This window comes from Gordonia sp. NPDC003950, assembly GCF_053605205.1.
The window spans coordinates 115,343-162,180 of the sequence record NZ_JBSGIT010000012.1; the positions used below are offsets into that span (position 1 = coordinate 115,343).

The following is a 46,838-nucleotide window of genomic DNA, read 5'->3' on the forward strand; positions in this document are numbered from 1 at the left end:
GTGCTCGCCGGTGAGCGTGGACTCGTGGCCGACGTGCTGATCCGCGTCACCGTCGGAGTCGAGGCCCACACCCACGAATTCATCGCGACCGCGCACGAGGACCAGAAGTTCGGTTTCGCCCTGGCCGGGGGCGTGGCGATGGACGCGGTGCGTCGCGTGTTCGCCACCGACAACCTGCGTCTGGTGGGCCTGCACAGTCACATCGGTTCGCAGATCTTCGACATGGACGGCTTCGAACTCGCCGCACACCGGGTGCTCGGACTGCTCCATGACGTGGTCGCCGAATTCGGAGTCGAGAAGACCTCGCAGATGTCCATCGTGGATCTCGGTGGGGGACTGGGTATTTCCTACATCCCCGAAGACCGTCCATTGCCCGTCAACGCGGTGGCGGAGACGCTGGCCGAGATCGTCAAGCGTGAGTCGGCCGCCGTCGGGCTGCCGATGCCGACCATCGCCGTCGAACCGGGTCGCGCCATCGCCGGCCCCGGCACCATCACGCTGTACGAGGTCGGCACCATCAAGGACGTCGAACTCGGCGGTGGCGCCATCCGCCGCTACGTGTCGGTGGACGGCGGCATGAGCGACAATATCCGCACCGTGCTGTATCAGGCCGAATACGATGTGCGCCTGGTGTCGCGAGTTTCCGACGCTCCCGCGGTGGTCAGTCGCGTCGTCGGAAAGCACTGTGAGAGCGGCGATATCGTGATCAAGGACTGTTGGCTGCCGGAGGATCTGGCGCCCGGTGACCTCATCGCCGTCGCCGCCACCGGTGCGTACTGCTACTCGATGTCCTCGCGCTACAACATGGTGACCCGGCCGGCCGTGGTCGGTGTCGCCGGAGGACAGGCGCGGGTGATTCTGCGACGTGAGACCATTGACGATTTCCTGAGGCTGGAGGTGACCTAGGTGAGTGCGAATTCAGGCAACCCTGCCGTGACAGACCACACCGGGGGTGACGATTCTGCCGGCGACCGCAGCATCGGAGTTGCGGTCCTCGGCATGGGCAATGTGGGCACCGAGGTCGTGCGGATTCTCGACGAGAGTGCCGCCGACCTGCGTGCTCGCGTGGGCGCGCGACTCGGACTGCGCGGAGTCGCGGTCCGCGACATGACCAAGTCGCGCAAGATCGATCAGTCACTGCTGACCGACGACCCGGAATCCCTGGTCACCCGCGACGATGTCGACGTCGTCGTGGAACTGATGGGTGGGATCGACCCGGCGCGCGGTGTGATCCGCCGGGCACTGGAGAGCGGCAAGTCGGTGGTGACCGCCAACAAGGCGCTGCTGGCCGAGTACACCGGTGAACTGGCCGAGGCCGCAGCCAAAGCCAAGGTTGACCTGTACTTCGAGGCCGCGGTCGCCGGCGCGATCCCGGTGATCCGGCCGCTGACCCAGTCGCTGGCCGGCGATTCCGTCGACCGCGTCGCCGGAATCGTCAACGGCACCACCAACTTCATCCTCTCGGCGATGGCCGAGACCGGTGCCGATTACGCCGAAACCCTCGCCGAGGCGTCGCGATTGGGCTACGCCGAAGCTGATCCGACCGCCGACGTCGAAGGGTACGACGCCGCCGCCAAGGCGGCGATCCTGGCCTCCATCGCCTTCCACACCCGTGTCACGGCCGCCGACGTGTACCGCGAGGGCATCACCGCGGTCACCCCCGCCGACCTGGTTGCCGCACGCAAGTTCGACTGCACCATCAAGCTGCTGTCGATCTGCGAGCGCTTGCGCGATGCTGATGGGACACAACGGGTTTCGGCGCGCGTCTACCCGGCGCTGATTCCGCTGTCGCATCCGCTGGCCAGTGTCAACGGCGCCTTCAACGCCGTCGTGGTCGAGGCCGAGAACGCGGGCCGGTTGATGTTCTACGGGCAGGGCGCCGGCGGTTCCCCGACCGCCTCGGCCGTCCTCGGTGACCTGGTGATGGCGGCGCGCAACAAGGTGCACGGCGGGCGCGGTCCGCTGGAATCGACCTACGCGTCGTTGCCGATCGCCACCATTGACGAGGTGCCCACGCGCTACTACGTCTCCATGAAGGTCGCCGACCGGCCCGGCGTCCTCGCGCAGATCGCCGGAGAGTTCTCCAAGCGATCGGTGAGCCTGGCCGCCGTGCGTCAGGAAGGCGCGGGTGAGGACGCCCGGCTGATCGTGGTGACCCACCGCGCCCCGGACCGTGCGCAGTCGGAATGTGTTGCGGCACTGGAAGACATGGATGAAGTGATCAAGGTGTCGAGCGTTCTGCGATTGGAAGGTACCGATGACTGACGCCCCCTCAACCCGACCCGCGCCGGTGCATGCGGGCTGGCCCGGACTCATCGAGGCCTATCGCTCGCGGCTCCCCGTCGCCGACGACTGGAAGGTGGTGACCCTGCTCGAAGGAGCCACCCCGCTGATCTCCGCGCCGCATCTGTCCGAACTGACCGGCTGCGAGGTGTACCTGAAGGTCGAGGGCCTCAACCCGACCGGCTCGTTCAAGGACCGCGGCATGACAATGGCCGTGTCCAACGCGGTCAACAACGGCAAGACCGCGGTGCTGTGCGCGTCGACGGGCAACACGTCGGCCTCGGCGGCCGCCTACGCCACCCGCGCAGGGATCACCTGCGCGGTGCTGATCCCCGAGGGCAAGATCGCAATGGGCAAGCTCGCCCAGGCGGTCATGCACGGCGCCAAGATCATTCAGGTCCAGGGCAACTTCGACGACTGTCTGGAACTGGCGCGTAAGGCGACCGCGGAGTTCCCCGAGATCGAGCTGGTCAACTCGGTGAACCCGGCCCGCATCGAGGGTCAGAAGACCGCGGCGTTCGAGATCGTCGACGTTCTCGGCCGGGCACCCGACGTCCACGCACTGCCGGTCGGCAACGCCGGCAACATCACCGCCTATTGGAAGGGCTACTCGGAGTACTACGCCGACGGCATCTCCACCTCGCGGCCCCGGATGCTCGGCGTCCAGGCCGCGGGCGCGGCTCCTTTGGTCAACGGTGCGCCGGTGGCCGACCCGGAGACCATTGCCACGGCGATCCGGATCGGTAATCCGGCCAGCTGGCATCAGGCGGTGGCGGCCAAGGAGGAATCCGGCGGACAGTTCCGTGCGGCGACCGACGAGAAGCTGCTCGAGGCGTACAGATTGGTCGCCGGGCGCGAAGGCGTCTTCGTCGAGCCGGCATCGGCCGCCAGTGTCGCCGGACTGCTCGCGGCCCACGCCGACGGCTGGATCACCCCCGGGGAGACCGTGGTGTGCACGGTCACCGGTAACGGCCTCAAGGATCCGGACACCGCGTTGTCGGGGATGCCGGAGGTCGAGGCGATCGAGGTCGACCCGGTGGCGGTGGCTCATGCACTCGGCGTGGCCTGAGGCCTCGGCGGCACCGCGAATGGTCACCCCGGATACGGTCTATCGTCAACTGCCCGAAGGTATTTCGACGCGCGTGCGTGTGCCGGCGTCGAGTGCGAATCTCGGTCCCGGGTTCGACTGCCTCGGCATCGCCCTCGGTCTGCACGACGAGGTGACGGTCGAGACCACGTCGTCAGGTCTGACCGTCGAGGTGGTCGGGGAGGGTTCCGCAGAGGTGCCACTGGACGCCAATCATCTGGTCGTCCGTGCCATTCTCGGCGGACTGGCGCATGCCGGGTTCTCTGCTGCCGGACTGCATGTCCGCTGCGTCAACGTGATTCCGCACTCCCGGGGACTCGGTTCGTCGGCATCGGCCGCCGTATCCGGTCTCGCGGCCGCATCGGGACTGTTGGCGGCGTCGGGGGCGGCCGACGCGTTGAGCGCCGATGAACTGGTGCAGCTGTCGAGTGAGTTCGAGGGGCATCCGGACAACGCCGCGGCCAGCGTCCTCGGCTCGGCCGTGGTCACCTGGACCGAGATGACCGATGGCATGGCCCGATACCAGGCGCGTCGACTGCGCGTGCATCCCGATATCGGTGCCACGGTGTTCGTTCCGTCGACGGAGTCGTCGACCGCCTTTGCGCGAGGGCTGCTGCCCGACGCCGTGCGCCGCGTCGACGCCGTGCACAATCTCAGCCGTGCCGCGCTGGCCGTCGTCGCACTGACCAGCGACCCGAGTTGTCTGCTCGCGGCGACCGATGACCGGCTGCATCAGCCGTACCGGGCCGAGGCGATGGGGCCCACAGCCGAGCTCGTGACCGGTCTGCGGGCGCGAGGACACGCGGCCACCGTCTCCGGAGCGGGCCCGAGCGTCCTGGTCCTCGGAACCGGGCCGCTGCCGGCCGATGACCGCGAACTCGGTGAGGAATTGGGATTCGTCCCGCGCGCCGTCGAGATCGCGGGTGGAGTCGAGATAGGCTGACGAACGTGGCCTGGGGTGCTGCGAAGCATCGCATCAAGCCAACCGCCGAGTTCATATGGAGTTCTGGGATGGGGAACACAATCGCGTGCGGGCATGTTGCTCGATGTGGAACAACGCGTTATCATATGGTCGTCTAGCCGCGACGGCTCGTTCAGCCATGTTTTCGGGGTGCATTTCGATTCGCTCGTTCGATATGAGATGTCGAACCGGTCGCCCGGTCTCCGTCGGATCACCGGTTCACCGATAACACCCCACGAAAGCATCGCGCCGTACTCACGCCGACACTGTGGCGTTCCGCCACCCGGACGGAACCGTCTGGATGACGGACACGTTTGGATGACGCAGCGTTCGTGTGACACAGCGCAGGAGTGACGCTCGCAGCACGACCACAATCTTTGACTCGCCCACCGAGGGCGAGAATGCCTGGCAGACCTCGGCATATCCGGGGACCACAGGTGAATTACAGCCCCGAGCAGCAATGATCTGCCGGGGTACGAAAGGACATCCGTGACCGATACGGACCTGATCACCGCACCTGCTCCCGCTGATTCCGATGCGGGGGAGGTGGCGAGTTCTGCACCGAAGACCCGAGCCCGAGCTGCGCGCACCGGACTGTCGGGCATGGTTCTCAGCGAATTGCGCGCGCTCGCGGGCGAACTGGGCATCAAGGGAACGTCCGGCATGCGTAAGGGCGACCTGATCGCCGCGATCAAGGAACGGCAAGCCGGTGGATCGCCGAAATCGGCCGACACCAAGGCGTCGGGTCCCGAGCAGATGGCCATCACCACCGAGTCGGCCCCGGCGACGACCGGCAGCCGCGGTCGCGGGCGCACCAAGACGGCCGATGCGGATGCCGCGTCGGAAGCGCCCGCCGCACAGGCAGCCGCAGAATCGGCGACCAAGACGGAATCGGCGACCAAGACGGAATCCGATTCCCGGCGTGGCGACTCGGAACCCGCCGAGGGCGACCGCCGCGACGCCGCCTCGGCAGACGAGGCGTCGCAGGGCGGCAACCCGCGCAACCGGAACCGCAACCGCAACGGCGCCGCTCGCGAGTCCAACCAGAATCGCGACAACCAGGGCGGTAACCGCGACAACCAGGGTGGCAACAACCAAAACCGCGATGGTGGCAACCAGGGCGGGGCCAACCAGGGCGGCAACAATCAGGGCGGCGCCAGCGGCCAGAACCGCGACAACAACCGCGATGATGACGAGCAGGGTGGACGACGCCGAGGGCGCCGTTTCCGCGAGCGTCGTCGTGGGCGCGACCGCGCCGAGGGTGGCAACAACAACGAGCCGCAGGTCTCCGACGATGACGTCTTGCAGCCCGTCGCCGGCATCCTCGACGTCCTCGACAACTATGCATTCGTGCGGACGTCGGGTTACCTCGCCGGGTCGAATGACGTTTATGTCTCGATGAATCTGGTGCGTAAGAACGGGTTGCGACGCGGCGACGCGATCACCGGTGCGGTCAAGGTGCCGCGCGAGGGTGAGCAGCCCAATCAGCGTCAGAAGTTCAATCCGCTGGTCCGCCTGGACACCGTCAACGGTGGCGAGGTCGAGTTGGCGAAGAAGCGCCCGGAGTTCGGCAAGCTGACGCCGCTCTACCCGAATCAGCGACTGCGACTGGAGACTTCGCAGGAACGGCTCGACACCCGCGTGATCGATCTCATCATGCCGATCGGCAAGGGGCAGCGCGCACTGATCGTGTCGCCGCCGAAGGCCGGCAAGACGACGATCCTGCAGGACATCGCCAACGCGATCACCACCAACAACCCCGAATGCCACCTGATGGTCGTGCTCGTCGACGAGCGCCCGGAAGAGGTCACCGACATGCAACGGTCGGTGAAGGGTGAGGTCATCGCGTCGACGTTCGACCGTCCGCCGTCAGACCACACGTCCGTCGCCGAGCTGGCCATCGAACGTGCCAAGCGCCTCGTCGAGGCAGGCAAGGACGTCGTCGTCCTCCTGGACTCCATCACCCGACTGGGCCGCGCATACAACAACGCGTCCCCGGCCTCCGGTCGCATCCTCTCCGGTGGTGTCGACTCGACCGCGCTGTATCCGCCGAAGCGTTTCCTGGGTGCCGCCCGCAACATCGAGAACGGCGGATCGCTGACGATCATCGCCTCGGCACTCGTCGAGACCGGGTCGACCGGTGACACGGTGATCTTCGAGGAGTTCAAGGGCACCGGAAACGCGGAGCTCAAGCTCGATCGCAAGATCGCCGATCGGCGCGTGTTCCCGGCGGTGGACGTCAACCAGTCCAGCACCCGCAAGGATGAGCTGCTGATGTCGCCCGAGGAATTCTCGGTCGTGCACAAGCTGCGCCGCGTCCTCAGTGGACTGGATTCGCAGCAGGCCATCGATCTGCTGATCAGTCAGCTCAAGAAGACCAAGACGAACATCGAATTCTTGATGCAGGTGCAATCCAATGCGCCCGGCGCGATGAAGGACGACTGAGCGACCAGTTTGATCGATGCCGATCTCATCACGGCCCCATCACCGTTCGCGGTGGTGGGGCCGTTGTCGTGTTCTGGTCACAAGGTCGAGAGAACTTGTGCCAGCAGGATTTTGACGACCATTGCCGCCGGGTACACGAGGGCGTAGCCGAGAGCGATCCGCGGGTCGTCGTCGCCCCGGGCGTTTGCGAAAGCGAGGTGTGCCGGATTGGTCTGGGTGCCCGCCAGCACGCCCGCGAGCCGGATCCGGCCGACTCCGAGGATGAAGCGACATGCCGCGTACATGCCGACGGCCATCACCGCCGACGTGATCGCGCCGGTGACCAGGATGTCGACGATGGCGCCGCTGGTGAACGCATCGAGGATGAGTGATCCGGCGCGTGTCCCGGCGTAGGCGAGAAACAGCAGGAGACCGACCTCGGTGATCACCTGCGCGGAGGTGATCGGCATCGTGGTGACAAAGGGCCCGATCCGCCCGATTCGGCCCAGGATCAATCCGACGATGAGGGACCCGGCCGCGGCCCCGAGGGACAAGGTTCCCAGTCCGGGGATGGGTATCGGGATCAGTCCGACGGCCAGACCGAGCGCGATTCCGAAACCCATTGCGGCGGCGTTGAGTTCGGTGAGACCACGGGAGGAGTCGCCGAGCATCCGGGCGATCTTCGCCATGTTCTCCGGTGGCGCCACCACCCGGACCCGGTCGCCGAGCTGCACCGTGGTGGCGGGGGTGGCCACCATGTCGGTATCGCCGCGGCGGAGGCGCGTGATGGAACCGTCGAAGGAATCGAGGTCCAGTTCTCGAACCTTGCGGCCGGCCAACTCGGGTGAGGAGATCGTGATCCGCCGAAAATCGAGTTTGGAGCGATCGACGGTCAGATCGTGAATCGATCGGTGGCCGATCTCGTCGATCAGTGCGTCGACCTCAGCGCGTGGACCGATCACGGTGATGAGGTCACCCGGGTGCAGGACCTGATCGTCGGTGATCGGGACGGGTGGCTCGTCGGCGTCGTGCGCCAGACGGGAGAACGTCAGTCGATTCCCGTGGCGCTCGCGCAGTTCCGTGATCGTCACATCGTCGCTCTCGAGTCGCACGGTGATGTCGACGACCTCGGGCGGGGTGTCCGGGTCGGGGTTTCCGTAGCGGAAGGCGATGGCAACCATCACCAGCATCAGGATCACGCCGAAAATATAGGACGTGGCGTAGCCGATGGTCGCCTCCGCCGAACCACCGGCCGCGGCGAGTGCGGGGGTGTTGGTGAGCGCGCCGGCAAAGGTACCGGCGATGGAGGCAGTCGACATATTGAAAGCCGACCCGACCAGATCGACGGTGACGGCGGCAGCGGCGATCACCACGGTGACCGTGACGACCAGCTTCCAGGCCGTGCGCAAGGACGCGAAGAAGTTCGGACCGGCCATCAACCCGGTGGTGAACGCGAACAGGATCAGTCCGAGATTGCCGATGATCTCCGGGATCGTGATGTCGACATCCATCGACTTGGCGAACGCGGTGATCACGATCGCCGAGAAGAGGACCGCGGCCGGGCCCAGACCGATACCGCGGATGGTGATCCGGCCGATCGCCACCCCGAGACCGATCACGATCATGAGATAGAGCAGGGGTTGGTCGGCCAGCAGGTCCAGCACCGCGGTCATCGCCGCCTCCCATCGATATGCGATCGTCTCTGCGTCCATCCCTACAGGCAGGTCATCGCACGGCCCGTCGATCAGGAAAAGTATCGCCGCATTGCGCGGGACTCGCCGGACAAGGCGGCAACCGCGGGACGAAGTACCCGGTTATGTGACGGCGGCCACGGACGACCGGCCGTCGGGCCCGACCCCGCCCAATTGGTCGAGCACCTCACCCGCTGGTCGAGCACCGTCATCCGGCCGACAACGCCCTACTACCCGCCGACCGCGCCCCTTGCCGACCGCGCCTCTATCCCGCCGGTTGAGTCCCTGATTCGGTGGTCGAGCCGGGCGGCGCTGGCGCTCGCCGCCGCGCCGAGCTCCGCCGACACAGAGCCCGTGTCCGCCGTTCCGACGGAGCTCAATGTGGCGGCCAACCCTCCGAACCGTCTCGACCAGCAAGATGGCACCGAGACACGTCGGAAGGTTTGCGGCGCTACTTCCCGATCCGAGAGGTGCGGCTCAGGACGCGAGATCGTTCAGCAGGTGATCCCACGCCTCGAATGCCGGGGCGGGGACGGGTCCGGTCTGGGTCAGGATCATGCTGCACCCACCGTGCCGGTCGTACAGTTCGATGGATCCGGTGCGTCCCCAGACGCCGTCGGACCAGGTGATCCAGCATTCGGTGACGAGCCCGAAATTGATCATCGCGCGACAGGAACCGGAAGCGATGACCATCTGGCCCCGGTGCTCGCGGGCACCGTCGAGCTGGTCATGGCGCATCTGCAGACATCCCGGTGCTGCGGTGACCATCGTCATCTGCATACCGAGCAGCGCGGCGTGTTCCAGTGCCCCGATCACACGGCGATCCTCGACGCGGGTGACGCCGGAGTCAGCGAGCCCGGGCAATTCGGTACGCCGAGTTAGCCCGCCGTCGGCCAGAATGGAGTCGAACTGGACGATCTGGTCGGCGTTGGCCGATGCGGGCTCGGGGATCGCCCACGCTTCGTCGAAGGAATCCGGACCGCCCGCGGCGTGGGTGACCGCCGGATCGGCGCCGGTCAATGCGATCGCCTCGAAGGCGAGCCGGTCGCTGCGCTCGGTCAGATACGTTGCGTGAGAGGTGTTCCCGTTGGCATCGAATAGACGCAACGTCGGCGGGATGTTGGCGGCCGGCTCGGACACCAGCGCCGATCCCAGGCGTACCGGGTTGAGGCGCAACGTGATCCGCGACGAGTCGCACTTGATCGGTCCGCCCGGCAGGACCGGTGGGGTGTGCACCCCGACGTCGTTCATCACCACCGGCCCGGCCACCGTCACCCCGACCACCTGATCGAGGTGGGGCAGCTGCGAGGTGACCACATGCGGTTCGGCATTCAGCAGTGTTCCGCCGAAACCCGGAGTTGCCAAGAGGGTTTCGAGGTCGCTGGTCACCGACTGCCCGGGCGTACACCGGCAGTGCGGGTCACGCCCGCAGGGGCGGGGGAGAGCATCACCGGCTTGGCGGGCGACGCGGCGGGGCACGCCGGCGTTGTTCACATCGTCGGGGTTGGCGGGCATCGTTGCCCTTCCTTTCCTAGTAGACGTCGCGCAGGTAGCGCTTGTCCTTCTTCAGCTGATTGAGGTAGTCGGCGGCACCATTCTCATCGACCCCGCCGTGCTCGGCGATGATCTCGATCAGCGCGGTTTCGACGTCGCGTGCCATCCGGGTGGCGTCACCGCAGATGTAGAGATGAGCGCCGGAATCGAGCCACGCGAACAGCTCGGCACCGTTCTCACGCATGCGGTCCTGCACATACACCTTGTGATCCTGATCGCGCGAGAACGCGAGGTCGACACGATCGAGGACACCGTCGGTGACGAACTGTTCGATCTCATCGGCGTAGATGTAGTCATCCGCGCCGTGCTGATCGCCGAAGAACAGCCAGTTCGCGCCGCTCGCGCCGCGGTTCTGACGCTCATGCAGGAACGCCCGGAACGGGGCGATTCCGGTGCCCGGCCCGACCATGATGACCCGCACGTCGTCCGCGGGCAGCCGGAACGACTTGTTGGGCGTGATGAACACATCGATCTCGTCGCCCTCGGTACGGCGATCGGCGAGGTAGGACGAGCAGACACCGCCACGCATACGTTCCCCGGAGCGGTAGCGCACCGTGGCCATGGTGATGTGCACGGTGCCGCTGTGGGCTCGCGGACTCGACGAGATCGAGTACACACGGTGCTGCAGGGGCCGGAGCTCGGCGAGCAGATCCTCGGCGGTGATCGTCAGGGTGGGGTCGACATCGAGCAGATCGAGAACGTCCTTACCCCACAACCAGGCATCGAGGGCTTCCTTGTCGCCGGTGGAGGCCAGATGGGTGAGCTCCGCGTCCTGGCTTCGCGATGCGATGTAGTCGACGAGGTACTTCGACGGTGTGGAGATCTCGACGTGCCGCGTCAGCGTCTCACGCAGGGTCCGACTCGACTTGCGATCGGTGATGACCTCCTCGCCGGTTGCGCCGAGGCGTTGGATCACCTTCTCCACGAGTTCGGGATCGTTGGTGGGCGCGATGCTGATGCCGTCACCCGGTTCGTAGTCGATTCCGCTGTCGCCCAACGAGATCACCAGATGGCGTACCTCCTTGTCCGAGCCCGGTCCGGACAGGAGTGTGTTGGCGATGATCGTGGCGGGGTACGGATTCTTCCGGCCCCACGCGGGAGCTGCCGGTGCCGCGGGACCCGGCGACGCGACCGGAGCGACCGGAGCAACCACGGCGCCGGATACGGCAGCGCCGGCCTCCCGCGCATCGACCTCGGCCATGGCGGCGACGGCCCGCGTGATCCACTCGGCCGCGCGCTCCTCGTAGTCGACGTCGCAGTCGGCGCGATCAACGACCCGGGTGGCGCCGAGTTCGGCGAGTCGCGTATCGATGTTCTTGCCCGCCTGGCAGAACCCGTCGTAGATCGAATCACCCAGTGCCAGAACGCCGAAGAACAAACCGTCGAGGCGCGGTGCGTCTGGTGCGGCCAGACCCTGCCAGAAGATCTCGGCATTGTCGGGCATCTCGCCCTCACCGTAGGTGGAGGTGATCACCAGGAGTCGGCGCACCGCGGTCAGATCGCTGATCTCCAGCTCGTCGAGGCCGCACAGTTGCGGCACGAACCCCTGTCCCTGCGCCTGCTGCTGCAGTTGCTCGGCAAGGTACTCCGCGGTACCGGTCTGGGTCCCGTACACGATCTGTACACCGATTCCGGTGGTCGCCCCCGCCGCGGGGTCGGCACCGGGCAGTGCGGCCCCGGCAGCCGTCGACGACATCCCGATCCGGGTGTTCAGGCCGGCGAGAAAGCCTGCGAGCCAGACCTTCTGGTCACCGGTGAACGGAACGTCGGTGGGAATGTAAGGCAATTGCATGTCAGGAGACCTTCGGTCGGGTGGCAGCGGCGGCGGTGGCGATGGCCTCGGCGACATCGGGGATCGCACGCGCGGCGAACAGTTCGTCGAAGCTCGGCAACCGGGATGCGCGCGGACCGTCGCCGGTCGTCGCCTCGCGGAGGGCCTCGAGGTTGCGCCGGTCCTGGTACAGGATCCAGCCGTAGGTGGCCGGTGCATCCATCGACGCGACGTTGCGTCGTGCCAGGGCCTGCTTGTAGTCGGCAACCCGCTTGGCGGAGATGAGTGCGGCGAGCTGCTCGGACCCGTAGTCGGAGAGAATGTCTCGCGAGTAGCGACCGACCCTGGTCAGGAGGTCGTAGTCCTCGGTGAGGATCAGATTGCGCGCCGAGCGGGCCACCATCTCCTCCGACGACGCCGACTGCGTCGCAGACCGTCCCTTACGCAGCTTCGCGGTGGCGACCTCACGGGCGAGTTCGAAGACGGTGAAGGCGCCGAGCAGCCGGTACATGTCGGCGGTGTCGGTCTGGCCGTACTCGGGAACGGCTCCGCCGACGATCGGGCCACCGGAGCGCAGATCGAGCTTCAGTCTCCGCACCTGATCGGCGGCCATCGCGCCGGCGAGTTCGTCGAGGAGCGCCCGCGGGCCCATCGTCGCCACGAGGGTGTCGGCATCCTGATGGGCGACCAGCGCCCGGGGCAGTGCGTAGGAGACGTAGTGGCGCTCGGTCTCCCAGTTCTCCAGCAGTCGCGTCGCCAAGGCCGAACCCGTTGCCTCGGCATGCATCTGAAGCATGGCGAAGGCGGCGTGATGGTGCATCGGGGCCAATGGATCATCGACGCCGGTGATCGCGCCGACGATGACGGAGTCGGCGCTGATGCGTTCGGCGAGTTCGCATGCGGGGTCGTACTGGTAGAGGAACCCGCCGCTCATGCCGTTGCCGAGGCCGTTGCCGTAACCGCCGAGATTGAAGACGGCCCCACCGGTCATGTATTCGCAACCGAATTCGCCGAGACCTTCGACGACCGCGGTTGCGCCGGAGTTGCGCACGGCGAACCGGTCTCCCGCCTCGCCTTCGACGAACAGTCGACCTCCGGTCGCGCCGAACAGGGCGAAGTTGCCGATCAGGACGTTCCCGCCGACGGCCGGTGACCCGCCGCCGGGGGAGTGTACGACGACGGTTCCACCGCACATCGACTTACCGACGCCGTCGTTGGCGGTGCCGGTGTGCTCCAGGCGCATGCCGTCGTTGCAGAACGCGGCGTAGGACAGGCCGGCCGATCCGGTGGTGGGTACGACGACGGTGTCCGCGTCGAGGAATCGTCGGCCACGATCGTCGACGAGTACCGATGCGATATCGGTGACGTCGGTGATCTCGTGGTTGAGTCGGCGTTCGATGTCGACGGCCAATTGTGCTCCGACACTGCGGTTGCGGTTGTCCAGCCGCACCGAGGTGGTGGTGACCGAGGCACGCGCGTCGTCGATGAGGGCCGCCCACACCTGTGCGCCCAGGGCGTCGTCGACGGCATAGTCACGTTCGAGATAGACCGGGTGGGCGATCTCCGGCGCCTCGATGTGGGCCAGCAGTGCCTCGGTGCGCATGTCACCGACGAGCGCGGGATGGTCGATGAGCGCGAGCAGGTCGGTGCGTCCGCGCGCGGCCCGGACGCTCGGCAAGCCGAGGTCGGCGAGGATCTCGCGGACCTCGTGTGCCACGTTGAGCAGGTACTGTGCCATCGCGCGTGGGTCACCGTCGAAGACCTCGGGATTGGTGGTCAGACCGGCCGGGCACTTGATGTTGCAGTTCTTGGCCATCACACAGCCGATCATCATCAGTGCGGCCGTGCCGAATTCGAAGCTGTCGGCACCGAGTAATGCCGAGGTGACGACGTCGCGTCCGGTCTGATGGGCACCGGAGGCACGCAGCACGACCTTCTGACGCAAGCCGTGCGCACTGAGTGCCTGATGCACCTCGGCGAGGCCGATCTCGGCAACCCGGCCCGCGTAGCGAAGACTGGCCACCGACGCGGCGCCGGTGCCGCCGGTGTTGCCGGCCACGTTGATGACGTCGGCGCCGGCCTTGGCGACGCCGACGGCGATGGTGCCGATGCCCTCGGAGCTCACCAGTTTGACGATGACCCGCACGCGCGCGGCCTTGCAGTCGTGGATCAGCTGGGCGAGGTCCTCGATCGAGTAGGTGTCGTGATGCGGCGGCGGACTGACGAGTTCGACGCCGGGGGTGCCGCCGCGCACCGCGGCGACCTCGATGGTCACCTTGGGTGCCGGAAGCTGGCCTCCTTCACCGGGTTTGGCGCCCTGACCGATCTTGATCTCGAGTTCCTGCAGCATCGGGTCGGCCAGGTATCCCGCCCAGATGCCGAAGCGTCCGGAGGCGAACTGTTTGATGCGGGAGGCGCGCAGCGTCCCGTAGCGGGACATGTGTTCGCCGCCCTCGCCGCTGTTGGACAATCCGCCGGCCATGTTGGTGCCGTGGGCGACCGCCTCATGAGCGGGCGCGACGAGGTCGCCGTGACTCATCGCGCCGGAGGCGAAGGTGGCGGTGATCTCGTGGGCCGGCTGGACGTCGGTGAGGGCGATCGGCTCCGAATGCGGTGTCAGGCCGAGGATGTCGCGCAACGCCGATGGTCGACGTGAACGTGTGGTGGCGAGTTCGGCACTGAACGAGCGGTAGGCGTCGGTGATGGTGAACTCGTCGATCTCGGCCGGGGTCAACGCGGCGTAACTGCTGTCGTCGTACACGTGGGAATCCAGGCCGAAGGCGTCGGCGAGGGTCGAGAGCGTCAGCAGACGCAGCGAGTCCGCGATGCCCTCCCTTTCGGCGGCGGCCGATGCACCTCGGCCCGAGGCGAAATGGATCTTCTCGGCGGTCAGCTCGCCGTAACCCCGGACGGCCGCGGTGTCGAAGGAGTGCCCACCGCCGTCGGCGCGTTCCTTGAAAAGGCCGAGCAGGGGGAGGTCGGTGTCGGCGGCCGGAACCGGATCGGTCATCGCGGCGCGATGGGCCGCGCCGGTCACCTCGACGATCGCTGTCAAACCGACCCCGCCGACCGGTGCCCGCAGGTTGGGGAACCACCGATGCAGGTCGGGGTCTGCGGTGTCGAGGAAGGCCGGTTCGAAGAACTCGCCGCCGATGTAACTCTCTACGGTGCACAGGCCGACCCGGCCCATGGTCTTCATCAACGATTTCTCGGCGGCCTTGCGCCACTTGGCGAAAGCGGCCTGATCGCCGTACCGGGCAATGATGCTGTCGCAGAATCAGTGTCAGCTCATCGTCGGTGAGTACCGGTGTGCGCAGGATGATCTGCCGACCGGCGGTGTCGTCGGGGTCGGCGGTTGATCGCCGGTCGCGCGCCGAGGGCGACGCGCAGCGTCATGCCGTCGGCCTCGCGGATGCTGTCCAGGGGTGGATTGGTCACCTGGGCGAATCGCTGCGAAAAGAACCGGGACACATTGGGTTCGATGTTGGTCAGCGGGTTGATCGCGTTGCCGAACCCCATGGCGGATACGCGTTCGGCGCCGTCGGCGAGCATGGGATCGGTGAAGTAGCGGAAGCTCTCCTGATCCAGGTAGTAGGCGCGGTAGCGCTGATGATCGGTCACCGATTCCGAGGACGAGAGTGCGGCCGAGGTGTCCGCGTCGTCGCCTTCGGCCTCGATGGCCCCCAGATCGATCTTCGCCGCACGCAGAAGCGCTGGGTAATCCCGTGCAGCAGCGAGCTTTTCGTAGGCGTCGGTGGTGGTGTAGACGCGATGCTCGCGGTGGTCGTAGTAGATCATCCCACCGGCCGACACGCGACCGCGGGAGATCACCGTGTCGGGATCGAAATCCACCTGGCCGGCCTCGGAGAAGGCACACAGGTAGGTGGCGGTTTCCACGGTGCGTAGCGGACGTAGTCCCAGGCGGTCGAGTCGGGCGCCGATGACGGTCCCGTCGCCGAAGACGACGGCGGCGGGGCCGTCGTTCTTCTCCTCGTAGAGCGAGAAGTACTCGAACATCGCGCGGACGCGGTCGGACAGCGTCGGATCGTTCTCCCATGCCGGCGGCATCATCGAGACCACCGCGGTCACCAGGTCGACCTGATCGGTGATCACCCGTGCGGCCACCGTCTGGTCGAGACGGCTGGAGTCGGACTGGCCGGGTGGACGCACGATGGTGCGGCGTGCCGCGGCGGCCGCGGTCACCTGTGCGATGCGGTTCTTCTTGTCGGTGTTGAGTTCACCGTTGTGCGCGAGGAACCGGAACGGCTGGGCCATCGTCGGGTGCGGATCGGTGTTCGTGGAGAAGCGGGTGTGGAAGAACAGGGTGTGCACCCGGTGGTCCTCGTCGCCGAGGTCGACGAAGTAGTCGATGACCTCGGGGGACGACAGCCGGCCCTTGAGGACCTGGGTGCGTGCCGACAGTGACAGCGGATACAGGCCTTCGAGGGCGGGGGAGGTGAAGCCGATCGCCTCGATGTGCAGGAGTGCCTGTTGGACGAGGCGGTCGAGTTCGGCCGGTTCGGGGCATGGTTCGGGCGCGGCGAACACCCATTGGCGGATCGGCAGCTGGAATCCGATGGCGGCCTCACGCAGCACCGAGTTGTCGACGGGGACGTCACGCACGGTGAGGACGGTGAATCCGCGGTCGGCCATGGTGCGTTCGATCAGCCGGGCCGCCTTGGCGGCGGCGTCGCCGCCCTCGGGGAGGAAGAAGTTGCCCACGCAGAACTGGCCGAGGCGCAGCGTCGGGCGGCCGGTGACCTTGCGGAAGAACCGTTGGGACAGGTCGATGGAGACGCCACCGCCGTCGCCGACGCCGAGCGCCGACATCCCGCCACGGTGCGGTACCGAGCACAGGGCGTCGCGGGCCTTCTCGATGACGCTGTGCTTCTCGACGCCGTCCTTGCGGGTGATGAAGCCCACCCCGCAGCTGCTCTTCTCGTCGCTGAGGTCCCACAGCATCTGCTGCGAACCGTGCCGATCGGCCTGCATTCGTCCCCTCTCGTGCCCGGTCCACGTCGGGACCAGTGGTGCCCGGTGCTCATGCGAACCGGTGGTCGGCGATGTCCGCTGCGACGATGAAGCGAACATCATGGGAACTATAACTTAGCTAAGGCTTACCAATATAAGTGTGTCCTAAAATGCCTGGTGGCCGGATGGAATGAATGGCGCGTCGGACCTGTTGAGGGCAGTGACGATCAGTACCGATCGCCGAGTCGGCTTCGGTGAGGGCTGCGATTATCGCTGGGACGTAGACCGGCGGTTTCGCCGATTTCTTACCGACCGGAGGGCGTGGCATACTGGTCGGTCGAGTCCGGTACCGGTTCACACCGCCGACACGCGGCGGTGACCCGGCGACCATCAGAAAGGGACACCAAGATGAAGCAGGGAATCCATCCCGATTACCACGCGACCACCGTCGTGTGCGGCTGCGGCAACACCTTCGAGACCCGCAGCACCGCTGCCAACGGTCGCATCAACGTCGAAGTTTGCTCGCAGTGCCACCCGTTCTACACGGGTAAGCAGAAGATCCTCGACACCGGCGGCCGCGTCGCCAAGTTCGAGGCTCGCTACGGCAAGCGCAAGAAGGCCGCCGCCGAGAAGTAGACCTCATGACGACGCCCGCCCGGTGCCCAACAGCATCCGGCCGGGCGTCGTTTGTTTTGGGTGCAGACGTGTCGCCGGCCACGTAATCGCGGAGCGGTCGCCAACCGGCAGAGCGGTGCAGTCGGGCGCACGCACCCCGCGTCGCCGGAGGCGGCGCAGAACAACAGAGTGTTGCGCCGCGCCGGGATGCAGGACGAAGAACGAGGAGCGAAGCGACGAAGTGATGAGGACGAAGAGCGGTGCCTGAAGGCGCAAACACACGTGCCGCCGGAGGCGGCACACACAGCTCCGCCATTGACGATGTGCTCGCCGAGCATGCGGGGCTCGAGTTGCAGTTGGCGGATCCGTCGTTGCATGACGATCCGGCGACTGCTCGGCGGGTGGGTAAGCGGTTCGCGGAGTTGGCGCCGGTGATGGCGACACATGCGAAGTTGGTGGCGGCTCGTGATGATCTGGCTGCGGCGCGTGAGTTGGCGGCCGATGACGCGACCTTCGCCGAGGAGGTTCCGGCGCTGGAAGAGCTTGTTGCGCAGCTTGATTCGACGTTGACCGATCTGCTGGCGCCGCGTGACCCGCATGACGCCGATGATGTGGTGTTGGAGGTCAAGTCGGGTGCCGGTGGTGAGGAGTCGGCGCTGTTCGCCGCCGACCTGGTCCGGATGTATCTCAAATATTGTGAGCGGCATGGGTGGAAGGCGCAGGTCCTCGGTGTCACCGAGTCCGATCTGGGCGGCTACAAGGAGGCCACCGTGTCCATCAAGTCGCGTGAGGCCACGCGCGATGGGGTGTGGTCGCGGCTGAAGTTCGAGGGCGGCGTGCATCGGGTGCAGCGCGTTCCGGTCACCGAATCGCAGGGCCGCATCCATACCTCGGCCGCGGGTGTGTTGATCTATCCCGAGCCCGACGAGGTGGAGCAGGTGCACATCGACGAGACGGATCTGCGGATCGACGTGTACCGGAGCTCGGGCAAGGGCGGTCAGGGCGTGAACACCACCGATTCGGCGGTGCGCATCACGCATCTGCCCACCGGGATCGTGGTGACGTGTCAGAACGAGCGTTCGCAGTTGCAGAACAAGGCGCGGGCCATGCAGGTGCTTGCGGCTCGGTTGCAGTCCGCGGCCGAGGAGGAGGCCGAGGCCGCGGCGGCGGAGGGGCGGGCCGCGCAGATCCGGACGGTGGATCGTTCGGAACGGATTCGGACGTACAACTTCCCGGAGAATCGGATCACCGATCACCGCATCGGGTACAAGGCGAACAATCTGGACGCCGTGCTCTCCGGTGATATGGATGCGCTGCTGGATGCCTTGGTGGCCGCCGATCGTCAGGCGCGGCTCGAGGCACAGTGACCGGCGTGGGCGCGGACCGTTCGGTGCGCGCCGTGTTGTCGGCGGCGACGGCGACCTTGGCGGCGGCCGGTGTGGATTCGCCCCGTCCGGATGCCGAATGGTTGCTGGCACATGTACTGCGGACCGATCGGGGCAGGTTACTGATCGCCGATGATCTCGATGACGATGCGGCGCAGCGGTTTCGGGATCTGATCGACCGGCGCGCGATGCGGGTGCCGTTGCAGTATCTGACCGGGTCGGCGTCGTTCGGTCCGCTCGATCTCGCCGTCGGACCCGGCGTGTTCATCCCGCGTCCGGAGACCGAGTTGTTGTTCGAGTGGGCGGTGGGTGTGGTCGATGATGTCCGGGCCCCGCTGACCGTCGTCGACCTGTGCAGTGGCAGTGGCGCGTTGGCGATCGCGGCCGCGTCGGCGTTCCCGGCGGCCCGGGTGCACGCCGTCGAACTGTCGCCGGATGCGGTGGACTGGTTGCGTCGCAACGTCTCTGACGCCGACCCCCAGGTGTCACGACGGATTCGGGTGCATGTGGGCGATGCCACCGACCCGGATGCGGTGTGTGCCGCCGTGGATGGGCCGGTGGATCTGATCGTGAGCAATCCGCCGTATGTTCCGGCGGATGCCGATGTGCCCACCGAGGTGCGGGCCGACCCGGCGATGGCGGTATTCGGCGGCGACGACGGGTTGTCGGTGATCCGACCGATGGTCGAGGTCATTGCCCGCGTGCTCCGTCCCGGTGGGTGGGTGGGTGTGGAGCACGACGACTCCCATGCCGCCGGTGTTGTCGGGGCGTTTGCCGCCGCGGGCGTCTTCGGCGAGATCACCTCGCATGCCGATCTCGCCGGCCGGCCGCGCTTTGTGACCGCACGGCGCGTCGAGGGATTGCCGACGTCGGATTGATCGTGGCCGCTCGCCGGATGCCGGTGGTGAGCGTGTAAGGATGAACCGGTGAGTTCTGTATTCGACTGCACCGATCCCGATCAGCGCGCCAGCGGCATCCGCGCCGCGGTCGGTGCCGCGAAGTCCGGCCGTCTGATCGTCATGCCGACCGATACCTTGTACGGAATCGGTTGTGACGCATTTGATTCCGAAGCCGTTGCGGCATTGTTAGCGGCCAAGGGGCGCGGGCGTGACATGCCGGTGCCGGTGCTCGTCGGCTCGTGGCACACCGTCGACGGGCTGGTCCTGGGTGTCAGCGCCCAGACCCGTGCGCTGGTGGAGGCGTTCTGGCCGGGAGGGTTGTCGCTGGTGGTCGAGCAGGCGCCGTCGCTTGCCTGGGATCTCGGTGACACAGACGGCACGGTGATGTTGCGTATGCCGCTGCATCCGATCGCGATCGAGATCCTGCGTGAAGTGGGGCCGATGGCGGTGTCGAGTGCGAATTCCTCCGGTCACCCGCCGGCGACGACGGCCGACGACGCGCGAGCGCAACTCGGCGATGCGGTGTCGGTGTATCTCGACGGTGGGCCGGCACCCAAGGCGCAGGCGTCGACCATCGTGGACCTGACCGGGCGTGCGCCCCGGATCCTGCGTGAGGGTGCGGTGGCCACGGCCGATGTCGCCGAGGTTCTCGACGTCGATCCGGCGTCACTGGTGCAGCGATGAGTTCGTCGGCGATCGACGCCGAACTCGGTGATCTGGTCGGACGGGAGTCGCGGCGCCGGGCCCAGACCCTGCAACTGGTGGCGGGGGAGACGATCGCGAGTCCGGCGGTCCGGGAGATCATGGCGTCGTCGTTGGGTGATACCTACGCGGAGGGATATCCGGGCGCGCGGTATCACGGCGGGTGTTCGGTGGTCGACGAGATCGAGGAGCTCGCGATCGCCCGCGCGAAGGACCTGTTCGGCGCCGACTATGTGAACGTCCAACCACTGTCGGGCACCGCGGCCGCATCGGCGGTGTACGCGGCCTTCGCGCAGCCCGGTGATCCGGTGCTCGCGTTGCGTCTCGATCATGGCGGCCACCAGACCCACGGCTCGCGGGCCAACTTCTCCGGCCGCTGGTTCAATCCGATTCAGTACTCGGTGTCGGTGACCGACGAACTCGTCGACTACGACCAGATCCGTGAGCTCGCACTCCTGCATCGCCCCCGGTTGTTGATCGTCGGGTCGCCCGCGTACTCGCGGTTGTTCGACTTCGAGATCCTGCGCACGATCGCCGACGAGGCCGAGTGCATCCTCTGGGTCGACGCCGCGCACCTCGCGGGTCTGGTGGCCGGCGGTGCGGCACCGAGCCCGGTGCCCTACGCCGACGTCGTCACCCTGGTGACGCACAAGGTGCTGCGCGGTCCACGGGGCGGCGTCATCCTCGGGACGGCCGAGCACGGCGCGGCGCTGGGCAAGGCGGTGTTCCCGTTCACCCAGGGCGCCCCGTCGGTGCACACGATCGCGGCGAAGGCCGCGACCTTCGCGGAGGCGGCGACGCCGGAGTTCGCCGACCATGTGAGCGCGGTCGTCGCCAATGCGCGTGCGTTGGCGCGGGGTCTGACCGCGCGGGGGTTGCGGATCGTCAGCGGCGGCACGGACACCCATCTGGCGGTGGTCGATGTGTCGTCGCTCGGATTGTCCGGGATCGAGGCGCAGCGACTGTTGCAGGAGGCCGGCATCGTCGTCGACAAGACGGTGTTGCCGTTCGATCAGCGTCCGGTCGCCGAGGGTTCCGCGGTGCGCATCGGTACCCCGATCGCGACGCTCGCCGGGGCCGACGCCGACATGATGGACACGGTCGCCGACTGGTGCGTGCGCGCCCTGTCCGATCCCGGTGAACACGCCCGGATCCGCGCCGACGTGGCCGCGATGCTCGGCGGGTAGCCTGATCGGGTGCCAGATCCCCTCCCCGCGATGAGTGTGCAGCGATGAGCGTGGACGGTACCGGTGTGACCACTGCGGCGTCGTGGGTACTGGCGGCGCCCGGTGTCGGCGGCGGCGCGGGTGTGCCGTTCCGAGAGTTGCTGCTGGTCGGTCTGTCGGCCGCCGCGATCACCTACCTCATCACCTCTGCGGTGCGGGTGGTCGCGATCCGGGCCGGTGCGGTGGCGGTCCCGCGGGCCCGCGACGTTCACGTGATCCCGACGCCACGGCTGGGTGGACTGGGGATGTTCGCCGGGATCGTGGCGGCGGTGGCGCTCGCGGCGAACCTGCCCGCCCTCAACCGTGGATTCGCCTACACCAATGACATCGGTGCGGTGATCGCGGCGGGCGCGGTGATCGTCATCGTCGGTGCGATCGACGACCGGTGGGGCCTCGATGCGCTCACCAAATTCGTCGGCCAGCTGACCGCCGCGGGCGTCATGGTGGTGATGGGGGTGAGCTGGATTCAGATCCCGGTTCCGTTCGGGGGTATCGGGACCGTCGTCCTCGATCCGTTCCAGTCCGGTCTGCTGACCGTCGCCATCACCGTTACCACCATCAACGCGGTCAACTTCATCGACGGCCTCGACGGTCTGGCCGCCGGTCTGGGGCTGATCGCGGCGTCGGCGATCTGCCTGTTCTCGCTGGGACTGTTGGCCGATCGCGGGGGAGACGTCAGTTATTACCCGCCGGCGCTGATCTCGGTGGCCCTGGCCGGGGCGTGTCTCGGATTTCTCCCGCACAATTTCTCGCCCGCCCGGATCTTCATGGGCGATTCGGGTGCGATGCTCATCGGTCTGATGCTCGCGGCGGCGGCCACCAGCGCATCCGGTCGTATCGCGGTCTACGCCTACGGCCCGGCCGACGTGGTGACCCTGCTGTTGCCGCTCATCCTGGTCGCCGCGATCATCTTCGTCCCGCTGTTGGACATGCTGATGGCGATCGTGCGCCGTACCCGGGCCGGCGTCGGTTTCTACACCCCGGACAAGATGCATCTGCATCATCGTCTGCTCGAACTCGGGCATTCCCAGCGCCGCGTGGCGGTGATCATCTACCTCTGGGTCGGTGTGCTGGCCTTCTCGGCGGCCGCGAGCACGGTCTTCCCGATGTCGGTGGTGGCGCCGGTGTTCGCCGGCGGGCTGGTGGTCGCGATGCTGGCCACGATGGCCCCGCGGTTGTCCCGGCGCTTCGCCGAACTCCGCACGGCTCACCACGGGCCGGTGGCGGGCTCGCGCCGCACCGACTGACCCCGTACCCGCCGAATGGCCAGGTGGGCGGTGACGCAGGGGCCAGGTAACCCAATGGTAAAGACCGTGTACTATGACCCGTAGTAGGCACGGGCGCAACGCGCCCGGATATCGGACAACCGTCCTCCCCGACGGCCCGACCGCCACACAACCAGACCCACCCACCCCCTGGTGGTGCAGGCCACGCGGCTTGATAGGGTCACTGCAAACGCGGAGCGTACGCTCGGCAGCTTTCGGCTGCGGAGGGTCACGCTCGATGCTGTCTGCCCCGGCTCGCACCGTCGAGCGGGGGTACGAGGAGAGATGAGGAGAGGCAATGACGACGTCTGCCCCTGATTCGGCTCCCGTGTATTACCCGGCTGCCCCGACGGGCCTCCTGCGACCGGGAATCATCTCGGCGGCACTCACCCTGATCGTCGCCGGGGCCTCGATCTACATGGGTCATCCGCTGTTCGCGGTGTTCTTCGCTGTCGGTGTCATCGCCGTGCTGGTCAACGCGAAAATGGTCACCCTCGCGGTCGCGCGGGTCGCCGCGGAAGCCGACCCCCGTAAGAAACTGTTGGCCGTGAATTCCGCGATGCGCCTCGGTGTGATCACCGTGCTCGCACTCGCGGCGGCCTTCCTGGTCCGGCCCGAAGGGCTGGGCGTGATGTTCGGACTCGCACTGGGCCAGGTCGTCCTGGTTCTCAACACCGTGATTCCGGTGATGAAAGGACTTCGTAAGCAGCTATGACCGCTCCGTCTGACACGCTGTACCTGGCTGAGGCCAAGATCGAGGTCGGCCACCATCAAGAGGTCGAGTGGCTGGGACTGACCTGGAACCTCGACACGATCATCTCCGCGTCGATCGCCGCGCTGATCGTCATCGCGATGGCCTTCTTCGTCAAGGCCAAGATGACCTCCAAGCGGCCGAACACCGTGCAGCTGTACTTCGAGGTCATCACCGTCCAGATGCGCAATCAGATCGAGAGCGCGATCGGCATGAAGATCGCCCCGTTCGTTCTGCCGCTGGCGGTCACGCTGTTCACCTACATCCTGATCGTGAACTGGTTCTCGGTTCTGCCGGTGCAGTACGGCACCGAATCGGGGGCCACCCACGAAGTGATCAAGCCGGCCTCGGGCGATGCGAACTTCACCTACGCCCTGGCGATCTTCGTCTTCTGCTGGTACCACGCCGCAGGCATGAAGCGCCGCGGACCGCTGCGCCACCTCGGCAAGCTCGTGAAGGGCCACGCCGCCGGACTCGCCCCGATCAACATCATCGAAGAGATCGCCAAGCCGCTCTCGCTGTCTCTCCGACTTTTCGGCAACCTGTTCGCCGGCGGCGTCATGGTTGCCCTGATCGCGCTGTTCCCGGCCTACATCATGTGGTTCCCGAACGCGATCTGGAAGTCGTTCGACCTGTTCATCGGCTTGATCCAGGCCTTCATCTTCGCCCTGCTGACCATCCTGTACTTCAGCCAGGCGATGGAGGATGACCACCACTAGTACGACCCGGTCGGTGCCGACCCGGCACCGACCACCCGAACCATCTCTTCCCACAAACGAAGGTCGGCCCCGCCGACCGGACCCACAGACCTGGCAACCAAGAGTGCCAGTTCCACCCGAAAGGAAAGATCTCAATGGATCCGAATCTGGTTAGCATGGGCGCATTGATCGGCGGCGGCCTCATCATGGGCGGCGGCGCGATCGGTGCCGGTATCGGTGACGGTATCGCCGGTTCCCAGCTCATCGCCGGCATCGCCCGGCAGCCGGAGGCCCAGGGCCGTCTGTTCACCCCGTTCTTCATCACCGTCGGTCTGGTCGAGGCCGCGTACTTCATCAACCTGGCCTTCATGGCGCTGTTCGTGTTCGCCAACCCGGCTCAGGTGTACGGCGCACCCTCCTGATTCAGGAAGTCCGCCCGACCACCTCAGAAGTTCGTTAGTCCGATAGGGGACACCCATCATGATGAGTCTCGCCGCAGAAGAAGAAGCCGGGACGTCCAACTTCCTCATCCCGAACGGCACGTTGATCGCGTGCCTGCTGATCTTCGTCGTCGTGCTGATCGTCATCCGCACCTTCGTCGTACCGCCGATCCTCAAGGTGCTCGACGAGCGCGATGCCCGTGTGGCCAAGACGGTCGAAGACAACAAAGCCGCAGCGGCGAGCTACGCGGACGCCGACCGTGAGTACGCGGCTCGTCTGAAGGATGCTCGTGGCGACGCCACGGGTATCCGGGACGAGGCGCGGGCCAAGGGCAACGAGCACGTGGCGGCGGCCAAGAGCAAGGCCACCGAGGAGGCCGATGCCGCCCTGGCCAAGATCTCGGCAGATCTGAAGGTGGAGGCGGACAAGGCGGTCACCACCGCCAAGCAGGACGTGAGTCGGCTGTCGGCGACGCTGGCCGGCCGCGTCCTGGGAACCGATGTCGCCCCGGCCGATGCAGGGGCCAAGCAGACAGAGACGGTGAACTAGCGTGGATATCTTCATCGGACAGCTCGTCGGCTTTCTGGTCATCGTCGGCATCTTCGTCAAGTGGGTGCTGCCCCCGCTGAAGAAGGCGGTGCTCTCCCAGAAGGACGCGATCAGCCAGCAGCTCGTCGACAGTGACGAGGCCAAGGCGCGTGCCGAGGATGCCCGGGTCGCACATGACCGGGCCATCGAGAGGGCGGACGCCGAGGCCAAGGAATTGCACGCCGGAGCCCTGCAGGACGCGGAGTCCATCGAGTCCGACCTCAAGGCCTACGCCGATTCCGAGGTCCGGCGGATCTCCGAGCACGGCACGAACCAGGCCGAGCTGGCCCGGACCAGCCTGGTCCGTCAGCTGCGGTCCGAACTGGGCCTCAGTGCGGTCGACGGGGCGGGTGACATCGTCCGCAAGCATCTGGCCACCGCGGACAACCAGACCGCCACCATCGACCGGGTGATCGACGAACTCGAGCAGATGGCGAGCAAGGATTCGACCTCGGCGGTGCCGCCGAGTTCGGAGTTGATCGGCCTGCATTCGCTGCATGCCACCAGCCGCGACGCCGCTCGCACCATTGCCCACGAATTCGACTCGGCCGCAGCCGATCTCGACTCGGCGGCGTTGACGTCGGCGTCGGAGGACCTGTACCAGGTCATCAGCTTCCTGCTCAAGAACCCGGTGCTGCGCAAGAAGCTCACCGAGGACGAGGAGAACCCCGAGGGCAAGAAGCAGTTGGTGCATACCCTGCTGGACGGCAAGGTCGCGCCGATTGTGGTCGACACCGTGGCCACCGCTGCCGCACAGCGCTGGTCACAGAGCGTGGATCTCCTCACCGCGCTGCGTCGTCAGAACGCACTCATCGTGCTGACCTCGGCGGAGCGCGAGGGCACGATCGAGCAGACCGAGGACGAACTGTTCCGCATCGGCCGACTGCTCGACGCCAACCCGGAACTCGCCTCGCTGCTCGCCGATTTCCAGCGTCCGGTGCCCGGCCGGGTGGAGCTGTTGCGCTCGCTCGTCGGTGGACAGGTCAACGAGCACACGTGGTACCTGCTGTCGCACGCCATCGCCCTGCTGCACGGTCAGCCGGCCGAGAACGCGGTCGCGCACCTGGCCGAACTGGCTGCGGCGCGACGCGGTGAAACCGTGGCGCATGTGATCTCGGCGGTCGAGCTCACCGACGCACAGAACGATCGGTTGGCCTCGGTGCTGGGGTCGATCTACCACCGCACGATCTCGGTGCAGACCGAGGTCGACGAATCGATCATCGGCGGCCTGCGTGTGGGCGTCGGCGACGAAGTGATCGAGGCCGACATCGCCACCCGGTTGGCGAAGGCGGCCGAGACCCTGCCGCGCTGATCCGCTGCGCAGCCGACAACTCCATCACCCACCACCGAAGAACCACTTGCCCGGACTGAGTAAGAAAGACGAGAACCCATGGCCGAGTTGACGATCTCAGCAGACGAGATCAAGGGAGCGATCGAGCAGTATGTCTCGTCGTTCGACGCCGAAGCCTCGCGTGACGAGGTCGGCATCATCACCGATACCGCGGACGGCATCGCCCACGTCAGTGGCCTGCCCAGCGCGATGGCCAACGAGCTGCTGCAGTTCCCCGGCGGCGTGCTCGGTGTGGCACTGAACCTCGACGAGGACGAGATCGGCGCGGTCATCCTCGGTGACTACGAGAGCCTGGAAGAGGGCCAGCAGGTCAGCCGTACCGGCGAGGTCCTCTCGGTTCCCGTCGGAGACAAGTTCCTCGGTCGCGTCGTCGACCCGCTCGGCGCCCCGATCGACGGCCTCGGCGATATCGAGGCCGAGGACCAGCGCGTGCTGGAACTGCAGGCAGCCACCGTGCTCGAGCGTCAGCCGGTCGAGGAATCCCTCGCCACCGGCATCAAGGCCATCGACGCCATGACCGCCATCGGCCGTGGTCAGCGTCAGCTGGTCATCGGCGACCGCAAGACCGGCAAGACCGCGGTGTGTGTCGACGCCATCCTGAACCAGAAGGCCAACTGGGAATCCGGCGACGAGAACAAGCAGGTCCGTTGCATCTACGTCGCGATCGGCCAGAAGGGTTCGACCATCGCGGGCGTCAAGACCGCTCTGGAAGAGGCCGGTGCGATGGAGTACACCACCATCGTCGCCGCTCCCGCGTCCGACTCGGCCGGCTTCAAGTGGCTGGCACCGTACACCGGATCGGCCATCGGTCAGCACTGGATGTACGAGGGCAAGCACGTCCTGATCGTGTTCGACGACCTGACCAAGCAGGCCGAGGCCTACCGCGCCATCTCGCTGCTGCTGCGTCGCCCGCCGGGCCGCGAGGCCTACCCCGGCGACGTCTTCTACTTGCACTCGCGTCTGCTGGAGCGTTGTGCGAAGCTCTCCGACGCGATGGGCGGCGGCTCGATGACCGGTCTGCCGATCATCGAGACCAAGGCCAACGACGTTTCCGCGTTCATCCCGACCAACGTCATCTCGATCACCGACGGGCAGGTCTTCCTCGAGTCCGACCTGTTCAACAAGGGTGTGCGTCCCGCCATCAACGTCGGTACCTCGGTGTCGCGCGTCGGTGGTGCCGCACAGACCAAGGGCCTGAAGAAGGTGTCCGGTTCGCTGCGTCTGGAACTCGCACAGTTCCGTGAGCTCGAGGCGTTCTCCGCCTTCGCCTCCGACCTCGACGACGCATCGAAGGCGCAGCTCGAGCGCGGTGCCCGCTGGGTCGAGATGCTCAAGCAGGACCAGTACAGCCCCTACTCGGTCGAGGACGAGATCGTCTCGATCTACCTCTGCGGTGAGGGCCACTACGACTCGGTTCCGGTCGACGACATCCGCAACTTCGAGACCCAGCTGCTCAGCCACCTGCACCACAACGCGACCGGGGTCTACGACTCCATCGCCGGTGGCAAGGTGCTGTCCGACGACGAGGCCGAGGCGCTGGTCGCCGAGACCAACAAGTTCAAGAACAGCTACCTCACCCACGACGGCAAGCGTGTCGTGAACGAGGCCGAGGCGGCCGCGATGGATTCCGAGGACGTCGAACAAGAAGCGATCAAGATCCGCAAGTGATCTTTTTCAGCAGACGAGTGACGTCAATCGACGTGTCAAGGAAGGGGTGAGATCTCGTGGCCAGCATTCGTGAGCTGCGTTCACGCATCCGGTCGGTTCAGTCGACCAAGAAGATCACCAAGGCGCAGGAACTGATCGCCACCTCCCGCATCACCAAGGCACAGGCCCGGGTTGCGGCTGCCAAGCCGTACGCCTCGGAGATGACCAAGGTGCTCTCCGAGCTGGCGAGCAGCGCGGGATCGCTGGATCATCCGTTGCTGCAGGAGCGGGAGAATCCGAAGCGTGCCGGCGTCCTGGTGATCACCAGTGACCGTGGTATGTGCGGTGGGTACAACGCCAACGTTCTGCGGGCCACCCGTGAACTCCTCGCGCTGCTGCGCGAAGAGGGCAAGGAGCCCGTGCTGTTCATCATGGGACAGAAGGGCGTCGGCTTCTTCACCTTCCGTGGTGCGGAGTACTCGGATGCCTGGACCGGTTTCTCGCAGGCGCCGGAGTACTCCGACGCGGCGCAGCCCAGCAAGTTCCTGGTCGATCTCTTCCTCGCCGGTTCCGGGGTGGAGGTCGAGCGCCCGGACGGCACCGGCTCGGTCGAGGGCGTTGACGAACTGCACTTGGTGTACACCCGGTTCGTGTCGATGCTGACCCAGGCCCCCGAGGTCCGTCGGATGGCCCCGCTGGTGGTCACCGAGGACGAGGTCGACGCGAGCGACGCGGAGGCCGGAAGCGTCACCTCCGAGTCGCGGAACTACACGTTCGAGCCGAGTGCCGAAGGCCTCCTCGAGACGCTGTTACCGCGCTATATCGCCACCCGTGTGTATGCGGCGCTGCTGGATTCCTCGGCGTCGGAGTCGGCTGCTCGGCGTACCGCAATGAAGGCGGCCACCGACAACGCCGAGGAGCTGTCGAAGAACCTCTCCCGTGAGGCCAATCAGCTCCGCCAGGCCCAGATCACCCAGGAGATCAGCGAGATCGTCGGCGGCTCCAGCGCCCTCGCGACCTAGACCGTCGGCCTCGCCCCTTCGCGAAACTTTCGATCCAAAGAGGAAGTGACCCACTCATCATGACCGCAGTAGCAGAAACCCCGACCTCGGGGAAGTCGGGGTCCGCCGACGGGCGGATCGTCCGCATCATCGGCCCCGTGGTCGACGTCGAGTTCCCGCGGGGCTCGATCCCAGACCTGTTCAACGCCCTCCACGCGGACGTGACCCTGGAGGCGGTGGCCAAGACCCTCACCCTCGAGGTCGCCCAGCACCTCGGTGACAATCTGGTCCGCACCATCTCCATGCAGCCCACCGACGGCCTCGTCCGCGGCGCGACCGTCAGCGACACCGGATACCCGATCCGCGTGCCCGTCGGCGACGTCGTCAAGGGCCACGTGTTCAACGCGCTCGGCGACTGCCTCGACAGCCCGGGCCTGGGCCGCGACGGCGAGCAGTGGGGCATCCACCGCAAGCCCCCGGCCTTCGACGAACTCGAGGGAAAGACCGAGATCCTCGAGACCGGCATCAAGGTCATCGACCTGCTGACCCCGTATGTCAAGGGCGGCAAGATCGGCCTGTTCGGTGGTGCCGGTGTCGGCAAGACCGTTCTGATCCAGGAGATGATCACCCGTATCGCCCGCGAGTTCTCGGGCACCTCGGTGTTCGCCGGCGTCGGTGAGCGTACCCGCGAGGGCACCGACCTCCACCTCGAGATGGAGGAGATGGGCGTTCTCCAGGACACCGCCCTGGTGTTCGGTCAGATGGACGAGCCGCCGGGCACCCGTATGCGCGTGGCGCTGTCGGCGCTGACGATGGCGGAGTACTTCCGCGACGTCAAGCACCAGGACGTGCTGCTGTTCATCGACAACATCTTCCGGTTCACCCAGGCCGGTTCGGAGGTCTCCACCCTGCTCGGCCGCATGCCGTCCGCGGTGGGTTACCAGCCGACGCTGGCCGACGAGATGGGCGAGCTGCAGGAGCGCATCACCTCCACCAAGGGGCGTTCGATCACGTCGCTGCAGGCCATCTACGTGCCCGCCGACGACTACACCGACCCGGCGCCGGCCACCACCTTCGCCCACCTCGATGCCACCACCGAGCTCTCGCGTCCGATCTCGCAGCTGGGTATCTACCCGGCCGTGGACCCGCTGACCTCGACCTCGCGCATCCTGGAGGCCTCGATCGTCGGTGACGAGCACTTCCGCGTCGCCAACGAGGTCAAGCGCATCCTGCAGAAGTACAAGGAACTGCAGGACATCATCGCCATTCTCGGTATGGACGAACTGTCCGAAGAGGACAAGGTGACGGTGCAGCGTGCCCGTCGTATCCAGAAGTTCCTCGGACAGAACTTCCTCGTCGCCGAGAAGTTCACCGGTCAGAAGGGCTCGGTCGTGCCGCTCGCCGACACCGTCGAGGCGTTCGACCGCGTGTGCAAGGGCGAGTTCGATCACCTGCCCGAGCAGGCCTTCAACAGCTGCGGTGGACTCGACGACGTGGAGGCCGCCGCGGCCAAGATCGCCGGAAAGTAGCGGATCGACATGGCTGACAAGTCCTTCCACGTCGAGGTGGTCTCCGCCGACGCAGAGCTCTACTCCGGTGAGGCGACCTTTGTGATCGCACAGACCACCGTGGGTGAACTCGGTGTGCTGGCGAACCACGAACCGCTGCTCGGCGAGTTGGTGCCCGGCGGGTTCGTGGTGATCGTCGAGGAGAGCGGTGACCGCAAGGCCGCGGCGATCGAGGGTGGCTTCCTCTCGGTCACCGGTGAGTCGGTGACGATCCTCGCCGAGTCCGCCGCATGGGCCGACGACGTCGATGTCGCCGCCGAAAAGGCGGCCCTCGAAGCCGCTGAGCCCGGCAGCGCGGAGTACAACCACGCGCACGCCCGCCTCACCGCGGCCGAGCATCTGGTCAAGTAGCCACGCGACCGACATTCCGTCAGTGCTCACACGACCGGCCACCCCGACGAGGGTGGCCGGTCGTGTGTTCGGGCCAGATGGCATGCTGGGGGTGCGTCCCGGGCGATCACAGCCACGTCCCAGCCTTACGAGATCGCCGCTGACGGGGGCCGGACCGAGGAGGTGCGCCCGGGTGACGGAACTGGTCGTCGTGGTGATCCTGAGCATTGCGCTGCTCAGTGCCCTCGCCCTGTGCGGGTTGCTGGCCTATCGCGTGGGTCAGTTGCGCCGTGGGGGTACCCCGGTGCTGCTGCGTGAACTGCCCGCCGCGGTCGACGAGGGGTGGCGGCACGGCACCGTCCACTACAGCGACGAGGCGTTGCGGTATTTCCGTCTGTCATCGCTACGGCCCGGTCCGTCGCGGACGCTGCCGCGTCGCTCCATCGAGATCGCCGGCCGGCGGCGCGCGGTGGGTACCGAGCAGGACATTCTCGCCGACATGATCATCCTCCGCGTCCACCAGGCGGTCGGCGCCGGCGACGGCCGCGACTACGAGATCGCCTTGGACGCCGGCGGGGTCACCGCCTTCCAGTCGTGGCTGGAGTCACGACGTCCCTCACGCGCACAGCGCCGCAGCGCCTGAGCGCATCCTCGGCCGAGGAGCTCGAGTCTCAGGAGCTCGTGGGCCGGGACCGCTGCCCGCCGGGCACCCACTTCACGTCGCCGTCGCCATGCGGTGGTCGGTTGGCCACGCGCGACAGGATGAACAACAGATCCGAGAGCCGGTTGAGGTATTTCGCCGGCAACACCGACGTCGCGTCCGGGTCGGCCGCCACCGCGGACCACGCGGAACGTTCGGCCCGCCGGGTGACCGTCCGGGCCTGATGCAGCAGCGCCGACAGCGGTGTGCCGCCGGGTAGGATGAACGAATCCAGCGACGGCAGATCCTCCCCGAAGGCGTCGCACCAGTGCTCCAGCGCGTCGATGTAGTCCTGCTCGATACGCAGCGGCGGATACTTCGGATCGTCGACGACGGGCGTGGACAGGTCCGCCCCGGCGTCGAACAGATCGTTCTGGACGGTCCGTAGCACCTCGGCGATCTCCTCGGGTACCGCACCGCCCACGGCGAGGGCGACCCCGATCGCCGCGTTCGCCTCGTCGCAATCGGCGTAGGCGATCACCCGTGGATCGGTCTTGGACACCCGGGAGAAGTCGCTGAGCCCGGTGGTCCCGTCGTCGCCGGTACGGGTGTAGATGCGGGTGAGGTGCACGGCCATACGTCAAAATCTAGCGCTCCGCGGGATCGCACCGTGCGACCGATAAGCTGTCTGTCGTGAGTGATCGCTTTCTGGTGACCGGGGGAGCCCGGCTGAGTGGCGAGGTCTCGGTCGGTGGAGCGAAGAACAGTGTGCTCAAACTGATGGCGGCCGCGTTGCTCGCCGAGGGCACCACCACCCTGACCAATTCGCCCGAGATCGCCGACGTCCCGCTGATGGCAGATGTGCTGCGTGGCCTCGGGGCGAGTGTCTCGATCGACGGTGACACCGTGATCATCGATGCGCCGGCCGAACCGAAGTACCACGCCGATTTCGACGCGGTGAAGCAGTTCCGTGCATCGGTGTGCGTGTTGGGGCCGTTGATGGCGAGGTGCCGTCGCGCCGTCGTCGCGCTGCCCGGCGGAGACGCCATCGGGTCCCGCCCCCTCGACATGCATCAGGCCGGTCTACGCGCGCTCGGGGCACACAGTTCCATCGAACACGGCTGCGTGGTCGCCGAGGCCGACGCCCTCATCGGGGCGCCGGTGGCGCTCGAGTTCCCCTCGGTGGGCGCCACCGAGAACATCCTGATGGCCGCGGTCCTCGCGGACGGACAGACCACCATCGACAACGCCGCCCGTGAGCCGGAGATCGTCGACCTCTGTGTGATGCTGCAGCAGATGGGTGCGCGGATCGAGGGCGCGGGTACCTCCACCCTCACCGTGACCGGGGTCGAGCGACTGCACCCGGCCACCCATCGGGTCATCGGTGACCGGATCGTCGGCGCCACCTGGGGAATCGCGGCCGCCATGACGCAGGGAGACGTCACGGTGCGGGGCGTTGCGCCGGCGCACCTGCAACTGGTCCTCAACAAGCTCGTCGACACCGGGGCCCGGGTCGACACGATGGTCGACGGCTTCCGCGTCCGCCACGACGGCAGGCCCGCGGCGGTGAACGTGTCCACATTGCCGTTCCCCGGATTCCCCACCGATCTGCAGCCGATGGCGATCGGTCTGGCGGCCATCGCCGACGGGATGTCGGTGATCACCGAGAACGTGTTCGAGGCCCGCTTCCGCTTCGTCGAGGAGATGGTGCGTCTGGGAGCCGACGCCCGCACCGACGGCCATCACGCCGTCATCCGGGGTATCGAGCGACTCTCCAGCGCACCCGTGTGGTGCTCCGACATCCGGGCGGGCGCGGGCCTGGTGCTGGCCGGTCTGGTCGCCGACGGGGTGACCGAGGTCCACGACATCGAGCACATCGACCGCGGATACCCGCAGTTCGAGGAGAACCTCACCCGGCTGGGCGGGATCATCGAGCGGGTACGGGGCTGAACCGTGGACGGTGGCGACATGGACGGTGGCACACACACTCATCCGCATCCGGCCGATGAGGGAGATACGGCACATCACGCGCCCGGGGGGCATCAAGGGCACGGGGCCGGTGACGTCGACATCGCGGCCTGGACCTCCCGTTTCGACCTGCTCTCCGATCCGCACCGGCTGGAGATCCTGCTGGTGCTGCACCGCAAGCCCGGGATCTTCGTCGGCGACATCGCGACGGAGGTGGGCCGCACCGAAACCGCGGTGTCGCAAGCACTTCGGGTGTTGCGTCATCAGGGGTGGGTGACCTCCACCCGGGTGGGCCGCTCGGTCAGCTACCGGCTCGAGGACGAGACGGTCCATCGGCTTCTGCATTGGATCGGTGCGCGGCATCTCGATCCGTGACCTCGGGTCGTCGAGGGTGGGGCTCGGTGATGTGGCCAGGGTCACTCCTGACCGTTCGGATAGTCTGTGCACCTCGTTATCTGAATAAGTAGACAGATGTCGGGGTGGGTCTTAACGTTCCTCCTATCGCGCGCCGGTATGTCGGTGCACGCTCAGCGATACGAAAGGGACACCGCTCAATGTCCACCACCCCGTCCACGACGACCCTCGCCATGCACATGAGCGACGGCATCATCAACGCGCAGACCTCGATCCTGTTCGGCGCCATCGCCATTGCCGGCCTCGGCTTCTGCGCCTGGCGTGCCCGCACCGATCTCGATGAGAAGACCGTGCCGATGGCCGGTCTGGTCGCCGCCTTCATCTTCGCGGTCCAGATGATCAACTTCCCGATCCTGCCGGGGGTGAGTGGGCACCTCCTCGGTGGTGCGCTGGCCGCCATCCTGGTCGGGCCGTACACCGGGGCCCTGTGTATCGCCATCGTGCTGGTGGTCCAATGCCTGCTCTTCGCCGACGGCGGGATCACCGCGCTCGGCGCCAACATCACCAACATGGCGCTGATCTCCACCTTCGCCGGATACGGCGTGGCGGTGATCCTGTACCGGGTCATCGCGGCGAGGTCACGCTCCATCGGCGGCCTCGGGATCGTGGCCTTCGTTTCCGCACTGTGCGGAACCGTGTGCGCGGCAACCGGATTCGTCGTCGAGTATGCGATCGGCGGAGCCGCGTCGACATCCTTGGGCACGGTGGCGGTCTACATGTGGGGCACGCACGTACTCATCGGGATCGGGGAGGGTCTGATCACCGCCGCCACCGTCATGGCGGTCGCCCGGGCGCGCCCGGACCTGGTCTACCTGCTACGCCGCAACCCGGCACCCGCACAAGCGATCGGAGTCCCGGCATGAGCACCACATCGTCGACCGAGCGCACCCACGCACCACGGGTGCGGCGCCGCACGTTTCTCATCGCCTTCGGGGTGGTGGCGCTGATCATCGCCGGGATCGTGTCCTATGTGGCCAGCTCCTCACCCGACGGACTCGACTCGGCCACCCAGCAGGGATGCCAGACCGTCGAGGTCAACGGCTCCGAGGAGCTCACCGGTACCTGCATCGCCCAGCATGCGACCGACCACGCCATGGCGTCGTCACCGTTGGCCGACTACTCGTTCCGCGGAATCGAGTACACCAACGGCATCGCCGGCGTGATCGGGGTGCTGGTCACGCTCGCCATCGCGGGCGGCCTGTTCTGGCTGATTGCGCGCCGCCGCCGCGGTGGGGCGGCCACCACCGCGTCCGGGGACTGAGCACCATGGGTGCCGGTCATGCCCATCCGCTCTACCGTGCCGGTGACTCGCGCGTGCACCGCGCACCCGCCGAGGTGAAGATCGTCTGCCTGGTGATCTTCGTCTTCGCGGTCGTGGCCACTCCGCGTGAGATGTTCTGGCCCTACCTGGGTTTCGCGCTCATCCTGGGTGCCGTGTGGGCGCTCGCGCGGATACCACCGCTGTGGATTCTGCCGCGCATGCTGATCGAGGCGCCGTTCGTGATCCTGGCGGTGTTGTTGCCGTTCTCCGCCGGGACCGACCGGGTGGAGTTCCTCGGTATGTCGCTGTCGGTGACCGGGTTGTACGCGGGATGGGGCATCCTCATCAAGGGCACGCTCGGGGTCGCGGCGTCGCTGACCTTCGCCGCGACGACGGAGGCCCGCGCACTCCCGGTCGCACTGACCCGGCTGGGTGTCCCGGCGACGATCACGCCGATCTTCGTGATGATGCTGCGCTACGTCGACCTGCTCTCGGCCGAGATCCGGCGGATGCAGATCGCTCGGTCCGCGCGCGGCGATTCACCCCGGCTGATCCATCAGGCGGGGGCGATCGCCAAGGGGGTGGGCGCGCTGTTCCTGCGGTCCTACGAACGCGGTGAGCGGGTGCATCTGGCGATGATGTCGCGCGGATTCACCGGAACGATCCCGGAGATGCCCGGGGTGGCGACCGCGCCACGCGCGACACCCGCCCAGTGGGCGGTGATCGTCACACCTGCGATCGCGGCCGTCGCGGTCGCGGCCAGTGCCTGGGGGATGAGATGAGACGTCAACTGCCACAGCATGTCAGCCCGCCGGACTCCTCGGTACCGGGTGCCCCGGCCGTCGAGGTCCGGGGCCTGTCGTTCGCCTATCCGGACGGTCATGTCGCAATCGACGGCATCGACCTCGTGGTGGCAGAGGGAGAGCGCGTTGCGCTGCTCGGTCCCAACGGGGCCGGCAAAACCACCCTGATGTTGCAACTCAACGGTGTGCTGCTGCCCACTGCCGGCGAGGTGGCCATCCACGGCATTCCGGTGGCGAAGAACTCGCTTCGCGAGGTGCGCCGGCGCGTCGGACTGGTGTTCCAGGACCCCGACGATCAGCTGTTCATGCCGACCCTGGTCGAGGATGTCGCGTTCGGCCCGGCCAACTTCGGGGTGACCGGCGATGAGCTGAAGCTGCGCGTCGACGAGGCGCTGGCCGCGGTGTCGATGACCGAACACGCCGGGCGCAGTCCGCATCATCTCTCCGGTGGCCAGCGGCGACGCGGTGCGCTCGCCAGCGTCTTGTCCTGTCGCCCAGATGTTCTCGTCCTCGACGAACCGTCGGCGAATCTGGATCCGCTGGCGCGCCGGGACCTGGCCGACACCTTGCTGCGCCTGCGGACGACGATGCTCGTGGTCACCCACGACCTGCTGTACGCGGCCCAACTGTGCGACCGGGCGGTGGTCATCGACGCCGGCCGCGTGGTCGCCGACGGCCCGGTCGACGACATCCTCGCCGACGAGGCATTACTGGCCGCGCACCGGCTCGAGTTGCCGTGGGGATTCGACATCGACGCGGTCCGGCGGGCACGTGCCGGCGGCGTCCGGAGTTCGTCGGCCACCTCGCCCTGTCCGAACGGATAGTCGGCCACCTGCCCGTCGGGCGACCCCGACCTGACCAAGGTGGGTTCCGATGATTCTCCAGGGACGGTTTGTGCCGCAACACCTTCCACCCCTTCCTGTGACGCGCGTAACGTCGCCGTTGCTCACAGTCGGCGTCACGCGGTGTGCGCCGACGACGAAGGAGGTCAGGTCACATGCAGGTAGATGAGCTACTCAAGCCGTTTCCCATCAAGGAGTTCCACCCGTTCCCCCGTGCCATGATGGGCCCGGGCGCACACGAGATGATCGGTCCCGAGGCCCTCAAACTCGGATTCAAGAAGACCCTCATCATGACCACCGGTCTGCGCGGCAGCGACACCGTGCACAAGATCGTCGAGTCGTGCAAGTACCACGGCCTCGAGGTCGTGCTCTACGACAAGGTCGAGTCCAATCCCAAGGACTACAACGTCATGGACGCGGTGTCGTTGTACAACTCGGAGAAGTGCGACTCGTTCATCTCGATCGGTGGCGGCTCGGCACATGATGCCTGCAAGGGCGCGCGCATCTCGGTCGCCCACGACGGCCGCAGCGTCAACGAGTTCGAGGGCTTCAACAAGAGCGAAAACCCCAAGAACCCACCGCATATCGCAGTGTCGACCACGGCCGGTACCGGGTCGGAGACCTCCTGGGCCTACGTCATCACCGACACCACCACCGACCCCGACAAGCCGCACAAGTACGTCGCCTTCGACGACGCCGCGGTGACGACGCTGGCCATCGACGACCCGGTGCTGTACTACGACTGCCCGGTCGCCTACACCGCGCAGTGCGGATTCGACGTCCTGGCGCACGCGTCGGAGCCCTACGTCTCGCGGCTGAACTTCCCGCCGTCGATGGGTAACGCCCTCTACGCGGTGAAGATGACCGCGGAGAACCTGCGTGAGGCCACCTGGAACGGTGTCGACCTCAAGGGTCGCGAAGGCATGATGTACGCGCAATACATTGCGGCACAGGCCTTCAACTCGGGTGGACTGGGAATCATCCACTCCATCAGCCACGCGGTGTCGGCGTTCTTCGACACCCACCACGGCCTGAACAATGCGATCGCACTGCCGCGTGTGTGGGCGTTCAACATGCCGGTCATGTACGAGCGTTACGCCGACATGGCGCAGGCCATGGGCGTCGACACCCACGGGATGACCAAGGTCCAGGCCGCCGATGCGGCCCTCGAAGCCGCCATCCGGCTGCTGCGTGACGTGGGCATCGTCGAGCGCTTCGCCGACGTCAAGAAGGACTCGTACCCCAAGAACCGCCTCGGCGAGGGGCCGACGAAGTTCTACGAGAACCGCAAGGAGATCACCACCGACGCGGCCACCATCGACGCGCTGACCAACCACGTCCTCGGCGACGCGTGCACCCCGGGTAACCCCAAGGAGTGCACCTTCGAGACCGTGCGTCCGGTCGTCGAGCACTGCGTGAACGGAAGCCTGGACGAGCTGCTCCCGTAGCAGCCGGTCCACCCCGACCGGGGTGTGGGGAACCGCATGCCCCCGAAGTCCGCGGTTCCCCACATCCCACTCACTCCGGTGGTCACCTCGAGCGTTCGGCGTGGTGACCTCCGGAGTGGACAAGACCACCGGCCCCGGTCCACGCATTGCCGCCCCGCGTCGCCGCCCCCACGCCCTCGTCGAGGCGCGTCCACCTTCTCAGGAGAGCTTCGTATGTCCACCTCCTTCGTCACCACCGACGACCCGACAGGCTCCGCGGCCGGAGCGCAATCATCCTCGGCGTCAACCGAATCCGACGACAGCACCGCAACGGAGAACTCCGCGGTGACCTTCCGCGACGTCGACGACGTGACCCGGCGGTTCGCCGACGCCGGATACCTCGCCGATCAGCGACTGGCGACGACCGTGTTCCTGCAGAACCGACTCGGCAAACCGGTGCTGCTGGAAGGTCCTGCGGGCGTGGGCAAGACACAGCTCGCCAAGACCCTCGCGGAGGTGACCGGCCGAGATCTGTTGCGACTGCAGTGCTATGAGGGGCAGGACGAGACCACCGCCCTCTACGAATGGGACTACGGAAAGCAACTCCTCTACACGCAGGTGCTCAAGGAGAAGATCTCCCAGGTCGTCGCCGAAGCCGACACCCTCTCGGAGGCCGTCGACCGCATCGGTGCCGAGGAGAGTGTGTTCTTCTCCGAACGATTCCTCGCCCCGCGTCCACTGCTCGAGGCGGTGCGCAGCGAACGTCCTGTCGTGTTGCTGATCGACGAGGTCGACCGCGCCGACGAGGCACTCGAGGCGGTGTTGCTGGAGTTGCTCGCCGAATACCAGGTCTCGGTCCCCGAGATCGGTACCTTCGTCGCCACCCATCAGCCGATGATCGTGTTGACCTCCAACAACACCCGGGATCTGTCCGCGGCGCTGAAGCGCCGCTGCCTGCATCTGTCGCTCGACTATCCGGATGCCGCACGGGAATTGGAGATCATCAGGTCCAAGAACACCGGGCTGGCCGACACCCTGGCCGCCAAACTGGTGGAGATCGTCCGCGGGCTGCGTGATCTGGATCTGCGCAAGGCGCCCAGCATCTCCGAGGCGATCGACTGGGCGCGCACCCTCGCCGTGCTCGGCGCGGACGAACTGTCCGCCGACATCCTCGGTCAAACCGCGAATGTGGTGGTCAAATACGACCGCGATCTCACCCGTGCCCTCGATGCGCTGCCGCGGCTGGTCGATCCGAACGCCGAGGTGCCCGATCATCTGCATTCGCATGATCACGGCCATGGGCATTCACATGGACACGGCCATTCCCACGGGCATGACCATGACCACGATCATGATCATGACGATCACAGTGGACCGGCGCGTCGCGCGGAGAAGGACAAGCCCGGCCGGCACGCGGATGAGTACTACGGATCGCCGGGCGCGAAGAGCGATGCCGGCACCCGATCCGTCAGCGCCACCCAGGGCAGTCGCTCCTTCACCCGTCCGCCGTCCGGCGGCAGTGGCCGCAAGCGTCCGTTCTAGGAGCCGGGGATGGAAGGAGCGGTCCACCGGTTCGTCCGGTTGTTGCGCCTGCACGGTGTGCGGATCGGCGTGTCGGAAGCCATGGATGCCATGTCCGCGGTCGGCACCGCCGAGATCCTCGCCGACCGTGAACTCATGCGGTCGGCGATGGAGGCGTGCCTGATCAAGGACCGCCGCGACGAGCAGACATTTCACGAGGTGTTCGACAGGTTCTTCTCGCTGCGGCCGGTGCTGGACACCGATGACGGACACAGTCATTCACATACCCACGACGATCTGTCCGACACCGGTGAGCTGGCCGATTACACTCTCTCCGACGAGGTGAGCAACACCCCGCAGCAGGGGCACAGTCACGGCCCGCCGTCCGACATCCGGGAGTATTTCGATCCCGAGGATCTCGCCGAGCAGTACAACCTGCATCAGGAGGCCAACAAACTCGACATGGCCTCGCTGACCGACGAGATCGTGCTGTCGGCGGACTCGGTACCCAATTCGGAGCAGGCCGCGCGGGTGCAGTTGACGGTGTCGCGGTTGCACAATCCCGGCAGGCCGGGGGAGTTGGTCACCGACAACGCGACGCGGCTGGACGCGGAACTGTCGGTGGCGCAGGAGATGGCGTTGCTGGACTGGCTCGACGACGCCGACGGACTGGCGGGACCGCAGCCGGATCGCGAGGAGATCGCGCGTCTGCGCAGTGCGCTGGCCGGGCTGCTCGACGGTCTGCCCGAGAAGCTGCGCGATCACCTCGAACAGCTGATGGCCACCGATCACGAGATCGAGGAACGCGAGATCAAGGCGTCGGTGCGTGAGGCCATTCACGAACACGAACGGGCCAGTCTCGAGGAATCCATCCGGCGGCTGATCCGCAGCCTGCACGGCGCGCCCCGCGCACGTCGCAAGCTCGCCGCCCGCGGCACGGTTGACGCCGCTCGCACAATGCGCGCCAACCTCCGGTACGACGGTGTCCCGTTCCGGCCGATCACCGTGGCCAAGGTGGAGGATCGTCCGTCACTGCTCATCCTCGCCGACGTCTCGTTGTCGGTGCGCAGCGCGGCGCGGTTCACACTGCAGTTGGTGCATGGTCTGCAGAGCATGGTCGCCCATGTGCGCTCGTTCGCGTTCGTCTCCGACCTCGTCGAGATCACCGATCTGTTCGCCGAGCATCCGCCGGAGGAGGCGCTGTCGTTGGTGGTCTCGGGTCTGCCGGCCGGCGGGGTGCTCGACACCGACGCCGACTCCGACTACGGCACGGCACTGCAGACCTTCCTCGACGACTTCGGTGGTGCGATCACGCGACGGACGACGGTGATCGTGCTCGGAGACGGTCGCAACAACGGCGGCGAACCCAATCTCGAGGCGTTCGAGGAGATCACCCGCCGGGCTCGGGAAACCATCTGGATCACCCCCGAACCCAAGTACTCCTGGGGGCTGGGAGCCTGTGACCTCCCCGGGTATGCGACCTTCTGCGATCGGGTCCACGTCGTCCACGATCTGGCGGCGCTCGAGCAGGTCTCCGTAGACGCATATGCGACGTGAGTGTCGGTGGCGCCACGTAGGATTTTCGTCATCTGTCCCCGCGTGACGAGGTGGTGATCGCGAGAATGCGCGCCGACACTGGTGAGCGCCGTGCCGTCACCTCCCGACCGACGATGCCGGTGGCCAAGTTCCATACCCCCGAGATCATCATCGGTCCGGGCTCGCTCGATGAGATCCCCAGGGCGGCAGCAGGTCTGGGAATGCGCCGATTGATGATCGTCTCGGACCGGAACCTGGTCGCCACCCCCTGGTATCCGCGGCTGGCGCAGCGGCTGCGGGCGGCAGACCTGCGGGTCAGCTCGTTCACCGACGTGTCGGCCAATCCGCGGGCGCCGGAGATCTCGCTCGGATTCGAGCACTACGAGCAGACCCGCTCCGAAGGGATCATCGCGTTGGGTGGGGGGTCGGTCATCGACGCGGCGAAGGGCATCGCGATCCTGGCGGCCAACGGCGGCCACATCCTGTCCTATGAGGGCATCGACCGGGCGCGTTTTCCGCTGCCGCCGCTGGTCGCGGCCCCCACCACCGCGGGCAGTGGGTCGGATGTGTCGCAGTTCTGCATCATCAATGACGTCGAACGGATGACCAAGGTGACGATCATCGGCCGGGCGCTGGTTCCCGACGTCTCGGTGATCGACCCGAATCCGTTGGCGACCCTGCCTCCGGAGGTGGCCGGCCAGTCGGGGATGGACGCGATCACCCACTGCATCGAGGCCTACTCGTCGGTTGCGCACACCCGTCTCACCGACCGGTCCGCGCGCAGTGCGATCGCGACGGCCTGGCGGTCCATCGAGCGGTTCGTCGACGATCCGGGCGATCCGGACGCGGGCCTGGAGATGGCCTATGCGGCGTTGGAGGCCGGAATGGCGTTCACCAACGCGATTCTCGGCGCCACCCATGCGATGAGCCATCCCGTCGGCGGGTTGGTCGATGCGCCGCACGGCGCGATCAACGCGGTGTTGTTACCCCACGTCATCCGGTTCAATGCCGAGGCCGACCCGACCCCGTTCGTCGAACTCGCCGAGACCGTCGGCGTCGGAGTGTCGTCGGCACCGGCGGCGACGGCGGAGCGATTCGCCGATGCAGTGGCTGCCCTGTCCGCACGGGTCGGTATGCCGGCGCGGCTGTCGGAGTTCGGGGTGCGTGCCGAGGACATCGGCGCGCTGACCCGCAACGCTCTCGCCGACGCCTGCATGAAGACCAACCCGCGCCGGCCCAGCGCCGCCGACGTGGCACGCATCTACTCCGAGGCATTATGAGCGGGGCATTATGAGCGGGACACCATGAGCGCGCTTCCCGATGCCGATGGCTCCACCCGGTCCGATGCGCGCCACCCCGAGGGGCGTGGCGGCACCCGGGACATCGCTGGCGGTCCGGCCGTGGAGATCGACTCGCTGATCGGCCTGCATTCGGTCAAGGGCTCGCACTATGCGCAGTATCGCGGCGTCGAGGAACGCCTCGGCCGGGTGGTCGGTGCGCTCGACCGCATCTCCCGGGCGCTCGTGCAGACCGGCGAGGGACCGGAGAATCTGGTGCTGTCGGTCGTTCGCGCCGTCGCCGAGCACCTCGAGGCCGACTGGGTCGTCTTCGCGCTCTGCGACGGGGAACTCGACCGGACCGGGCCCCGGCATCTGATGATGTCGGCCGACGGCACCATCTACGCCTTCGAGGGCGTGCAGATGGCACGCACCCCGAGCCACCTGCCCGACGAGGTCCTCAACCGGCTCAACGACATCCTGCGCAACCAGCTCGGCGAGCTCGTCCGCCCGATCGTCGACGACCACCACCTTCATCTGCCCGTCCATCTCGACGGCCGCGTGGTCGGCGGACTGTCGGCGTGGACACCGCCGAGCCACGTCGTCGACTCCGCCGACCTGGTCGTGATGCGGATCCTTGCCCGCCAGGCCGTCGTCGCGTTGCTCAACGCCGCACTGCTGCAGGAGAGTCGCCACCAGCTCGCGCGTGCGGAGGACGCCTACGCCAAGGCCCGTGAGCAGGCCACCGACCTCGCGGTGCAGAACGTCGAACTGCAACGCACCCAACGTGAGTTGTCGGCGGTGATGCGTCAGCGGCTCGTCACCGAGGAACGTGAGCGGATCGCGCGGGAACTCCACGATTCGGTGACGCAATCGGTGTTGTCGGCGGGCGTGCAGATCGAGGTGTGCCGGATGGACTCCGACCCGGAGACCTCCGCGCGCCTGGAGATGGCGGGGACCCTCACCCGAAACGCGGTGGAACAACTACGTTCGGTGATCTATGCACTCAATCAGTCGCCGTCGGTGGACGGACTGAGTCTGGGCGAGGTGCTCGACGAACTGTGCTCCATGCACATGCCCGCCGACCTCGAGACCGATGTCCGGGTGGTCGGCAAACCGCGGGATCTTCCCGATGATCTGCAGCACGCCATTCTGCGGATCGCCGGCGAGGCGTTGTTCAACACCGCGGTGCACGCCGAGGCGACCGCCGCCCGGGTGGTCCTCAGCTACGGCGAGCGCGAGGTGGGTCTCACGGTGGACGACGACGGCAACGGCGATCCCGGGCACATGCGACGGGTGTTGCGTGCTGCCACGCTCGGCGATCTCGCCGGCCGCCACCGCGGGCTGGCGAACATGTCGACGCGCGCTCACGATCTCGGCGGTGAGCTGAGGATTCGGCGCTCGCGTCTGGGTGGGGTGCGGATCGCGGTGGAGATACCCGACGGGGATACCGGACAGCGCGGGGATGGACAGCGGGGTACGGGACGAGTCGAGGCCGCCACGCGGTCCGCCGGAGCCGCGCCCACGGTGGCACAGGAGGTCAGTCGATGAACAACCCGGAGATCGCGACGAAGCCGGTCCGCACGATGCTGGTCGACGACCACGCGCTGCTGCGCGCCGGGATCCGATCCCTGCTCGAACGAGAGCAGTCGATTTCGGTTGTCGGCGAGGCGGATTCCTTTGATCAGGCATTGGCGGAGGTGGCGCGGTCGACCCCCGACGTCGTGGTGGTCGATCTCAAGCTCACCGCCGGTACCGAGTACGAGGGATTGCGGCTGATCACCGAGATTGCCGCCCGACATCCCGAGGTCGCGTCGCTGGTGCTCACGACATTCCTCGACGATGACCTGGTGGTCCGCGCGGTCAAGGCCGGGGCACGCGGCTACGTCGTCAAGGACGTCGACACCACCGAGTTGGTGCGGGCGATTCAGGCAGTGTCGGGGGGTGGTAGCGCATTCGATCCCCGCAGCGCGGCCATCGTCCTGCGGACGGTCTCCGGGGACGGTGGGAGTTCGGAGACCCTCACCGAACGTGAACGCGAGGTCCTTCGTCTTCTCGCCGACGGGATGAGCAACAAGCGGATCGGTCAGACCCTGTTCATCTCCGAATCCACGGTCAAGTTCCACATCCGCAACATCATCCGCAAGCTCGGGGTGACCAAACGGACCGACGCGGTGTACATCGCCAGCAAGCGTGGGCTGATCTGAGCGGTTCCGTATCCGACACGCCTCGCAGCCCGCAGGGCGAACCTGCCGCGGGCGCGAGTCGGCTAGCGGGGATGCGGCGTGAGCACCAGCCATCCGCCGTGGTCATCGAAGATCTCGGCCCCGGCATGGTCGGCCGCGCCGGCCCAGGACCGCAGGTTGTCTTGCGACAGGGTGCTCAAATGTCCGAAGTGCTCGCTCGGGTGCTCCTCATAGGGAATCGCGATCACCACGCGACGCCGTGCGACTCGCAACGCTTCGCCGATCGCGGCGTGGACGTCCTCACCGTCGAGGTGCTCGAGCAGGTGGATGAGCGTGACCGTGTCGACCGAGTTGTCGGCGAGGTCGAGGTGGGTGGCGTCGCCGACCGCCGCGTCGACAGGAGTGCGCAGTCGGCGCCCGGCTGCGGTGAGCAGGGCGATCGCGCCGGCGGAGATGTCACGAGCCGACACCGTCAGACCATCGTTGGCGCACTGCAGTGCCAGAAACCCGAAGCACGAACCCACTTCCAGAACGCTGGAACCGCTGATCAGCGAACGTGCGCGGCGATGGACGGGTGCGAATGCGGCGGTGCCGTCGCCGAGTGCGCGCAACGAGTTGTCGTAGAACGCGGCCCACGCCTGCGCCGGGTCCGGTGAGCTGGTCTGGATGAGCCCTGTCGCGGACTCCTCGAACTCCCACTGTCCGTGGATTGCGCCGGCATCGACGAGAGCGACCAACGCGGTGACCATCGCGTCGTCGGAGATGTCGGCCGTGGTGAAGGTGTGGAGGAGTTCGAGGGACTCGCCACCGACGACATCGTGGTCGCGCCAACCGACGCGGCCCACCGATTCCATGCCATCCGGCAAGGCGGCCGCGTGGCGCACCGAGATCCGTCGATCGGTCGGGAGGCCGGCGCTGATGGTCGGGGCGATCATGTCCTACACGCTATGACCTGCGACTTCGCCGGGGAACTGACCGGTTGGACGGGCCTGCTGACCCAATGGACAGGACCTCCGACGGTCCGGCGTGGCCCAGATCACGCATCGCGACATCGATGGTTTCGCTGAATCCGGCGCCGCCGCCGGTGAGCGACGATCCCTGTGAACTGGGAAAACGGGTCCTGGTGGTGGGCGCGACCAGGCGATTTGATTCCCGATGCTCCGGTGCGTAACTTATTCGAAGTCAGCGCGCCGCGGCGCCGCCCCGGAGGGCCCCGAGAGGGACTCACCAGGGGAGAGGAAACCGGGCCTGCGCAGACCGCCCCCGAGAGATCGATGCGACACACTTGTGTGCCGCGACGATCACCGGGAATGCCGGACCTTCCGATCGGATCACAACCCAAGGGTTGTGAACGGGAAGTAGGCCTGGTACTCTGGAAGAGTTGCTCCGGAAGGGGTTAACATTCTGGAAATAGAACTGGCTCATCGGAGTTCGCCCTGTGTGGGTGGTGTTGGTGGGTGTGTGTTCTTTGAGAACTCGATAGTGTGTTGGTGGATTGTTTGGTGCCATTTTTTTGAATGGTAGTGAACAAATTTTTGTTTTTGGATGCTGCAACCTTGTTGTGGGTTGTGGTGTTTGTGAGTTTGTTTTTTGCCAGTTTTTTGGATTTTTTTGGTCAGGTTCTTTTGTCTCTCTGGCTGAGATTGTGTTGAAACTTTGTGTTTCAGTGTTTTTTCATGGAGAGTTTGATCCTGGCTCAGGACGAACGCTGGCGGCGTGCTTAACACATGCAAGTCGAACGGAAAGGCCTAGCT

General features: G+C 66.7%; 38 protein-coding genes, 1 rRNA gene and 1 pseudogene (1 of these 40 cut by a window edge). 34 read left to right on the forward strand and 6 right to left on the reverse strand.

All coding sequences use genetic code 11. The annotated features are described in order from the left end of the window. From lysA to rho, 5 genes are all read left to right on the forward strand, one after another. Nucleotides 1-906: the 3' portion of a diaminopimelate decarboxylase gene (lysA, locus tag ACWETB_RS12770; protein WP_449744566.1), read on the forward strand. The gene continues 513 nt to the left of window position 1, outside the view; the window shows 906 of its 1,419 coding nt (coding positions 514-1,419); its start codon lies off the left edge, out of view; the stop codon is at nucleotides 904-906. Between the two features lie 27 nt (nucleotides 907-933). Then, a complete protein-coding gene (locus ACWETB_RS12775; protein WP_452211488.1) occupies nucleotides 934-2,265 on the forward strand; it encodes a homoserine dehydrogenase in 1,332 nt (443 codons plus the stop codon). Beyond that, a complete protein-coding gene (thrC, locus tag ACWETB_RS12780; RefSeq protein WP_348808480.1) occupies nucleotides 2,258-3,352 on the forward strand; it encodes a threonine synthase in 1,095 nt (364 codons plus the stop codon). Before ACWETB_RS12775 ends, thrC begins: the two co-directional genes overlap by 8 nt. A gap of 19 nt (nucleotides 3,353-3,371) precedes the next feature. Continuing rightward, on the forward strand, nucleotides 3,372-4,313 hold the full coding sequence (gene thrB / locus ACWETB_RS12785) for a homoserine kinase (RefSeq protein ID WP_449744595.1): 942 nt from the start codon (nucleotides 3,372-3,374) through the stop codon (nucleotides 4,311-4,313). 507 nt (nucleotides 4,314-4,820) lie between these two features. Further along, nucleotides 4,821-6,776, forward strand: coding sequence for a transcription termination factor Rho (rho, locus tag ACWETB_RS12790; RefSeq protein ID WP_452211448.1), 1,956 nt, complete (start codon nucleotides 4,821-4,823; stop codon nucleotides 6,774-6,776). Nucleotides 6,777-6,853: 77 nt separating this feature from the next. On the opposite strand, the gene ACWETB_RS12795 is transcribed toward rho, so the two are convergent. The 4 genes and pseudogenes from ACWETB_RS12795 to ACWETB_RS12810 all read right to left on the reverse strand — a co-directional run bounded on the left by ACWETB_RS12795 (nucleotide 6,854) and on the right by ACWETB_RS12810 (nucleotide 16,763). Continuing rightward, on the reverse strand, nucleotides 6,854-8,428 hold the full coding sequence (locus ACWETB_RS12795) for an aspartate:alanine exchanger family transporter (RefSeq protein ID WP_452211450.1): 1,575 nt from the start codon (nucleotides 8,426-8,428) through the stop codon (nucleotides 6,854-6,856). A 495-nt stretch (nucleotides 8,429-8,923) separates the two neighbouring features. Beyond that, entirely contained in the window at nucleotides 8,924-9,961 is a 1,038-nt protein-coding gene (locus ACWETB_RS12800; protein ID WP_452211452.1) for a heme transporter, read from the reverse strand. Between the two features lie 16 nt (nucleotides 9,962-9,977). Further along, complete coding sequence (locus ACWETB_RS12805; protein WP_452211454.1) at nucleotides 9,978-11,792, reverse strand: sulfite reductase subunit alpha; 1,815 nt, start codon at nucleotides 11,790-11,792, stop codon at nucleotides 9,978-9,980. A gap of 1 nt (nucleotide 11,793) precedes the next feature. Then, nucleotides 11,794-16,763, reverse strand: a pseudogene (locus ACWETB_RS12810) (glutamate synthase-related protein). 387 nt (nucleotides 16,764-17,150) lie between these two features. Here ACWETB_RS12810 and rpmE point away from each other — a divergent pair. The 16 genes from rpmE (at nucleotide 17,151) to ACWETB_RS12890 (ending at nucleotide 31,852) form a co-directional block, all read left to right on the forward strand. Continuing rightward, nucleotides 17,151-17,378: a 50S ribosomal protein L31 gene (gene rpmE, locus ACWETB_RS12815; protein WP_449744562.1), complete on the forward strand. Its 228-nt coding sequence runs from the start codon at nucleotides 17,151-17,153 to the stop codon at nucleotides 17,376-17,378. A 239-nt stretch (nucleotides 17,379-17,617) separates the two neighbouring features. Further along, complete coding sequence (prfA, locus tag ACWETB_RS12820; RefSeq protein WP_449744561.1) at nucleotides 17,618-18,724, forward strand: peptide chain release factor 1; 1,107 nt, start codon at nucleotides 17,618-17,620, stop codon at nucleotides 18,722-18,724. Continuing rightward, nucleotides 18,721-19,620: a peptide chain release factor N(5)-glutamine methyltransferase gene (prmC, locus tag ACWETB_RS12825; protein WP_452211456.1), complete on the forward strand. Its 900-nt coding sequence runs from the start codon at nucleotides 18,721-18,723 to the stop codon at nucleotides 19,618-19,620. Before prfA ends, prmC begins: the two co-directional genes overlap by 4 nt. 48 nt (nucleotides 19,621-19,668) lie before the next feature. Continuing rightward, nucleotides 19,669-20,325 (forward strand): L-threonylcarbamoyladenylate synthase, encoded by a 657-nt coding sequence (locus ACWETB_RS12830; protein ID WP_452211457.1) that lies wholly within the window; start codon nucleotides 19,669-19,671, stop codon nucleotides 20,323-20,325. Continuing rightward, nucleotides 20,322-21,530, forward strand: a complete 1,209-nt coding sequence (locus ACWETB_RS12835; protein WP_452211459.1) for a serine hydroxymethyltransferase — start codon at nucleotides 20,322-20,324, stop codon at nucleotides 21,528-21,530. Before ACWETB_RS12830 ends, ACWETB_RS12835 begins: the two co-directional genes overlap by 4 nt. Before the next feature lie 44 nt (nucleotides 21,531-21,574). Continuing rightward, on the forward strand, nucleotides 21,575-22,816 hold the full coding sequence (locus tag ACWETB_RS12840) for an MraY family glycosyltransferase (protein WP_449744557.1): 1,242 nt from the start codon (nucleotides 21,575-21,577) through the stop codon (nucleotides 22,814-22,816). A 316-nt stretch (nucleotides 22,817-23,132) separates the two neighbouring features. Then, a complete protein-coding gene (locus ACWETB_RS12845) occupies nucleotides 23,133-23,549 on the forward strand; it encodes a hypothetical protein (RefSeq protein ID WP_348810184.1) in 417 nt (138 codons plus the stop codon). Then, complete coding sequence (gene atpB, locus ACWETB_RS12850; protein WP_348810185.1) at nucleotides 23,546-24,304, forward strand: F0F1 ATP synthase subunit A; 759 nt, start codon at nucleotides 23,546-23,548, stop codon at nucleotides 24,302-24,304. The genes ACWETB_RS12845 and atpB overlap by 4 nt, the downstream gene beginning before the upstream one ends. A gap of 134 nt (nucleotides 24,305-24,438) precedes the next feature. After that, on the forward strand, nucleotides 24,439-24,705 hold the full coding sequence (locus ACWETB_RS12855; protein WP_348810186.1) for a F0F1 ATP synthase subunit C: 267 nt from the start codon (nucleotides 24,439-24,441) through the stop codon (nucleotides 24,703-24,705). A gap of 58 nt (nucleotides 24,706-24,763) precedes the next feature. Next, on the forward strand, nucleotides 24,764-25,273 hold the full coding sequence (locus ACWETB_RS12860) for a F0F1 ATP synthase subunit B (RefSeq protein WP_449744556.1): 510 nt from the start codon (nucleotides 24,764-24,766) through the stop codon (nucleotides 25,271-25,273). 1 nt (nucleotide 25,274) lies between these two features. Next, nucleotides 25,275-26,624 carry a F0F1 ATP synthase subunit B/delta gene (locus tag ACWETB_RS12865; RefSeq protein ID WP_348802454.1) on the forward strand — a complete coding sequence of 450 codons (1,350 nt, stop codon included), beginning with the start codon at nucleotides 25,275-25,277 and terminating at the stop codon, nucleotides 26,622-26,624. A 78-nt stretch (nucleotides 26,625-26,702) separates the two neighbouring features. Next, nucleotides 26,703-28,331: a F0F1 ATP synthase subunit alpha gene (atpA, locus tag ACWETB_RS12870; RefSeq protein ID WP_348802453.1), complete on the forward strand. Its 1,629-nt coding sequence runs from the start codon at nucleotides 26,703-26,705 to the stop codon at nucleotides 28,329-28,331. 56 nt (nucleotides 28,332-28,387) lie between these two features. Beyond that, complete coding sequence (locus ACWETB_RS12875; protein ID WP_348802452.1) at nucleotides 28,388-29,332, forward strand: F0F1 ATP synthase subunit gamma; 945 nt, start codon at nucleotides 28,388-28,390, stop codon at nucleotides 29,330-29,332. Between the two features lie 59 nt (nucleotides 29,333-29,391). Further along, nucleotides 29,392-30,840, forward strand: coding sequence for a F0F1 ATP synthase subunit beta (atpD, locus tag ACWETB_RS12880; RefSeq protein ID WP_348802451.1), 1,449 nt, complete (start codon nucleotides 29,392-29,394; stop codon nucleotides 30,838-30,840). Between the two features lie 9 nt (nucleotides 30,841-30,849). Next, nucleotides 30,850-31,230 (forward strand): F0F1 ATP synthase subunit epsilon, encoded by a 381-nt coding sequence (locus ACWETB_RS12885; protein WP_348802449.1) that lies wholly within the window; start codon nucleotides 30,850-30,852, stop codon nucleotides 31,228-31,230. Between the two features lie 172 nt (nucleotides 31,231-31,402). Continuing rightward, nucleotides 31,403-31,852 (forward strand): DUF2550 domain-containing protein, encoded by a 450-nt coding sequence (locus tag ACWETB_RS12890; protein WP_348802448.1) that lies wholly within the window; start codon nucleotides 31,403-31,405, stop codon nucleotides 31,850-31,852. A 28-nt stretch (nucleotides 31,853-31,880) separates the two neighbouring features. On the opposite strand, the gene ACWETB_RS12895 is transcribed toward ACWETB_RS12890, so the two are convergent. Next, nucleotides 31,881-32,486 (reverse strand): cob(I)yrinic acid a,c-diamide adenosyltransferase, encoded by a 606-nt coding sequence (locus ACWETB_RS12895; protein ID WP_348802447.1) that lies wholly within the window; start codon nucleotides 32,484-32,486, stop codon nucleotides 31,881-31,883. A gap of 56 nt (nucleotides 32,487-32,542) precedes the next feature. On the opposite strand from ACWETB_RS12895, the gene murA reads away from it, so the two are divergent. From murA to ACWETB_RS12955, 12 genes are all read left to right on the forward strand, one after another. Further along, the gene (murA, locus tag ACWETB_RS12900; RefSeq protein ID WP_449744554.1) at nucleotides 32,543-33,799 is read left to right on the forward strand and encodes a UDP-N-acetylglucosamine 1-carboxyvinyltransferase; all 1,257 of its coding nucleotides are present in this window, start codon (nucleotides 32,543-32,545) and stop codon (nucleotides 33,797-33,799) included. Between the two features lie 18 nt (nucleotides 33,800-33,817). After that, the gene (locus tag ACWETB_RS12905; RefSeq protein ID WP_449744553.1) at nucleotides 33,818-34,192 is read left to right on the forward strand and encodes an ArsR/SmtB family transcription factor; all 375 of its coding nucleotides are present in this window, start codon (nucleotides 33,818-33,820) and stop codon (nucleotides 34,190-34,192) included. A gap of 179 nt (nucleotides 34,193-34,371) precedes the next feature. Further along, complete coding sequence (locus ACWETB_RS12910; RefSeq protein ID WP_452211466.1) at nucleotides 34,372-35,094, forward strand: energy-coupling factor ABC transporter permease; 723 nt, start codon at nucleotides 34,372-34,374, stop codon at nucleotides 35,092-35,094. After that, nucleotides 35,091-35,492 (forward strand): PDGLE domain-containing protein, encoded by a 402-nt coding sequence (locus tag ACWETB_RS12915; RefSeq protein ID WP_452211468.1) that lies wholly within the window; start codon nucleotides 35,091-35,093, stop codon nucleotides 35,490-35,492. Before ACWETB_RS12910 ends, ACWETB_RS12915 begins: the two co-directional genes overlap by 4 nt. 5 nt (nucleotides 35,493-35,497) lie before the next feature. Continuing rightward, complete coding sequence (cbiQ, locus tag ACWETB_RS12920; protein ID WP_449744550.1) at nucleotides 35,498-36,274, forward strand: cobalt ECF transporter T component CbiQ; 777 nt, start codon at nucleotides 35,498-35,500, stop codon at nucleotides 36,272-36,274. Then, the gene (locus ACWETB_RS12925; protein ID WP_449744549.1) at nucleotides 36,271-37,119 is read left to right on the forward strand and encodes an energy-coupling factor ABC transporter ATP-binding protein; all 849 of its coding nucleotides are present in this window, start codon (nucleotides 36,271-36,273) and stop codon (nucleotides 37,117-37,119) included. Before cbiQ ends, ACWETB_RS12925 begins: the two co-directional genes overlap by 4 nt. 173 nt (nucleotides 37,120-37,292) lie before the next feature. Then, on the forward strand, nucleotides 37,293-38,585 hold the full coding sequence (gene mdo / locus ACWETB_RS12930) for an NDMA-dependent methanol dehydrogenase (protein ID WP_348802439.1): 1,293 nt from the start codon (nucleotides 37,293-37,295) through the stop codon (nucleotides 38,583-38,585). Between the two features lie 213 nt (nucleotides 38,586-38,798). Beyond that, nucleotides 38,799-40,106: an AAA family ATPase gene (locus ACWETB_RS12935; protein WP_452211471.1), complete on the forward strand. Its 1,308-nt coding sequence runs from the start codon at nucleotides 38,799-38,801 to the stop codon at nucleotides 40,104-40,106. A gap of 9 nt (nucleotides 40,107-40,115) precedes the next feature. Next, entirely contained in the window at nucleotides 40,116-41,642 is a 1,527-nt protein-coding gene (locus tag ACWETB_RS12940) for a VWA domain-containing protein (RefSeq protein WP_449744547.1), read from the forward strand. Nucleotides 41,643-41,707: 65 nt separating this feature from the next. Next, complete coding sequence (locus ACWETB_RS12945) at nucleotides 41,708-42,901, forward strand: iron-containing alcohol dehydrogenase (protein WP_449744546.1); 1,194 nt, start codon at nucleotides 41,708-41,710, stop codon at nucleotides 42,899-42,901. 24 nt (nucleotides 42,902-42,925) lie between these two features. Then, nucleotides 42,926-44,449, forward strand: coding sequence for a MadS family sensor histidine kinase (locus ACWETB_RS12950; RefSeq protein WP_449744545.1), 1,524 nt, complete (start codon nucleotides 42,926-42,928; stop codon nucleotides 44,447-44,449). Continuing rightward, entirely contained in the window at nucleotides 44,446-45,105 is a 660-nt protein-coding gene (locus tag ACWETB_RS12955) for a MadR family response regulator transcription factor (protein ID WP_348802434.1), read from the forward strand. Before ACWETB_RS12950 ends, ACWETB_RS12955 begins: the two co-directional genes overlap by 4 nt. A gap of 62 nt (nucleotides 45,106-45,167) precedes the next feature. Here the strand turns inward: ACWETB_RS12955 and mftM are convergent, their stop codons facing one another. Further along, nucleotides 45,168-46,019: a mycofactocin oligosaccharide methyltransferase MftM gene (gene mftM, locus ACWETB_RS12960; RefSeq protein WP_449744544.1), complete on the reverse strand. Its 852-nt coding sequence runs from the start codon at nucleotides 46,017-46,019 to the stop codon at nucleotides 45,168-45,170. Nucleotides 46,020-46,757: 738 nt separating this feature from the next. On the opposite strand from mftM, the gene ACWETB_RS12965 reads away from it, so the two are divergent. Beyond that, nucleotides 46,758-46,838: ribosomal RNA gene (locus ACWETB_RS12965) — 16S ribosomal RNA — on the forward strand; the annotation flags it as partial.

Bases quoted from the DNA above. Each gene is read 5' to 3' on its own strand.
- thrC (WP_348808480.1), top strand. From the start codon at position 2,258: ATGACTGACGCCCCCTCAACCCGACCCGCGCCGGTGCATGCGGGCTGG.
- thrB (WP_449744595.1), top strand. From the start codon at position 3,372: ATGGTCACCCCGGATACGGTCTATCGTCAACTGCCCGAAGGTATTTCG.
- ACWETB_RS12795 (WP_452211450.1), bottom strand. From the start codon at position 8,428: ATGACCGCGGTGCTGGACCTGCTGGCCGACCAACCCCTGCTCTATCTC.
- ACWETB_RS12800 (WP_452211452.1), bottom strand. From the start codon at position 9,961: ATGCCCGCCAACCCCGACGATGTGAACAACGCCGGCGTGCCCCGCCGC.
- ACWETB_RS12805 (WP_452211454.1), bottom strand. From the start codon at position 11,792: ATGCAATTGCCTTACATTCCCACCGACGTTCCGTTCACCGGTGACCAG.
- rpmE (WP_449744562.1), top strand. From the start codon at position 17,151: ATGAAGCAGGGAATCCATCCCGATTACCACGCGACCACCGTCGTGTGC.
- ACWETB_RS12835 (WP_452211459.1), top strand. From the start codon at position 20,322: ATGAGTTCGTCGGCGATCGACGCCGAACTCGGTGATCTGGTCGGACGG.
- ACWETB_RS12840 (WP_449744557.1), top strand. From the start codon at position 21,575: ATGAGCGTGGACGGTACCGGTGTGACCACTGCGGCGTCGTGGGTACTG.
- ACWETB_RS12845 (WP_348810184.1), top strand. From the start codon at position 23,133: ATGACGACGTCTGCCCCTGATTCGGCTCCCGTGTATTACCCGGCTGCC.
- atpB (WP_348810185.1), top strand. From the start codon at position 23,546: ATGACCGCTCCGTCTGACACGCTGTACCTGGCTGAGGCCAAGATCGAG.
- ACWETB_RS12855 (WP_348810186.1), top strand. From the start codon at position 24,439: ATGGATCCGAATCTGGTTAGCATGGGCGCATTGATCGGCGGCGGCCTC.
- ACWETB_RS12860 (WP_449744556.1), top strand. From the start codon at position 24,764: ATGATGAGTCTCGCCGCAGAAGAAGAAGCCGGGACGTCCAACTTCCTC.
- atpA (WP_348802453.1), top strand. From the start codon at position 26,703: ATGGCCGAGTTGACGATCTCAGCAGACGAGATCAAGGGAGCGATCGAG.
- atpD (WP_348802451.1), top strand. From the start codon at position 29,392: ATGACCGCAGTAGCAGAAACCCCGACCTCGGGGAAGTCGGGGTCCGCC.
- ACWETB_RS12885 (WP_348802449.1), top strand. From the start codon at position 30,850: ATGGCTGACAAGTCCTTCCACGTCGAGGTGGTCTCCGCCGACGCAGAG.
- ACWETB_RS12895 (WP_348802447.1), bottom strand. From the start codon at position 32,486: ATGGCCGTGCACCTCACCCGCATCTACACCCGTACCGGCGACGACGGG.
- ACWETB_RS12905 (WP_449744553.1), top strand. From the start codon at position 33,818: ATGGACGGTGGCACACACACTCATCCGCATCCGGCCGATGAGGGAGAT.
- ACWETB_RS12910 (WP_452211466.1), top strand. From the start codon at position 34,372: ATGTCCACCACCCCGTCCACGACGACCCTCGCCATGCACATGAGCGAC.
- ACWETB_RS12915 (WP_452211468.1), top strand. From the start codon at position 35,091: ATGAGCACCACATCGTCGACCGAGCGCACCCACGCACCACGGGTGCGG.
- cbiQ (WP_449744550.1), top strand. From the start codon at position 35,498: ATGGGTGCCGGTCATGCCCATCCGCTCTACCGTGCCGGTGACTCGCGC.
- ACWETB_RS12925 (WP_449744549.1), top strand. From the start codon at position 36,271: ATGAGACGTCAACTGCCACAGCATGTCAGCCCGCCGGACTCCTCGGTA.
- mdo (WP_348802439.1), top strand. From the start codon at position 37,293: ATGCAGGTAGATGAGCTACTCAAGCCGTTTCCCATCAAGGAGTTCCAC.
- ACWETB_RS12935 (WP_452211471.1), top strand. From the start codon at position 38,799: ATGTCCACCTCCTTCGTCACCACCGACGACCCGACAGGCTCCGCGGCC.
- ACWETB_RS12940 (WP_449744547.1), top strand. From the start codon at position 40,116: ATGGAAGGAGCGGTCCACCGGTTCGTCCGGTTGTTGCGCCTGCACGGT.
- ACWETB_RS12945 (WP_449744546.1), top strand. From the start codon at position 41,708: ATGCGCGCCGACACTGGTGAGCGCCGTGCCGTCACCTCCCGACCGACG.
- ACWETB_RS12950 (WP_449744545.1), top strand. From the start codon at position 42,926: ATGAGCGCGCTTCCCGATGCCGATGGCTCCACCCGGTCCGATGCGCGC.
- ACWETB_RS12955 (WP_348802434.1), top strand. From the start codon at position 44,446: ATGAACAACCCGGAGATCGCGACGAAGCCGGTCCGCACGATGCTGGTC.
- mftM (WP_449744544.1), bottom strand. From the start codon at position 46,019: ATGATCGCCCCGACCATCAGCGCCGGCCTCCCGACCGATCGACGGATC.